This window comes from Psychrobacter sp. Ps3 (genome assembly GCF_022129275.1).
Taxonomy (GTDB): domain Bacteria; phylum Pseudomonadota; class Gammaproteobacteria; order Pseudomonadales; family Moraxellaceae; genus Psychrobacter; species Psychrobacter submarinus.
Window position 1 is genome coordinate 57,672 of sequence record NZ_JADQAL010000006.1, and the last position, 47,117, is coordinate 104,788.

General features: G+C 44.5%; 39 protein-coding genes, 1 other RNA gene and 1 pseudogene (1 of these 41 only partly in view). 29 read left to right on the forward strand and 12 right to left on the reverse strand.

The window, feature by feature from the left end; all coding sequences use genetic code 11:
* The 5 genes from I3248_RS03330 to I3248_RS03350 form a co-directional block, all read left to right on the forward strand.
* Positions 1–274, forward strand: the end of a protein-coding gene (locus I3248_RS03330; protein ID WP_238062552.1) for an RDD family protein. It extends 737 nt beyond the left edge of the window; 274 of the gene's 1,011 nt are visible here — the last part of the coding sequence; its start codon lies off the left edge, out of view; its stop codon occupies positions 272–274.
* A gap of 279 nt (positions 275–553) precedes the next feature.
* On the forward strand, positions 554–940 hold the full coding sequence (rpsF, locus tag I3248_RS03335; protein WP_025645577.1) for a 30S ribosomal protein S6: 387 nt from the start codon (positions 554–556) through the stop codon (positions 938–940).
* Positions 941–956: 16 nt separating this feature from the next.
* A complete protein-coding gene (gene rpsR, locus I3248_RS03340; RefSeq protein ID WP_010198808.1) occupies positions 957–1,187 on the forward strand; it encodes a 30S ribosomal protein S18 in 231 nt (76 codons plus the stop codon).
* A 20-nt stretch (positions 1,188–1,207) separates the two neighbouring features.
* On the forward strand, positions 1,208–1,723 hold the full coding sequence (gene rplI, locus I3248_RS03345) for a 50S ribosomal protein L9 (RefSeq protein ID WP_238062553.1): 516 nt from the start codon (positions 1,208–1,210) through the stop codon (positions 1,721–1,723).
* 233 nt (positions 1,724–1,956) lie between these two features.
* Positions 1,957–2,196, forward strand: coding sequence for a hypothetical protein (locus I3248_RS03350; RefSeq protein ID WP_201556888.1), 240 nt, complete (start codon positions 1,957–1,959; stop codon positions 2,194–2,196).
* A gap of 260 nt (positions 2,197–2,456) precedes the next feature.
* Here I3248_RS03350 and ssrA read toward each other — a convergent pair.
* Together ssrA and I3248_RS03360 are read right to left on the reverse strand one after the other, a co-directional pair.
* Positions 2,457–2,815, reverse strand: a transfer-messenger RNA (tmRNA) gene (gene ssrA, locus I3248_RS03355).
* 196 nt (positions 2,816–3,011) lie between these two features.
* On the reverse strand, positions 3,012–3,683 hold the full coding sequence (locus tag I3248_RS03360) for a dienelactone hydrolase family protein (RefSeq protein WP_238062554.1): 672 nt from the start codon (positions 3,681–3,683) through the stop codon (positions 3,012–3,014).
* Between the two features lie 279 nt (positions 3,684–3,962).
* Here I3248_RS03360 and I3248_RS03365 point away from each other — a divergent pair, with 279 nt between their 5' ends.
* Both I3248_RS03365 and creC read left to right on the forward strand, forming a co-directional pair.
* Positions 3,963–4,733, forward strand: coding sequence for a response regulator (locus tag I3248_RS03365; protein WP_238062555.1), 771 nt, complete (start codon positions 3,963–3,965; stop codon positions 4,731–4,733).
* Complete coding sequence (gene creC / locus I3248_RS03370) at positions 4,733–6,499, forward strand: two-component system sensor histidine kinase CreC (protein ID WP_238062556.1); 1,767 nt, start codon at positions 4,733–4,735, stop codon at positions 6,497–6,499. Before I3248_RS03365 ends, creC begins: the two co-directional genes overlap by 1 nt.
* A gap of 111 nt (positions 6,500–6,610) precedes the next feature.
* On the opposite strand, the gene I3248_RS03375 is transcribed toward creC, so the two are convergent.
* On the reverse strand, positions 6,611–7,705 hold the full coding sequence (locus I3248_RS03375) for an RNA-guided endonuclease TnpB family protein (protein WP_025643888.1): 1,095 nt from the start codon (positions 7,703–7,705) through the stop codon (positions 6,611–6,613).
* A gap of 122 nt (positions 7,706–7,827) precedes the next feature.
* Between I3248_RS03375 and I3248_RS03380 the strand changes: the two genes are divergently transcribed.
* On the forward strand, positions 7,828–8,094 hold the full coding sequence (locus I3248_RS03380; protein ID WP_238062557.1) for a hypothetical protein: 267 nt from the start codon (positions 7,828–7,830) through the stop codon (positions 8,092–8,094).
* A 143-nt stretch (positions 8,095–8,237) separates the two neighbouring features.
* On the opposite strand, the gene aroC is transcribed toward I3248_RS03380, so the two are convergent.
* A complete protein-coding gene (gene aroC, locus I3248_RS03385; protein WP_238062558.1) occupies positions 8,238–9,344 on the reverse strand; it encodes a chorismate synthase in 1,107 nt (368 codons plus the stop codon).
* Positions 9,345–9,438: 94 nt separating this feature from the next.
* Positions 9,439–10,632, reverse strand: coding sequence for a 50S ribosomal protein L3 N(5)-glutamine methyltransferase (prmB, locus tag I3248_RS03390; protein ID WP_238062559.1), 1,194 nt, complete (start codon positions 10,630–10,632; stop codon positions 9,439–9,441).
* A 435-nt stretch (positions 10,633–11,067) separates the two neighbouring features.
* Between prmB and I3248_RS03395 the strand changes: the two genes are divergently transcribed.
* Positions 11,068–12,573 carry a L,D-transpeptidase family protein gene (locus I3248_RS03395; RefSeq protein WP_238062560.1) on the forward strand — a complete coding sequence of 502 codons (1,506 nt, stop codon included), beginning with the start codon at positions 11,068–11,070 and terminating at the stop codon, positions 12,571–12,573.
* 168 nt (positions 12,574–12,741) lie between these two features.
* Here the strand turns inward: I3248_RS03395 and I3248_RS03400 are convergent, their stop codons facing one another.
* The gene (locus I3248_RS03400; protein ID WP_025647008.1) at positions 12,742–12,954 is read right to left on the reverse strand and encodes a hypothetical protein; all 213 of its coding nucleotides are present in this window, start codon (positions 12,952–12,954) and stop codon (positions 12,742–12,744) included.
* A gap of 273 nt (positions 12,955–13,227) precedes the next feature.
* On the opposite strand from I3248_RS03400, the gene I3248_RS03405 reads away from it, so the two are divergent.
* The 5 genes and pseudogenes from I3248_RS03405 (at position 13,228) to I3248_RS03425 (ending at position 20,527) form a co-directional block, all read left to right on the forward strand.
* Positions 13,228–14,988: a TIGR00341 family protein gene (locus tag I3248_RS03405; protein WP_238062561.1), complete on the forward strand. Its 1,761-nt coding sequence runs from the start codon at positions 13,228–13,230 to the stop codon at positions 14,986–14,988.
* Positions 14,989–15,126: 138 nt separating this feature from the next.
* Complete coding sequence (gene alaS / locus I3248_RS03410) at positions 15,127–17,799, forward strand: alanine--tRNA ligase (protein WP_238062562.1); 2,673 nt, start codon at positions 15,127–15,129, stop codon at positions 17,797–17,799.
* A 284-nt stretch (positions 17,800–18,083) separates the two neighbouring features.
* Positions 18,084–19,370 carry an aspartate kinase gene (locus I3248_RS03415; protein WP_025647011.1) on the forward strand — a complete coding sequence of 429 codons (1,287 nt, stop codon included), beginning with the start codon at positions 18,084–18,086 and terminating at the stop codon, positions 19,368–19,370.
* Between the two features lie 442 nt (positions 19,371–19,812).
* Positions 19,813–19,980: pseudogene (gene csrA, locus I3248_RS03420) on the forward strand (carbon storage regulator CsrA); the annotation flags it as partial.
* A 172-nt stretch (positions 19,981–20,152) separates the two neighbouring features.
* Positions 20,153–20,527 (forward strand): HopJ type III effector protein, encoded by a 375-nt coding sequence (locus I3248_RS03425; protein ID WP_037059813.1) that lies wholly within the window; start codon positions 20,153–20,155, stop codon positions 20,525–20,527.
* Positions 20,528–20,795: 268 nt separating this feature from the next.
* Here the strand turns inward: I3248_RS03425 and I3248_RS03430 are convergent, their stop codons facing one another.
* A complete protein-coding gene (locus I3248_RS03430) occupies positions 20,796–21,107 on the reverse strand; it encodes a DUF1315 family protein (RefSeq protein ID WP_201556922.1) in 312 nt (103 codons plus the stop codon).
* A 34-nt stretch (positions 21,108–21,141) separates the two neighbouring features.
* Positions 21,142–22,266, reverse strand: coding sequence for an NAD(+) kinase (locus I3248_RS03435; RefSeq protein WP_238062563.1), 1,125 nt, complete (start codon positions 22,264–22,266; stop codon positions 21,142–21,144).
* 523 nt (positions 22,267–22,789) lie between these two features.
* Between I3248_RS03435 and I3248_RS03440 the strand changes: the two genes are divergently transcribed.
* Positions 22,790–23,512, forward strand: a complete 723-nt coding sequence (locus I3248_RS03440; RefSeq protein ID WP_238062564.1) for a Bax inhibitor-1/YccA family protein — start codon at positions 22,790–22,792, stop codon at positions 23,510–23,512.
* Positions 23,513–23,623: 111 nt separating this feature from the next.
* Here I3248_RS03440 and I3248_RS03445 read toward each other — a convergent pair whose 3' ends face one another.
* Entirely contained in the window at positions 23,624–26,425 is a 2,802-nt protein-coding gene (locus tag I3248_RS03445; RefSeq protein ID WP_238062565.1) for a heavy metal translocating P-type ATPase, read from the reverse strand.
* 419 nt (positions 26,426–26,844) lie between these two features.
* On the opposite strand from I3248_RS03445, the gene mrcB reads away from it, so the two are divergent.
* From mrcB to purH, 6 genes are all read left to right on the forward strand, one after another.
* On the forward strand, positions 26,845–29,289 hold the full coding sequence (mrcB, locus tag I3248_RS03450; RefSeq protein WP_238062566.1) for a penicillin-binding protein 1B: 2,445 nt from the start codon (positions 26,845–26,847) through the stop codon (positions 29,287–29,289).
* 372 nt (positions 29,290–29,661) lie between these two features.
* Positions 29,662–30,366, forward strand: coding sequence for a tetratricopeptide repeat protein (locus tag I3248_RS03455; protein WP_238062567.1), 705 nt, complete (start codon positions 29,662–29,664; stop codon positions 30,364–30,366).
* A gap of 93 nt (positions 30,367–30,459) precedes the next feature.
* Positions 30,460–31,386, forward strand: coding sequence for a 50S ribosomal protein L11 methyltransferase (gene prmA / locus I3248_RS03460; RefSeq protein ID WP_238062568.1), 927 nt, complete (start codon positions 30,460–30,462; stop codon positions 31,384–31,386).
* Between the two features lie 70 nt (positions 31,387–31,456).
* Positions 31,457–32,443, forward strand: coding sequence for a zinc-ribbon and DUF3426 domain-containing protein (locus I3248_RS03465; RefSeq protein WP_238062569.1), 987 nt, complete (start codon positions 31,457–31,459; stop codon positions 32,441–32,443).
* Positions 32,444–32,473: 30 nt separating this feature from the next.
* Positions 32,474–32,773, forward strand: a complete 300-nt coding sequence (gene fis / locus I3248_RS03470) for a DNA-binding transcriptional regulator Fis (RefSeq protein ID WP_025647022.1) — start codon at positions 32,474–32,476, stop codon at positions 32,771–32,773.
* A gap of 360 nt (positions 32,774–33,133) precedes the next feature.
* A complete protein-coding gene (gene purH, locus I3248_RS03475; protein ID WP_201610706.1) occupies positions 33,134–34,711 on the forward strand; it encodes a bifunctional phosphoribosylaminoimidazolecarboxamide formyltransferase/IMP cyclohydrolase in 1,578 nt (525 codons plus the stop codon).
* A gap of 95 nt (positions 34,712–34,806) precedes the next feature.
* Here purH and I3248_RS03480 read toward each other — a convergent pair whose 3' ends face one another.
* Together I3248_RS03480 and I3248_RS03485 are read right to left on the reverse strand one after the other, a co-directional pair.
* Positions 34,807–36,681, reverse strand: a complete 1,875-nt coding sequence (locus I3248_RS03480; RefSeq protein WP_238062570.1) for a SurA N-terminal domain-containing protein — start codon at positions 36,679–36,681, stop codon at positions 34,807–34,809.
* 400 nt (positions 36,682–37,081) lie between these two features.
* Positions 37,082–37,354, reverse strand: coding sequence for an HU family DNA-binding protein (locus tag I3248_RS03485; protein ID WP_025647025.1), 273 nt, complete (start codon positions 37,352–37,354; stop codon positions 37,082–37,084).
* Positions 37,355–38,045: 691 nt separating this feature from the next.
* Between I3248_RS03485 and I3248_RS03490 the strand changes: the two genes are divergently transcribed.
* From I3248_RS03490 to fdx, 8 genes are all read left to right on the forward strand, one after another.
* Positions 38,046–38,627 carry a hypothetical protein gene (locus I3248_RS03490; RefSeq protein WP_346268418.1) on the forward strand — a complete coding sequence of 194 codons (582 nt, stop codon included), beginning with the start codon at positions 38,046–38,048 and terminating at the stop codon, positions 38,625–38,627.
* 607 nt (positions 38,628–39,234) lie between these two features.
* Positions 39,235–39,744: an Rrf2 family transcriptional regulator gene (locus I3248_RS03495; RefSeq protein ID WP_238062572.1), complete on the forward strand. Its 510-nt coding sequence runs from the start codon at positions 39,235–39,237 to the stop codon at positions 39,742–39,744.
* Positions 39,741–40,967 carry an IscS subfamily cysteine desulfurase gene (locus tag I3248_RS03500; RefSeq protein ID WP_201603564.1) on the forward strand — a complete coding sequence of 409 codons (1,227 nt, stop codon included), beginning with the start codon at positions 39,741–39,743 and terminating at the stop codon, positions 40,965–40,967. The genes I3248_RS03495 and I3248_RS03500 overlap by 4 nt, the downstream gene beginning before the upstream one ends.
* 152 nt (positions 40,968–41,119) lie before the next feature.
* Positions 41,120–41,530: a Fe-S cluster assembly scaffold IscU gene (gene iscU, locus I3248_RS03505; RefSeq protein WP_238062573.1), complete on the forward strand. Its 411-nt coding sequence runs from the start codon at positions 41,120–41,122 to the stop codon at positions 41,528–41,530.
* Between the two features lie 182 nt (positions 41,531–41,712).
* A complete protein-coding gene (iscA, locus tag I3248_RS03510; protein WP_025647030.1) occupies positions 41,713–42,033 on the forward strand; it encodes an iron-sulfur cluster assembly protein IscA in 321 nt (106 codons plus the stop codon).
* A gap of 87 nt (positions 42,034–42,120) precedes the next feature.
* Positions 42,121–42,705, forward strand: coding sequence for a Fe-S protein assembly co-chaperone HscB (gene hscB / locus I3248_RS03515; protein WP_238062574.1), 585 nt, complete (start codon positions 42,121–42,123; stop codon positions 42,703–42,705).
* Between the two features lie 238 nt (positions 42,706–42,943).
* Entirely contained in the window at positions 42,944–44,821 is a 1,878-nt protein-coding gene (gene hscA / locus I3248_RS03520) for a Fe-S protein assembly chaperone HscA (RefSeq protein WP_238062575.1), read from the forward strand.
* An 84-nt stretch (positions 44,822–44,905) separates the two neighbouring features.
* Positions 44,906–45,244: an ISC system 2Fe-2S type ferredoxin gene (gene fdx, locus I3248_RS03525; RefSeq protein ID WP_025647033.1), complete on the forward strand. Its 339-nt coding sequence runs from the start codon at positions 44,906–44,908 to the stop codon at positions 45,242–45,244.
* A 114-nt stretch (positions 45,245–45,358) separates the two neighbouring features.
* Here the strand turns inward: fdx and I3248_RS03530 are convergent, their stop codons facing one another.
* On the reverse strand, positions 45,359–46,744 hold the full coding sequence (locus tag I3248_RS03530; protein ID WP_238062576.1) for an adenylate/guanylate cyclase domain-containing protein: 1,386 nt from the start codon (positions 46,742–46,744) through the stop codon (positions 45,359–45,361).
* Positions 46,745–47,117: the final 373 nt, after the last annotated feature.

Below are 47,117 nucleotides of genomic sequence, written 5' to 3' on the forward strand. Positions count from 1 at the left end.
GGGCAAGTTACTTACTGGTATTCGGGTCGTAGATCAAACCACGCATACTCTTCCCTCCTTTACTAAACTTATAGCTGTTCGTACTTTATTGCTACTTATCATTTACTATCTACTGTTCATGATCCTAGGTTTCTTTGCATTTGCAATTATCGGGGTACATTATTATATGGCATTAAAGAGCCCTGAAAATATCGGTTGGCACGACAAACTCGCCAAAACTTTAGTGGTTAAAGCAGATAGCAAACAGCTGGTTAAACAGCCTAAAGTGAAATAACTATAGTAAACTAACGTCTCCTAATTACAATATTTCAAAAAGTAGCGCTTAGTCGCTACTTTTTTTATGGCTAGCCTTATCGTTTGTAAATAATAAGCGCTACAATTAACTCCTTTTATCCGCATTAACCTTTGTGTTAACGCTTGAGTACTGTTATAATACTGCGCTTTATATCCTAAGCTTATCGCTCTGTGTAATAATAGCTGAGACTAAGTTTACCTTATAAATCTCCTTGCTACCTGCATAGGGCCGGTAGCTACTAATCCGTAAGGAGTCCAAATGCGACATTACGAAGTGGTGTTAATTGTACACCCAGACCAAAGCGACCAAGTTGTCGGCATGGTTGAACGCTATATCAAGTTGGTTCAAGACAACAATGGTATCATCCATCGTCTAGAAGATTGGGGCCGTCGTCAACTGGCTTATCCAATCAACAAGATTCATAAAGCTCATTATGTGTTATTCAACATCGAAACTGACGGTGAGACTCTAGAAGAGTTAGAAGAGTTATTCCGTTATAACGATGCCATCATCCGTAGCTTAGTCATGCGCCGTGATGAAGCAATCACTGAAGAGTCACAGCTAGCTAAAAACGCCGATGAAAAACGCGCACGTAAAGCTACGCCACGTCGTTCAGACAACAATGACAACAACAGTGAAGACTAATTAAAGGAGAATACTTATGGCACGTTTCTATCGCCGTCGCAAATTCTGCCGTTTCACTGCTGAAGGCATCACTCACATCGATTATAAAGATGTTGAACTGCTAAAACAGTACATCAGTGACAATGGTAAAATTGTACCAAGTCGTATTACTGGTACGTCTACTAAATATCAGCGCCAACTAGCCACTGCTATCAAGCAAGCTCGTTACTTGTCGCTACTTCCGTACACTGACAACCATCAGGGTTAACCGTTAACTAGGAGTGACTCATGCAAATTATTTTGTTACAGCGTATCGTCAACCTTGGTAAACTCGGTGAAACTGTCGATGTAAAACCAGGTTACGGACGTAACTATCTTATCCCTCAGGGCAAAGCGCTTCCTGCTACTAAAGCGAATATCGAAAAGTTCGAAGCTCGCCGCGCTGAGCTTGAAGCTGAAGAAGCCCGCGAGGTCGCTACTGCACAGACTCGTGCTGATGCGTTAACTGACGTTAATGTTATTATGCGTGCGAAATCTGGTGACGAAGGCAAGCTATTCGGTTCTATCGGTACTCGTGATATCGCTGAAGCTCTAACTAACTCGGGTCTAGAGGTAGACCGTGCTGAGATTAAGCTGCCAGAAGGTACACTACGTCAGATTGGCGAATACAATGTTGATATTCAGCTACATCACGACGTTACTGCTAGTATCTTAGTAACTATCTTGTCTGAAGACAATGATGACGAAGACCAAGACGTTGAAGAAGAAGCCGTTGATGAGAACGAAGAGACTTCTGAAGAGTAAGATTTATATTCTCTAATCGAAGTCAAAAAGAAGCCAGTGACTTTATGTCGCTGGTTTTTTATATGGCTATAGAATTTGACTAGACTTCAACAAAACACTATAAATATCATACCCTTAGTTTCATACACTACCGTTCAGCATACTCATTCAACCGCTCAGCACCTTCTCCATGTTCTTTTATCATGAATTTTACTATCATAGCGTGCTTCGTTTTAATTGGTAGGAGAACAAACATGATTAAGACTGGTGATAAATTAGTATGTACGAGTGGCAATGCTTTTTATGCAGAAGGACACGTCTATACTGTAGGCGACTTTATCAACGACAAGTTTTTTGAGTTGCCAACTGGCTGTAACGATGAATACTGGTACGCTAAAAGAGACAGCTCTGGTATCTCTATTCATTTTGATACTATGACAACCAAAGTCAGAGATGCTCATTTTGATAAATTAAATAACCAAATTTACGCTTAGAAGAGACTTCTATAGTAGGTAGATAATTCTTAGTTTTGCCTAAACCCGCTTTGATATTTAATCGTTTTAAAACTACTTAGTCGCTTTAAGATATAGTAGCTATAGTACTTGATACTAGCGTTCTAGTATTGACATCTTGTATTTGTAGTAAATAACATGTACATCACACCTAAATACTATAAAGAATAAAGCTTGAAAGAATAAAGCTTGTACCATAAAAAAATCCGGTCACTTGATGAAGTGACCGGATTTTTAGTATTTGGTGGAGATGGCGGGAGTTGAACCCGCGTCCGCCAGCATTACGCTCATGACTCTACATGTTTAGTTTCTGTCTTTAGTTTTAGTCCGCACCGATCCGACAGTCAGGATGGATTGGACGAGTCTCTACTTTTGAACCCAAGCGATTGAGACAATCCCTTGTGGCGAACCTATATACGGACGCTTCAACTGGGCTAACCAACTATAGGTAATCGGCAGCGCAGTAAGCAGGGTTTAAGCTGCTAGAGCGTAAGTTTCGTCGTTTGCGACTATAACAATATATGTTTGATTTACGAGAGGACATACACTCTCGACATGCATCATTGAGTTTCATCACCAGCGTCGAAGCCAGAACATCCCCAATAAGACTGAGTATTTTAGACTAACTTCCGCTTTGACTCAACCTATAACCGTTAGTTATTACATTAATTTACAGGTCGGCTATTACGTTTAAAGCTTATTCATCTGTCTTAATTACTCTACTTACTATATAGGGTCAACTTACCTGATTTCAATAGCTAAGAGACTATTTATAAGGCAATATGTATAAGAAAAGGTTAAGCTAAAACCTTATTTAACCATTTACCGATATTCTGGATTTGCGGCATACAGACTTGATGCGCCATGGGATAAGTGTTGAATTCAACGTCATAGCCTTTATCTGTCAATAGCTGCTGGGCTTGCTGGCCTAATACTACTGGCACTACCGGATCTTGCACGCCGTGTTCAATGAGAATCGGTAAGTCTTTATTAATATTACTATAGCTTAGGCTATCATTGGTTGCCAAATAAGTAGACAAGGTCATAAGACCAGCTAAGCGCTGTGGATAGCTTAGCGCCACATGGTAGGCCACTGCCCCGCCCTGCGAGAACCCAGCGATGACAATATGCTCAGGTTTGACCCCGCGTTCAATCTCGCGCTGAATTAAATCGCGAATTTGCTGCGAGGATTTCTCGATTTGTGCTACGTCGATTTTGCGATCAAGACTCATCTCTAAAATATCGTACCAAGCCGGCATCACCATACCGCCATTAATAGTTACGGGTATCTGCGGCGCATGCGGAAAGACAAATCTTACCGCCATATCATTATCGAGACCCAACTGCGGCACGACTGGCTCAAAATCATGTCCGCTCGCGCCAAGACCGTGCAGCCAAATCACCGCGCGCTCAATGGGCTTATTCGCAGGATTATGCTCTACGGTGACCACATCCAAATAATTACTCATACGATTTCCTTATTTCAGTTCAGACAAATTATTATTACCTACAAAGCATCTTCAAGTCTTGTGATTCTTAGCGGAGTGATTATCCATAAGTTTTTCATACGCTTTGCTTGCCTATCACATAGTCTTCTCAGCTATCTATGCTAGGATAGCTTTATTACAAAAATTATGCTGCTAACAATTCTCTGTATTTATGATGCTAGCCTGCGACTTTTCAATGGCAAAGCTCACAAATACGGTAGCTGTCTTTTAGACACCCAAAAACAATTAAGATAAAACGCTATGACTCATATCCTCTTAGTAGAAGACGATCCGGCTATCGCTATGTCACTCAAAGTGACTTGTAAGCGTGAAGGCTGGCAAATCACTTGGCTTGACAATGCTAGTAGTGTATTGCCAGAGCTGCGTCGTTTGCATAACCCAGAGGCACAAGCGTTATCAGCGATTATTTTGGATGTGGGGCTACCAGACGGTGATGGCCTAAGCTTATGCCAACAGATTCGTCATGACTCTGAATTGGGTAGTTTAAAGGATGTACCGATTATATTTTTGACCGCGCGTAGCGATGAGGTTGACCGTATCTTAGGGCTTGAGATGGGCGGTGATGACTATTGTGCTAAGCCTTTTAGCCCGCGAGAATTAGTGGCAAGATTAAAAGCGGTTTGGCGACGTGAGCAGTTATCTAGTCAGTATAAGGAGTCTGATAAGACTATAGATGATGCCGGTTTAGTCTCACAATCTCCGGTTAGCTATACTTATAGCTCAGGAGACTGGCACTATCAGCCGTTGAACTATTCGCTGACTTGGGATGGACAAAAGCTTGAGCTGAGCAATACTGAGCGCAAAATCTTATTGGCTTTATTGCAAGCGCCCAATCAAGTCTTTAGTCGTGAACAGCTGTTAAATGCCATCAGCGATTATCCTGATCATCGTTTGGCAAGAACGATAGACAGCCATGTCAAATCTATCCGTAAGCAGCTGGCCAGCATTCATCCTGATATCGACGTCATCCATACCCATCGTGGTCTGGGCTATGGACTGTGTCCTGCTTAATGTCTACTTTCAAACACAAAAATAGTGCTGATACGCAGATCAATAGCGATGCCGATGCCAATAGCGATGTAAGTCAAAACAATTGGTATACTAAGCTGCATCCAATAGGTACGTCTCAGCAGCAAGCTCAGCCTAAACAGCCGCTAAATTTAAGTATATTTTTTCGGATTTGGTTAGCGGTGGCTTTGATCCTGATAGTCTCAGGCATTGTGGTATTTACGCAGCTATTTGAGCACGTCAAGCCTACCGCGCAGCAAGTCATTGAAGATACTTTGCTCGATACCAGTAAGATGATGGCTGCCAATCTCCAAGAGCCTGTACAATCAGGGCAAATATCAAACACCGCCTATCAACAACAGTTAGATAGCGCTTTTATCGCTCAGCCCGCTGGCTTTAAAGATCACAGTATTAAAAGTAAAACGGCTAAAACCGCTTATAACCTAGATAATGAGCCTGAATATAAGCAAAAAACGGCAAGCAGCTTTCGGCTTTACGTTACCAATAGTCAAGGCATCGTTCTGTACGACTCCCTACCCGCATCTGATAATGCTGAAGGCGCAGACTATAGCCGCTGGAACGATGTGTATCTGACCCTTAGAGGTCAGTACGGCGCGCGCAGTACGCCTGACACTAACAGCACCCGCGGCAGCTCAATTATGTATGTCGCTCAGCCTATCAAGGATGATTTAGGTCACCTGATTGGCGTGGTCAGTGTCGGTAAACCGGTCGATAGCGTCTTACCCTATCTCGATAATACGCGCCAGCGTATGCTGATCACGACTCTACTTATTAGTATTGTTTCACTGATTTTGGCAGGGCTTGTCGCTTGGTGGCTGCAGCAAAGTATCAGTCTTGTGACTCGCTATACTAGCGCGCTTGCCGAGGACACTAAAAAGCCATACTTTTATTTAGGTCACGAGCTCAACAGCTTGACCGACACTATCGAGTCGATGAAACATCGGTTAGAGAATAGAGCGTACGTTAGCGACTATGTACACACGCTGACTCATGAGCTAAAGAGTCCTCTGACCGCTATTCGCGCAAGTGGTGAGCTATTAGAAGATGACAATCTAGATCTAGACGATAGGCAGATGCTTAGCCAAGCGATTGGCGAGCAGAGTATCAAAATGCAGCAGCTCATTGATCGGCTGTTACTGCTGGCGAAAGTTGAGCAGCCCACTTTTAGATTAAACCGTCAAGCTATCTCGCTAACTCCTATCCTCACTAGCTTAATAAAAGACAGTAGCGTCAAGGTTCAGCAGCGTCATCTAACCCCTATCAAGCTTCTTATTGATCATAAGCAGATAAACCATATCGCCGCTGAGCAAGTTTACTCACCTGCTCTCTTAGCCAAGACTACCGTTGCAGCCGATCGCTTTTGGTTGGTGCAAGCGCTGCAAAATGTCTTAGACAATGCAATATATTTCGCTGATGCTGAGGTGCGTATCGAGCTGACAACTACGAGTAGCAGCGTTACGGTTGATATTTTTAATGACGGCCAACCTCTTGCTGATTATGCTATCGCCAAAGCTTTTGATCGTTATTTTAGCCTCTCGCATCAAAAACAATCGCCTCAAGCAAACGGTAATCATTTGAAAAAAGGCACGGGACTTGGCTTAACTTTAGTCAAGCAAGTGATTGAACATCATGGTGGTAGCGTTAGTATCGATAACGTAGATGACTATATAAACCATACAGCAACTAAAACCCTTAGCAGTCCCTCTCAAGGTGTGTTGGTACGTATTATCTTACCTTTGGCTAACTAAGATTAATTCATTAAACATCCATCATCTCTGCACAGGGTTCATACCTCAATATTCTACGATAGCTCTATCGAAACTTGCTATCTAGATTTAAGGTTTGACTTCCTCCCCTCCCTAAACGGAGGGGATTCCTTCTACAAGACGGTCAAGCCCGACCGCAAGAATGTTTTTGGCCGCGTTAATATCGCGGTCATGAGTGACACCGCACTCGCATATCCATTCTCTTATTCCAAGATCTGCTCTACCTTTCGGACTGTTTTGGCGTGAGCCGCAACACGAACAAGTCTGGGTGGTGTAACTTTCATTAACTTCGATATAGTGACAACCTGCATACTTGCATTTATAGTCCAGTTGTCGCTTCATCTCAAACCATCCTGCGTCATAGACAGACTTAGCTAGTTTGCTTGAAGTAAATGAGCTTGATTGAAGTTTACCGACCACTATCAAGGCGTTGTCCTTAATCAGACTGGTGGTAAACTTGTGAATTAAGTCTTGACGAGTGTTTTTTATCTTGGCGTGAATGGCTTTTACGCGCTTTTTATGGTTTGCTCTTTGAGCAATGGTAAGTTTTTTAGCCCATTTCTGGGTTTGCTTAATGGTTAGCTTGTCGCCTTGGCTGCTGGTAGCAGCATCCTTACACCCTAAATCAACACCAACCTTACCATCACCACCTTTAACCTTAGGAAAGTCTTTAACGGTGATACAGGCATACCAGTGGCCGCGATTGTCTTGCACTAGCTCCAGAGTATTGATGCTGTACAGGGCTAGATTATAGCTGTCCCATAGATCTATTGTGAGTTTTTTACCCTTAGCGAGGCTTAGTTGGATAGTGGACTTAAGGCTTTTCTTGCCTGATTGACGGGTTGCTAGGTGCTTAATGGCAGTCTTTTTAAACGGAATCCAGCCCAAGCTTCTTCTCTTGGCTTTTGGATTATTAGTACGCCAGTTGAGTTTGGCTTTTTTAAACTGTTTACGGGATTTAGCGTGAACCTCACTGATCGCTTGCAAGGTTTGACTGTGCAGATTTAGGTATTCACTAGCCCCTTTGGTGTAAGTGGCCAAGTCATAGGCTGAAAAGAATTTGCCTGTGCGCTTAAGATGTTTAAAACTAAGCTCATTGACGTAATTCCAGACAAAGTTGACCGCACCAGCTAAGATATTGAGCTGCTTGGCATGTTTGTCTTTGGTGCGTAGTTTGAGCGTTTTCATAGAATGATTATGATCTCAATAAGCAGAGTTGACAAGGTAGATGTCATCTTAGGTGACAACGGTTGACGCCTTACATCCATGCCCTAGAAGGATGTGGTTTTACGGCGCTGGTGATAAATGCTATGAAAAAACTCATTCCAACTCATACTACAGCCGCTCATACAACAAACCCTTACTTAGGGTATAGCCGTCAGGAGTGTCGTCAATTATTGGCTAACAGTAATATTGAAAGTATTGCTTTTGGACACTGGCTTGCGATTCCTAGCCAGCAGCTATTAGATCTCTTGCATAAGTCATTGCTAGCCCTTGATACTCCGTTAACGAAGGTTAATAAAACGGTACTTTTGCAAGAGGTCTATTATTGGTCTTTAAACACCAACGCTGCGTAGCCACTGATGACTACTCAAAAGTCGCTTAATAGGGAATCAACATCAGAGCACCTCGTACCACTGTTACAAGCACAAAAAAACCTTTTACCTTTAATGAGAGTCAATAAAAGATAAAAGGCTCGCTACTGACCCAAGGCTTAGAGCTATTCAGTAATCGATGCAACCGGCGTGACCACATCCGCGTTTTGACCGCGGTGACGCAGATAGTGATCCAGCAGGACGATCGCGAGCATCGCCTCAGCGATAGGCGTCGCTCGTACGCCAACACAAGGGTCATGACGGCCTTTGGTTAGCATATCGATCGCTTCGCCATCGGTGTTTATACTTTTGCCAGGGGTGGTAATACTAGAAGTAGGCTTGAGCGCAATACTGACGCTAATATCTTGCCCAGAGGAGATACCGCCCAAGATACCGCCAGCATGATTGGCAGTAAAGCCATCCGGAGTCATCTCATCGCGAGATTTATGACCGAATTGACCGGCGACCGCCATACCATCGCCGATCTCCACACCTTTCACCGCATTGATGCTCATCATCGCATGGGCAATCTCAGCATCTAGGCGATCAAATACCGGCTCACCAAGCCCGACCGGTACGCCGCTTGCGATAACCTCAAGCTTAGCACCGCAGCTGGTGCCCGTGCGTCGCAGACTATCGATTAAGGTCTCAAAACGCGCGACTGCTTCGCTATCCGCGCAAAAGAATGGATTGCTATTGACGAATTCCCAATCGATTTGGCTTGGATCAGTGACTTGGCTGTACTCATTACCAATCTGCGTCACATGTCCATGAATCTGTATACCTAAGCGCTCAGACAGATACTTCTTAGCGATAGCGCCTGCGGCCACACGCATGGCAGTCTCGCGAGCTGAAGAGCGCCCGCCGCCGCGATAATCACGAAAGCCGTACTTCATACTATAAGTATAATCGGCATGACCGGGGCGGAAGGTATCTTTAATGTCGCTATAGTCTTTAGATTTTTGATTGGTATTACGGATCAGTAAGCCAATAGAAGTACCCGTCGTTTTACCTTCAAAGACGCCAGAGATGATCTCGACCTCATCGGGCTCGCGGCGCTGGGTTGCGTACTTAGAAGTCCCAGGTTTACGGCGATCTAGATCAACTTGCAAGTCCTCGCTAGATAACGCCATACCTGGCGGCACGCCATCGACGATAGCCATCAGGCCAGACCCATGCGACTCTCCGCAAGTTGTGACACTAAAGAGTTTTCCTATACTATTACCTGCCATGTCTATCCTTCAATACTCAATGCTATTAATATTGGGCTACTGTCCATCTTACGCTTTTGGCTTCACTTACCTCTTTACTGGTAAAAGGTACTGATTATTGCACCTGATGACTCTCTAAAAGCTGTACATAATGGGCAAATGACTCACGGTGTTCTAACAGGTCATCATAAGTGATCGCAAAGATACCGTGACCGCCATGAGCGAACTTTAACCAATTAAACTGAATATCAGGATAAGCTTGCATCAGTGCCCATTCACTATCGCCAACCTCACAGACGAGTAGACCTTCTGGCGTCAAGTAATCAGCGGCGTCAAATAATATTTTATGCACTAGATCTAAGCCGTCTTGACCGGCGGCTAACGCATGATCAGGCTCATATAGAAACTCAGGCGGCAAGTCAGCCATGATTGCCGCATCAACATAAGGCGGGTTAGTGACAATAAGCTCGTACTGATTGTCGCTTGGGAGCTTAGCAAACAAATCAGATTCAATCACATTGATTTGATGCCCCAGATCATGATGATCAACATTGACCATCGCCACCTCAAGCGCGCCTTTATCGATATCAGCGGCGTCCACCAAAGCATCGACAAAACGTGTCGCAAGCGCAATAGCAATACAGCCAGAACCGGTGCACAAGTCTAAGATACGCTCAGGCTGTGTCAACTGCTTCATGTCAAGGCCGTGCTCGAAGAACTTAGTGGCTGACTCGCCTGCATCCACAGCGTTTATGCTGCTGATACCAATCGGCTTGGCAAGCTCATTGACATCGAAATATGGATAGAACTGCTGACGGATCAACTCAGCTATCGGCGAGCGCGGAATAAGCACACGCTCATCCACATAAAAAGGTAAATCACAAAAATACGCTAAATTGATCAAATAACTAAGCGGCTTACGTTGAATGATACGCGCTTCTAATAGCTCTAGCACCGCTTGCTTCTCTGAGGCAGTCAGACGGCAGTCTAATATTTGCTCATTTGCTGACCAGTCAAGCGACAAAGAGTGCAAAACAATAGCAGAAGCCTCAGCGAATTCGTCGGTCGTACCTTGCGCTACTACCACATCATAGTTCCGCAATTGCGTCACACAAAAACGAATGAAATCGCGAATCGTCACTAATTGCTGACGCGCCTCTTCAAGCTCACTATGAAAATTAGCAAATTCGCTATGATCGGTGTCTTCAGCATTTAGCTCATGTCCATCTAGATCGTGACCATCATAATCGTACTGATTTGGATTTTGCTGCTGAAAGTCTTCTGCGCTCATTATCTGCTCGTCTGACATACGGCCTCTTTTATGGTTTGTTTGATAGCGTTAAGGTTTGTTGATAGCATAAAATTATTGGTTTCGATTTAAAGCATTATAAACTTAAAGCGAATATGACGCCAATCAATCCTACAACTGATAATAGCAAATCCCCGGTTGCACTCTACTCAGACGAACTGCGCTTCTAGAGCAACTATGTTATGATAGAAGCATGCTTAGTATAAGTTGCATTAATAGTACCTGACTCGAAAGCACCTTACTCGCTTCTTGCTAAGCGTCCGTTTTGCGCAATATACCCTTTATATTATGACTCAATCCTCTCTCCCTAGTCATTAAAGCGTCAACGCCTGACGTCTGTCTGCTCATTACTACAAAAAGAGAGGTTAAAAGTTTGCGAAGCGTCCAGATAATGCGCATAATACTTCCATAATAACCACCACATTGTGACCCTTTATGATGAAAATAAAACCTATTGTAACTGCAATCTCTATTGCCACGCTGAGTCTTAGTGCCACTGTCTTTGCTGCACCGACAGACAATACTCGTACTTTGCCTGTAGACAGTGTAGACAATCTGCCAAATATCGAAAGCTTATCTGGTATCAATCTAGAAGAGAGTCGTAGCAGCTCAGTTGATAATGATGCGCGTATCACTTTGCCGAATAACGACTCAGCAACCAATGCTCAGCCGCAAGTGAGTACGCCGGCAGCCTCTGATAGAATGGGACAACTGATTGATAGTAAGCGCGCCGCTCAGCCTAATATCGGGACTGGCATAGCTTCTAACGACATAGCTTCTAACGATATAGCTTCTACAGACATCGCTGCTAACAACACGGCATCTAACGCTGTTGCCGCTGATAATATGAGCGTAGAAGAGCTCACCCGTAAAGACCAGCAGTCTGATACGACTGATGATATTAGTGACGGTCAGGCTCTAGCAGGCCCTAGTAGTGCGGCAGCGGACACCTCAAATTTTGAAGTCACTAATAGCGCACAGCTCCAAAACATCGGCGATGAGTCTGCTATCAAGAGCATCGAGGATAAGAATGGTAAGAGATATACCACGCTAGATTTATCCAATTATGCCAAGCAAGTCAATGGCTCGACTTGGTCGCCCAACATGAACGTCAACTCAGCGATGACGATTAAATTGCAAGCGCTTCTCGACTGGAACCATGCTTCACCAGGCCCTATCGATGGTGGTTGGGGTATGAATAGTAAAAAGGCGCTCGTCAACTTTCAAAACATGAAAGGTCTGCCTGCTACTGGTAAAATGGATCAAAAAACTTGGGATGCTCTTAACAAAAACATTCCTGCCAATAAGCCAGTACTAGTCACTTATACCATTACTGAAGATGATGTAAATACTAATTTTGCTAGATTGCCATCTGGCTCTGAGGCAAAGTCAAAAGTCAAAGGCCTTTACTATCAAGACATCAAAGAGATGTTAGGCGAGCGCTTCCATATGGATGTACGCTATCTCGATAAGTTAAACAAAAACAAAACGTACAAGGCGGGCGAGACCATCACCGTATTAAACAATCGTGAGCCTCTCAATCAACGTATCAACCGTATGGTCGCTAATAAAGCGGATAAAACGTTATACGCTTATAACGGTGATAAATTAGTTGCCACTTATCCGACGACCATCGGTAGTGCGAGCACCCCTTCCCCGCAAGGCAGCTTTAAGATTATCAATAAAGTCAAGATGCCATGGTATAAAGCGACCGTTGGCAAAGGTGACGATAAGAAAGTACATATGCTGCCGCCAGGACCTAATAGTCCTGTAGGCGTGGTATGGATGGGACTATCAAAACCTTCTTATGGTATTCATGGCTCACCGAAGCCTGAGGGCATCAGTCGCCAAGCCTCGGCAGGCTGCGTGCGTTTGACCAACTGGGATGTGCTAGAAGTCTACGCCAATATCGAAAATGGCGCGACAGTTGAGCTACAATAACGGCTGAGCTACGAGCGTATATCTGACGTCAAAAACAGTCTTAACAAAAATAAAAAAGCAGCCTCCACATAGGCTGTTTTTTTATTTAAATCATAACGTTTAGACCCAAAGCCCTTGCTAAGTCTACAAGCTAGACTGCCCTCCAAACACATCTAAGCTTTATAGCCTTTAAGCCTTATAGCCTTCCTCATTACCAGTGATGCTGCCTATTTTTTTGGTAAAAAATAAACCGACTGGAATAGCGACTAGTAGTCCTATGACTATGGCTATTTGAATATGCCGTATCTCGTTAAAGCCGGTTACTAAAGCGGCGATCATCAGTAAGCCGACGATGACAGTAGCTGCCATAGAGTAAACAACAGAAAGTAGTGGCCAGTTCATAGTCTAATCCTTATCTTTTGTGTGGGTATAATTACTTTATACCTTAAACCCACATAAAAAGTAAGTCTTTATTATAACTAGCAAAGCTACCAAAACTAGGCGACTAATCGCTAAAACCATGCTAATATTAGGGAGTTATCTAGCGTATTAAAAACACTTACTTTACCGCTTACTCTGCTACTCAGAGCTCGCTTGTCGCAAAAATCTATACTTTCTCCCCTATTTGTCTTTACAATAGTGATTTTCTTCTTGCCTTTGAGAAAGTCCAATACTATGACCGCCAACCCTGCTAGCCGCTCTAATGACTCTAATAAATCTGACAACAAGAACGCTCAAGAGCCTGCATCTACCCCTAATAGTAATGATAGTAATTTTGATAATAGTGTCGACGTCGACGACGCTGGCGAGCATGCTGATAACAACGAGTCCTTAGAGTCTGAAAGTGAAGAGATAAATACCGCAGAAGCAGGACATCATCATTCTGACGCGAAAGTGACGATGACGGCTATTAGCGAAGAAGTGGTTGTCGCGACGGTTGAAGATATCACACCTGAGATGGCGCAAGCTCAAGCTGTCAACTTAGAAGCTGCGGACTTTAGCATTTCTAACGTCAGTTTTTCTAACATCGACTTTGCTCACTTGGCAATGGCTGACTTAGTATTTACTAAAGCCAACAGTGCCACTGTCACTGCTAATACCCAAGCAGCTGATGAAAACGCCCTTACCGATGACTCAGGAACTAGCGCCCATGGCGACACTGCTGATGTCGATAGTAATCAATCAGATGAGCAAGCGATGTGTGTTGATGAAGCGTATATAGAAAACAGTGAGACAGCAAAGGTATCCGGCAACACAGACGCTAGCAATATAGATTCTAAGCAAAGCGAGAACGACTCTAAGAGTACTGCAGAGGAAGAAAACGCAAAAGAGGAAGTACAAGAGAAAAAAGAAGCCAAGCTTGAGTCTTATAAGCAGTTTGTCGCTGAACAGTTTAGTAACCAAAAAGTCGATTATCCAGAAGTACGCGTCAAAATCGAGGCCAATGCCCTACCGAGTAAGATGTATTTTATTATGAACATCCTCTCGGCCATTATCGCAAGCTATGGCTTAGTGACTAATTCTGCAGCGGTTGTCATCGGCGCGATGCTAGTGGCGATGATGTTAGGACCTATCACTGGCGTGGCGCTCGCGATTATTGACTACCGTATGCCGCTACTGTGGAAGTCGCTATTTACGGTCATCGCGGGCGTCTCTTTAGTGGTGCTCGTAGGCTTTTTGATCGGGCTGCTGCATAACGATCAACCGCTGACCGCTGAGATTTTATCGCGTACTCAGCCCACTTCTATGGACTTAATGATTGCGCTAGCTGGCGGCACAGCTGGCGCGTATGCGATGGTATCACCACATCTATCGGTCGCGGTCGTAGGCGTCGCGGTAGCCACTGCTTTGGTGCCTCCTCTAGCGGCAAGCGGTATTTTATTCGCTCATAGCGAGATGCAATTAGGTCTTGGGGCGCTATTGTTAGCTATTACTAATATTATCGCTATTCAATTTACCAACGCTTTAGTGCTCTGGCTACTTGGCTTTCGCCGCCTAGTCGATGATGATTATCAATCAAACACTTATCTGACTTTTTTACGCCGCAATGCAGTGACCTTATTACTACTTGCCGGACTCGGTACTTATTTGACTATCAATCTACAAACCAATGCTAAGCAGCAAGTCTTTGAGAGCAGCACTAAAGAGGCGATAAACAGCTATTTTATCGACAAAGGCAATGTACTGACCAACACTCAATTTGAGACCTCGAATGAGAACCAAATCGTGCGCGCTATTATTCGCGGCGAGACGACTCCTAGCTCTTACGATGTCCAGCAAATTGAGGCGCTCATCACCGCTGATATGGTAGAGAACTTTCCGGAGTATCTACCCATTAAGCTACAACTGCGCTACCTACCTGTACAAGTCATTGAAGCCAATCCATTAGTTACCGATAAACTAGATAAGACAGACGCGGCCATCTTGACCAATTAACGACTGTTTATGACTGCTAGTGTATTAGCCCTCACAGTGACTATTTGCGAATGTTCAACGAGGGCGGTATGTGCTAAAATCGCGGGCAAATTTAATATTCTACAACTATCTTAAAACCATTTTTTGTAAGGAGCCGCTGTGAGCCAGCCATCTCAAACAGCCGAGATTCGTCAAGCTTTTATCGATTTTTTTATAAGCAAGCAGCACACCCCTGTCTCCTCATCGAGCCTTATTCCGCATAATGATCCTACTTTACTGTTTACCAACGCCGGTATGAATCAGTTTAAAGAGACTTTTTTGGGGATGGAATCGCGTGATTATACGCGCGCGGTCACTTCACAAAAATGTGTGCGGGCAGGCGGTAAGCACAACGATTTAGATAACGTCGGCTACACCGCACGTCATCATACTTTCTTTGAGATGCTCGGTAACTTCTCTTTTGGTGATTATTTTAAAGAAGCCGGCATTGCTTATATTTGGGAGTTTTTGACATCGACTGAATGGCTAGCTATCGACAAAGACCGTCTCTACGTCACTATTTATGAGACTGACGACGAAGCCTTTGATATCTGGCACACTAAGATTGGCCTGCCAGCGGAGCGTATTATCCGTATCGGCGATAATAAGGGCGCCCCTTACGCCTCTGATAACTTTTGGACAATGGGTGATACCGGTCCTTGTGGCCCTTGTACCGAAGTCTTTTATGACCATGGCCCTGAGATTGAGGGCGGCTTGCCTGGTACGCCTGAGGAAGATGGCGACCGCTATATCGAGATTTGGAACTGCGTGTTTATGCAGTTTAATCGCCAAAAAGACGGCATCATGCTGCCACTACCCGCCCCTAGTGTCGATACTGGTATGGGACTTGAGCGCATTAGCGCTATTATGCAAGGCGTGCATGGCAATTATGAAATCGATTTATTCAGCCACTTGATGGACGCTGCGGCAACTATTTTAGAGATTGACAACGAGCAGCAATCCTCACTAAAGGTGATTGCTGATCATATCCGTGCCGTATCCTTTTTGATCGCTGATGGCGTGATGCCAAGTAATGAAGGCCGCGGCTACGTGCTGCGCCGAGTTATTCGCCGAGCGGTACGTCATGGCAATAAGCTTGGCGCTGAGAGCGAGTTCTTTTATAAGATGGTAGCGCCTTTAGTCCGTGAAATGGGCTATGCTTATCCTGAGCTAAAAGACAAACAAAGCCTCATTGAAGCCGCTATTCAAAAAGAAGAAGCACAGTTTGCCAAGACCTTAGCCCAAGGCTTACGTCTGCTCGCCAGCGAGCTTGAGAGCTTAGAAGATGGCGATATCCTCTCCGGTGCTGCCGCTTTCAAGCTCTATGATACTTACGGCTTCCCGCTTGACCTCACTGCAGATATTACCCGTGAGCGCGGTATCAGCATCGATGAAGAAGAGTTTGACGAACAGATGCAAGCGCAGCGCGATCGCGCTCGTGATGCTGGCAAATTCGATGTCGACTACAGTAGCGTCATCCAAGTTGAGACGCCAACTGAGTTCATTGGCTACGAGCAGCTCAGCGATGATAATGTCAATATTACTGCGCTCTATCAAGACGGTAATGCGATCGAGTCTCTAGCAGAAGGCAGCGAGGGCGTTATCGTCTTGGATCGTACGCCTTTTTACGCCGAAGGCGGCGGACAAGTCGGTGAGCTTGGCGAGATACGTAGCGAGTCTGGCGTCTTTAGCGTACAAGACACCAAAAAATCAGGGCAAGCCATTATCCATTATGGCGTCGTCAGCATGGGTACTGTTAGCGCAGGTCAAAGCGCAGAGGCGCAAGTGCTCTCAAGCATCCGTGCTGCGAGCGCTAAAAACCATTCTGCTACCCATCTGTTACACGCGGCTCTACGTCATATACTCGGCGATAAAATCAGCCAAAAAGGCTCGCTCGTCTCAAGTGAAGTGCTAAGGTTTGACTTTGCTTATGATAAGCCGGTAAGCCAAGCTGAGATTGCGCAAATTGAGCGTTTGGTTAATGAGCAAATCCAAGCCAATACGCCAGCTTGTATAGAGAACATGGCTATTGATGAAGCCATGGAAAAAGGCGCGGTGGCGTTATTTGGTGAAAAATACGGTAGCGAGGTGCGCGTACTCACCATGGGCACCGAGATGACTATCGATGGGAATAACCAACCCTTCTCTATTGAGTTATGCGGCGGGCTACACGTGCAGCGTACCGGTGATATCGGCCTATTTAAGATCACTGGTGAATCTGGTATCGCCGCTGGTATTCGCCGTATTGAGGCGCTCACTGGTATGGGCGCTGTCAAGTATGTTCAACAAAATGATCAGCAGCTAGCGACTCTTGCCGGACAACTCAAAGTTAAGCGTCCACAGGTTGCCGCGCGCGTACAGACCATGGCAGATAAGCAGCGCGATTTAGAAAAGCAGCTCGAGCGCTTGCAACAAAAGCTCGCCAGCAGTCAAGCGGCAGATTTATTGAACGAGGTGCAAACCATCAAAGATACGCCTGTACTGGTCAGCACTTTGAGCGGTATTGACGGTAAATCTATCCGCCCCTTAATGGACGATATCAAGTCCAAGCTTCCTGATGCCATCATCGTATTAGTCGGTGATAAAGACGAGCAATTAGCACTCGCTGCAAGCGTAGCGAAGTCGATGACTGCGCAGATTAAAGCCGGTGATATCATTCGTCACTTGGCAGGTGAGCTTGGTGGCAAAGGCGGCGGTAAGCCTGACTACGCGCAAGGCGGCGCGCCAAAATCTGGCAATATTCGCACTGTGTTAGAGGCACTACCCGCTTGGATCGAAGCTAAATTAAGTTAAGCTCAATTAAGCTAAGTTAGCTCGTTTCTATAGTAAAACGCTTAACTTACATCTGATTTGTATTTGACAGATGGCAGTTGGTTATAGCATTGATAATTAATTACCATATATCAAAGCGGCATGGCGACTTAAATTTGTGCTTTGATTATGGTATAAAGGTCAGCGTTCAAATATTAATTGACTCTATCACTATGCAAGTTCATTAAAGATGCTCGCTTATTAAAATACGATTGGATTTAATGGACACTTATAGCTGATAGAGGATGCAGAATAGGTAAAATCTTATGGCGTTAATAGTACAAAAATACGGCGGCACCTCAATGGGCAGTATTGACCGCATTAAGAACGTCGCCAAACGCGTCAAACGCTGGCATGATAACGGTCACCAAGTCGTCGTCGTGGTCTCAGCGATGAGCGGAGAAACCAACCGCCTCATCGATTTGGCACGTCAAATCAGCGCTCAACCTGATCCTCGTGAATATGATCAAATGGTCTCCACTGGCGAGCAAGTGTCGATCTCATTACTTGCTATGGCCATTCAGGATCTAGGTATTGGCGCGCGCTCAATGACCGGTCGTCAAGTCGCTATCAAGACCGACACCTCACATAATAAAGCCCGTATCGAGAGCATCGATGATGAAAACATCCGCCAGCAGCTAGATGCCGGTAATGTCGTCATTGTGGCAGGTTTCCAGGGTATCGATGAGCACGATAATATTACCACTCTCGGACGCGGCGGCTCAGACACCACAGGCGTCGCTATCGCAGCTGCCCTAGGTGCTGATGAATGTCAGATATATACTGATGTTGACGGCGTCTACACTACCGATCCACGCGTCACTTCAAAAGCTAAAAAACTTGAAAAAATAACTTTTGAAGAGATGCTCGAGATGGCAAGCCTTGGCTCCAAGATTTTACAGATTCGCTCAGTAGAGTTCGCCGGTAAATACGGTGTGCCCTTACGAGTGCTATCGAGCTTCGATGACAATAACGATGGCAGCTTTGACGATGATTTTAGAGATAACGTGGGCACCCTAATTACGATAGACGAAGGAGACAGTATGGAACAGGCAATTATCTCAGGTATCGCCTTTAACCGTGATGAAGCAAAGATTGTGGTACGCGGCGTCCCTGACCACCCCGGTATTGCCTCAGCTATTTTAAGTCCGATTGGAAATGCCAATATCGAAATCGATATGATTGTGCAAAACCTATCGGACCAAGGTACCACTGACTTCACCTTTACTGTCAACCGTACTGACTTAGACAAAGCCATGGCAGTGCTAAACGATGAAATCAAAGACGACATCGGTGCCAAAGAGATATTAGGTAACAGCGAAGTGGTCAAAGTATCTTTGGTCGGTGTGGGTATGCGCTCACACGCAGGGGTTGCAAGCTTGATGTTCCAGACCTTAGCGGAGAACAACATCAATATACAAATGATCTCTACTAGCGAAATCAAGGTCTCCGTCCTTATCCAAGAGCAGCACTTAGAAAAAGCAGTCAAATCCTTGCACACAGCATTTGGCTTAGATCGTGAAGACGGTGAGAGCAAAGTTGCTGGACAATAGGTTCTAGCATAAATTCTAGCTGTTTTTTTATTTATCTGCGCTTAACCGCTGATATTTTGCTAAACGGCTAAAATAAGTTTTAATATACAAAATGACAGAACCTATCAAGGTTCTGTTTTTTATGACTATTATGCTCATAATTTCCATAATAGCGCTGCTTGCTTACTCTTTTATTGGCGCTAAATAGTCACAAGACTTCGGCTTTATCCAGTAGTATTGTTAAAATCCGTGACAGTACGGTCTATGGGACTTATAATGGGGCGTTCATTTGGGCAAAATGATACCTATAGTTATGGAAGCTGTTTATCTTGTTTTAGACGGTATAATTACTTGTGAATTAAAACCTTAAACAGCTCGATACTGGTTCATTCAGTGATATTGAGTAATTGAGAAGTCATATGATAAGTAATCGTTCTTTACTGCGACATAAGGAGTGTGACGCATGTTAATTTTAACTCGCCGCGTTGGCGAAACTTTAATGATTGGTGATGAGGTCAGTGTTACTGTGCTAGGCGTCAAGGGTAACCAAGTACGCATAGGGGTTAACGCGCCAAAAGATATCGCGGTACATCGCGAAGAGATTTACCAGCGTATCCAGCAAGAGCGCACGGTACAATCACAGATGCAACATCTCGAGCAAGGCAACTTTGCGCCCTCTTTTGATGACGAAGACTATTTTAATCGTTAAAATAGAGCTTTATCGTTTATAGCAGACCCGTTACGGCTGCTCTGCCTATAAGCGCTTACTCTTTGTAATTTTAATCTTTTTGAGGTCATTTACTATGAGCATCCGCCAATCCGATGTCTCGGCTTTATTGAATGGTTTGAATAAAAAAGCCATAGGTTTTAACGATGTTATCAGCTTTATTGACGATTTTTATCGTTATTCCCCAGCGCCGTTTGTCAATGGTATGCAGCACAATGCCGCTGGCGAAAACGAAGGTAGTGCCAAAGTCTTTGGCTTTGCTAAGCATCATGGCCTAAACCAGCTAGATACCCTTAAACTATTTGGTGAGCATTATGAAAAAGTGCTAGCCACACCTAAGGGTACGGATCACGCCAATATCCGCAATTTCTTGCATTGGGGTTGGCAAGGATTTTTGATGCAAAAAAATCCTTTAACGCTACGTCCGACTGTCGATACCACTGCTTTGTAAGCTTAGTTCTAAAAGTTTGGTTTTATAAAATAACAGCATAGACCAAAAAATCCACGCTATGATCATAGTGTGGATTTTTGCTTTTAGGGCGTGTCCCTATTTTAAAAATGGTGATAAAAATGAGATAAATCGCAGGCAAACAAGGAAAATAGCGCAGGTAATATCAAGATATTGACCAGCTATTTGACACCGTTTGCCAAAGATTTAGCCATTTTTAGCCCATTTAGTCATAAACGCTTGAATTAGGGACACGCCCTAATATGACGCATTATTTATCGCGGAATTTTACCGGTTGGATCGCGCCTTTAGGATTGGGCATATTAGGATAATGATGTTCGTGCTCGACATCGCATTCCGCGCCCACGATACTGCCGTCGTCTTTGATAGGCTTATGAATAAAGCCGACACGCTCGGAGGGCTCTAGATGCTCGTGCTCCCACATCATCACCGCTTGCATACACGTTTCGCGCTGCTCAGCGCTTAGCTTACGGCCATCTGGCCATTTACCAATCTCAATGGCTACTCGGAATTTATCTACTATCTCCGGGGTCAAACTGGCTAGTACTGTCTCTTTATTCATCTTCACTCCTCTTCTCTAGCTATCTGTAACCTGTCTAAAATTTAGTGACTCGATCGGTGTTTGTATCTATCTGCTCAGGGGTAGTACTTTGAGCATCAGCCTCAATAATATGGTGGTCATTACTTTGTCTCTCTACGCTTTCTATCTCTATGCCTTCTATCTCAATGTCATCATCGTCATCGCTATCGAGACTGAACTCTTCGGCATGTACGTTCCAATGCAGCTTAGTACGGCAAGCTTCATAAAACTCAAACCCTGGTGGATGCAGCAAAGTTAGCTTATCAGGATGTTTACGGATATATAAGCGTTGATCCTGCTCAATAGGTACGCTAGGTTTACCGTCAGCGCTGACCATTGGCTGAGTGCGATTGTCCTCATGAATGCGAATACAGACCTCACTACTACCACTGACCACGATAGGCCTGCTTGAGAGCGTATGTGGATGCATCGGTACCAGACAAATCGCATCCATGCTAGGATGGATAATAGGCCCGCCACCCGAGAGTGCATAGGCTGTCGAGCCCGTCGGAGTCGCGGCAATGAGTCCATCACTGTGCTGACGATAGACGTCTTGACCGTCAATTTTCATTTGAAAGTCAATCATGTGTACTGACTTGCCCGCATGTAATACAATGTCGTTGAGCGCCATATCTTCATGCAAGATATTGTCGCCTTCGCGTATCTCCATCGTCAGCAAAAACCTATGATCGAGCTGATAGTTCCCCATTAATACTTGCTTTAATTTAAAGGCAACCTCATTGGGCTTCACATCTGCCAAAAACCCAAGGCGACCGCGATTGACCCCAAGCACAGGAACCCGGTACCGCGCCAATGCCTCAGCGGCATGTAAAATAGAGCCATCGCCGCCGACGACAATCACTAAGTCACAAATCTCACCGATCAAACTGCGCTTGACGATTTTTACCTTTTCGATATCTACTAAATTTAAAGTCGGTAGATTGGCGGTTTGCACATCCATAATCAGCGTTAGATTCATCTCGTTAACTGTGCTTGCCACTTGAATGAGACTCTCAATAACGCTGCGCTTGCCGGCACGGCCCATCAGACCAATGCGGCGAAAGGCTGGGTTTTTGATGGCGTGAAACAGTTCTGATTCGTGCAAGTGTGGCAATCGGGCTGACTGCGCTGAGTTTTCCATAAAGCGACTCGACAAACTTAAAGAAGTGCAAAGGTAAGTGATGCAATGACATCGACTTTTTATAATTAACAGCATCAAAAGAGGGTTTTTAGATGACAACCTACAAACTTAAAAAGTCTAATGCTGATTTAGTCATAAACTATCAAGCTAATGATAGCGATAAATAAAGCGTTAAACTAGCATGTTTTACCAATCATCGTTGTTAACTGTCGTAATCGACCCCATCTATAAAAGGTTAGACGCTCACTTTAGCTGAATGATTTGTCTTAAATGACCTTTTTAAAAGGGCTTTTATTGACCGACTTAACCATTAGCTGATTTGCTGTGATTCATTTTTACTTATAGTTAGTAGCGCTGTTTTAGCGCTTAGTAGTGCCTTCTTGTGACTGCTCGCTAACCCTTAGCAATAAGCAGAGGATATCAAGGCTAAGCCTTGATATGAGTCACGCAAAGACAGTTGACAATAATCCCGGTTTTGCTAAAGTAACGTTGATTTATACTATTTTATATTAAGGATATATGTATGGCTAATCCTATTGTCAGCCGCGCAGAATTTGCGGTCGGCGGCGAGCCTATGACCGTCAAAGGTGTCATCCAAAAGACCAATATGTTACTTGGGCTGGCGGCTATCACGGGCGTAGGCTTTTTCTTTTATGCTCTTATGGCAGGACTGTCACAAGGTTTTATCACTATGGCCGCTTTTGGTAGCATGTTTGCCGCCTTTGGCTTAGCTGTTTTTATGACTTTTAAGCCCAAAAAAGCCAAAACCTTAGCTGTCCCTTATGCCCTACTCGAAGGTATATTTTTGGGCGGTATCTCGCTATTCTTCATGCGTATGTACCCAAGCCTACCTGTCACTGCTATGTGCGCAACCTTCGTCACCGCGGCAGTGATGCTAGGACTTTATCGCTCTGGTCTGGTGAAAGTCACACAAAAGTTCCGTTCGATTGTCACCTCAGCACTTATTGCTATTATGCTCGTTTACGTGGCGCAGTGGATACTATCTCTAGCCTTTGGCTCAAGCCTACCTTTCTTGTTTGAAGGTGGCGCTATTGCAATCGGCTTTAGCTTGTTTGTCATTGTTATTGCTTCTTTTACCCTCCTCCTTGACTTTGATAATATCGATCGCGGCGTAGCAGCGGGTATCTCTGAAGACTACGAGTGGTTATTTAGCATCGGTATCCTCGCAACGCTTGTGTGGATGTATATCGAATTTATGCGTCTGCTAAGCTACTTACAAGACTAGTGTTAAGGCTATTTGCTACTCATCTTTTAAAAATAAAAAACCGCCTGTTATTTTTAGCAGGCGGTTTTTTTGCTCAATGTTCATGCTATTGTTTTGCTTGTAGCCTAGCCTTTAAGCCCGTTTCAGACGTAGAGCGTTAAGTACCACTATCAAGGAGCTTAGCGACATACCGATTGCAGCAAGCCAAGGCGGCACATAACCAAAGATAGCTGGCAGCAGGACAATGCCGTTATAGCCTAATGCCCAGCGAAAGTTTTGTTTGATAATGCGCTCGGTCTTATCAGCGATGCGCTTAGCAGCATTAATACCTTCGACTTGACCATTTAAAATAATGCTATCACTAGACACTTGCGCCAGATCAGCGGCGCCAGCGATAGACGTAGACACATCAGCGGCAGCTAGCACGGGCGCATCATTGATACCATCACCGACCATCAGTACCACTGCGCCTTTACTTTGTAGTTGCTGGATGTGATTGACTTTATCCGTAGGCGATAGGCCATTATAAGCGGCGCTCATCCCTAAGGTGTCCGCTATAACTAAAGCTTGCGGACTAGGGTCGCCTGTTAGCATCACTGACTCTATTCCTAGCTGCTTTAGAGAGTCCAAAGTCGCTTTGGCGCTATCACGAACCTTATCATTGAAATAAAAGCAGGCCAGTGCTTGCCAGCTAGGCACAGTATCTTCGGAGCTTTTAGTTAGAGACTGACAAGATAGAACCACCGCTGAGCTGGCTCGATGGGCTATCAAATCGATATTTAGCGACTGAGCACTGCTGCTCGTATCGTCATGGGCAGCGTCCATAGCGAAATCAGCATGACCGATCCGGTATAAAACCCCATCGACTATCGCTTCAACGCCGCCTGCCGGGTAATGTTGAAGGTTTTGGGTAGCTGGCAGGTGTAACTGATAGGCCGCCGTTAGCAGCGCGTGGGCAATCGGATGGCGACTGCCCACCTCTAGCGCAGCCGCTATCGCTAATAGCTGTTCCTGCGAGTCGGCATGAGCTGATGCTTGAGCGTTTAACAGCTCAATACTTAATAAATTGGGCTTACCGTAAGTCAGCGTACCTGTCTTATCAAAGGCCACGTGGGTAATCTCAGCCAAAGTTTGCAGCGTATGACCACGGGTGGTCAAAAATCCATAGCTTGCTAGCCTATTGGTCGCTACCGTCAGCGCAATAGGCGTTGCTAAGGATAATGCACAAGGACAAGTGGCGACTAACACTGCGACAGTGGCCCAAATGGCTAGACTAGGATCTACGATATACCAACCAATGAACACTAAGACCGAGAGCACCAAAATACGCGCGACAAACCAACGTGCCAACTTATCGGCTTGCTGCGCAAGCTTAGGCTTCTCGCTCATAGCACGGTTCATCAGCCGGTCGATCAGTCCCATCTGACTGTCTTCTGGTAAGGCCGTCACTAGCATCTCAAACGGCTGACTGTCATTTTGCGCGCCGCCAACGATGTAGTCGCCTTGACGCTTGATAATCAGGTCGCCCTCGCCGGTCAGCAGGCTTTGTGAGACGGTCGCAGTTGGACTCAGCAAGATACCATCACTGATGATCTCCGCCCCTGCCTCGATCATGATAATATCGCCCACTTGCAGACTTTGAGCGGTGACCATGGACTTATCAGCGGCATGTAGTTCGGTTACCGAAGCCGCGGATTGTTGCCATGCGGCAGCAACCTTTTGCGTCAGTGTGTGGACATTAGCGTCCATATCTTGCATAAAGTTAGGTAACGGACTGGCTTTTAGATTGGTACTGATATCATCATTAGTATCAACCGCATTATTAATATCGCTGGCTACTAACGGTGCGACGTCAGCTTGGCTTTGCTGGTTTAAACGCCCTAAAATTAGCGCAGCCGACGCTTTATCTTCAGCGATTTTTTGGACTAAAATCGGCTCAACCACGACCAGATCATTGGCCATAGTCGCCGCTTTTAGCCGTGCATTATGCTCAATGTAGCGCCCAGCTAATAAAAAGAAAATGAACATACTTACTGAATCATAGTAAGTCTCACCTTGTCCGGTCACGGTGGCATACATACTAGCGAAAAACGTCACGATTAAAGCGACACTGACCGGCACATCCATATTGACTTGACGCGCACGAATCGCCGACCATGCTGAGGTAAAAAACGGCACGCCAGCATAAAAGAAAACAGGCGTGCTGACAAATAACGACACCCAGCGCAAAAAGTCGCGCTGAAAGACCAGCATATCGCTATATTCACCAAAGTATAGCGCTACTGCATACATCATCGCTTGCATAGCACCGAGAGCCGCGATACCGAGCCTGAGCAGCATCTTATTATTGTGCCGGGCTAGCATCGCCTCATGGGTATCTTGGCGATAAGGTTTGGCGTCGTAACCGATTTCATTGATCACCGCTAAAATACGGCTAATGGGCAGCTTGTTTTCATCCCAGATAATACGCATGCGCTGATTGGTCAAGTTGACTTGGCATTTATCCACGCCATCAATCTCATAAAGCCTTGACTCAATCAGCCAAGTACAAGCCGCGCAGCGCAGATTATTGACTGACAGCTCAGCGACTGATAGACCTTCTTGCGCGTAGACAAACTGCGACTTGATCTCATCATGATCATAAGCTTCAAGCTGCGTTAACTGAGTGGGCAGGCTTGCGGTACGGTTAATCTCTGAGCGATCAAGATAATACTGCTCAAGCCCTGCTTCTACGATACTCTCAGCTGCCAACTGACAACCCATACAACACATCTCACGCGCCTCGCCTAATATCTGTGCGTGAAATGGCGGCTTAGGTACTGGATCACCGCAATGAAAACAGTGCCCAACCTTCGGCAGCACTAGCCCTTGGATGATGGAACTATCGTCATACTGAGAATGGGACACAGTCGAGGATGAAAAAGAAGGGGACATGATTGCTCTTATTAATGACCGGCTTATTGTTAGAGGACATTACTTTATAAAATCAGCTTTTGGTAAAACTATCTTATCGTCAATCTAATCATAGCCGTACGCTGTTATTTGGGAATTACTATCTAACTAATGTTGCTTATACCTTGCTCAAAACGGTGCTTAATTCATATAAAAAACATAGTGAGACTCACTATAAGTCGTTATCTTATATGGCAGTGATATTCTAGATTAAAAGTAGGTATCGGTATTTATTCATTAAGCTGCGATTACAGCGCGATAAGCTCTACTTATTATAACGGTTTAATGCCATTGTATGATGAATGGCGTAATGAATGCCGTGACTGAGATGATAGATTGAAAATTTAGTCAATTTGCGTCATTATGAGGCAGTTTTTTTATGTTAAAACGGTGTGTTATCAGTGCAAAAACCTAATCTTACCCCGCCGCAGTCGCCTAGAGCTGCAATGAGCTCCCTACCCTCCAAACAAGGCGGGATTGTGTTTAGCAGTATCTTACTCATCATTGTCATCGTAGCTATGGTGTTATTGGCTCTATACCTAATCAAGCTTGATCGTACTATCACTAGTAAGTTTGAGGGTAAGCGCTGGGATATTCCAGCTAAAGTTTATTCGCAGCCACTTGAGTTGTATCAAGGCGCTAATGTCGATAAAGACACGATAAAGACTTGGCTTGATCTACTGAACTATCAAAGCAACACCGCTTATGATCGTACTGGTAGCTTCCACCGCTCCGGCAATACCTACTTTATTCATACTCGGGGCTTTAGCTATAGCGCTAACGATGTCGATAAAGAACAAGTCATCAAAATGACGCTTGCTAATAATAAGATCCAAAGCATCCAGAGCACTGAGCAAAACGATACAGGTATCATACGCCTAGAGCCTGTCAGTATCGGCGGCATCTATCCAGATAGTAACGAAGATCGCTTAGTCGTCTCTTTAGATGAGGTGCCTCAGCCGCTCATAGATGCACTAATTGCTACTGAAGATCGCGCGTTTTATGAGCATAAAGGCGTATCGATACGCGGCATAGCGCGCGCGGTCATCAATAACTTCTCAGGCGGCTCTATGCAAGGCGGCTCGACTATCACCCAGCAGCTGATTAAGAACTTTTATCTCAACTCAGATCGTACTCTTAAGCGTAAAGCCAACGAGGCGTTGATGGCGATACTGCTAGAGCTGCATTATAGCAAGGATGAGATACTACAAACTTATCTAAATGAGATTTACTTAGGTCAAAACGGCAATCGCTCTATTAATGGTTTTGGCCTCGCATCACAGTTTTATTTTAATAAACCTTTAAATGAGCTGCGTCTAGATCAGCAAGCGATGTTAGTGGGTATGGCAAAAGGGCCTAGCATCTATAACCCGCGCCGTCATCCAGAAGCGGCCAAAACGCGCCGCGATGTGGTGCTGAGTAATATGCAAGCGATAGGCAAGCTGACAGCAGAAGACTATGCAGCTGCCTCTGACAACTCTTTAGGCGTCGTCGATAAGCCCGTTGAAGGTAAGAGCCAGTTTCCTGACTTTTTGGACATCGTTAAACGCGAGCTCAATGATGTCTACTATGCTGACGATCTCAAAAACGAAGGTCTGACTATTATCAGTACCCTCGACCCTATTGCACAGCTAGCAGCAGACAAAGCGATTGATCGTAAGCTCGGTGAGCTGCGCCGTAATAGTAGTAAGACCAAAGATTTACAAAGCGCTTTGGTCAGTGCCAATCCTGAGACCGGTGAGCTTGTCTCTGTCGTCGGTAGCGGTAGCGAGTTCACCGGCTTTAACCGAGCGGTAGATGCTAAACGTCCCGTCGGCTCGCTGCTAAAACCTATCATCTATATGACCGCGCTTGAGAGTGGACGCTATAATTTAGCCAGCTCAGTGGATGACTCACCTATCACAGTCACCTCAAACGGTAACGACTGGAACCCCAAAAACTACGATGGCCGCGATCATGGGTTTGTTCCTTTCACCACTGCCCTAGCTAAGTCCTATAACCAAAGCACTGTACGTTTAGGGATGGAGTTTGGTTTAGATACTTTTGCCAGACAACTACGCCGTATGGGTATCGAAGAAAAAATCTCTCCTTACCCTTCTGCGCTATTAGGCGCCGTTAATCTCAGTCCGATGGATATGCTGGGCGTGTATCAGGTCTTTGCTACCGGCGGCTTTCGTACGCCTATCCATAGTATTCGTACTGTTATCGATGATCGTGGTCGTATTTTGCAGCGTACTGGGCTCAACACACAGCGCAGTGTGCCGCCTGAAGCTAACTTTTTGACCAACTACGCTTTGCAGCAAGTGGTCAAAGAAGGCACAGCTCGCCGAGCGCAGTCTTTGGGTAGTGAGCTGAATTTAGCGGGTAAGACTGGAACCACTAATGACTACCGTGATGCTTGGTTTGCAGGCTATAGTGGTAACTATGTCAGTGTGGTTTGGGTAGGCCGCGATGATAATAAGCCTATCGGTCTTGGCGGTGGTACTGGAGCGCTACCGATTTGGGTTGATTATATGCGCCGTTTAAAGCTAACTCCTGTAGCCATGGCAGAGCCGGAAGGGATCGAATGGTTATGGCTTGAGAACAACTCAGGCAAGCTCTCTAATGAGCGCTGCGCCAATGCACGCTACTTACCTGTGATGTCCGCCTATCTACCTGAAGAGGCTAGTGAGTGCGCTTTGCAGCTTTATCAGCAAGAACAAGCGCGTGAACGCGGATTTACTTTCGGGCAGCCACAATCAGAAGGTCTGGACAATACGCAACAGCCTACTGATGAAGATATGGAGAATAATGAACCACAACGAGGCGCTGATACTTGGTACGACCGCGCGCTTGAGTGGTTCTAAAGGTTGATTCAATAGCTGCTAAAAGCAGGACAATCGAGTTATAATAAGGGCTTTAGAGTTATCTAAAGCCCATTATTTATAGTGAGGGGCTGTATACTGATACGTGCATAGTGGCATTGTGACATTATGACATGATAACGACACATAACTTATTATCAAAAACAGATCACCCTATTATTCAGTAAATCTTTTGCTGTTTATAGATGATGTAATATTAAGTAGAGGTAGCAGGATATGGCGATACTAAAGCAGCAAAACTCATGTTTATTGGCAAGCGGAGCAGCACGCCCGTTACAGTCGAAGCGCGTACTTCTTCCTACTATAATAATGAGCGCCTTAACCCTGAGCGCTTGTCAAACCGCGCCGTCTACAATGGCTAATCAAGGACCCGTAACTTCTACTACTCAAACGACTGCGGTTGCTGACTCTAGCCAGCCAGCACCTAGCTACACCAATGATGGCTATCCTATTGAGCCTTATCATCCGCCTGCCCAAGCTCCTACGACTTATGAAAATAGCAACAATCGTCAAAACCCCTTAACTCAGTCTGGCTCAGCCCCGAATCAGCCCATACCCACACGTCCTGATGATAGTGTTTTAGTCATACCGCTACCGGATGCGATGATTGAAGAGCCACCTGTTTATGACGCTAATACGCCTTCTCAATCGCCGAGCTTACCCTCACATAGCGATTTATTAGAGCGTGCCCGTAAAAACTCGCAGCAGTCCTCACAGTCCAGCCGGCAAGCTTCTAATAATAAAAGCGATTTACCTGCTTTTCAGAACCTGATGCGAGTCGGTACCTCGCAGCTGCAATCTGGTAATCTGACCGCAGCAGAGAACAGCTTTACCCGTGCGCAGCGTTTGGCGCCTAGATCGTCCGCGGTATACTTTTATTTATCGCAAGTCGCACTAAAAAAGAATCAGCCCCGTAAAGCCGAAGCGATGGCTCGCCGCGGCCTGACTGTCTCGCAAGATGCTAATCGTCGCCGCGCTTTATGGCAGCTTATTCTTAGATCTGGACAAGCACAGAATAATACTCGCGTGATTCGTGAGGCGCAGCAGGCGCTTCGTTAGTAGCAAGGCGAGATCGTCAGTATGTGTTAGGCAGCATTAGATCTCATTATTTTTAAACTCACTCTTATTTCTCTTATTTTTAAAGGCATTTTTATGGCATGGCAACAACTGCATCTACAGTGTAAAAAAACCAACGTTGATTTGGCAGAAGCGTTGTTATTAGAATCGGGCGCGCTGTCTATTATGTTAGACGATGCAGGCGACCAGCCTTTGTTTGAGCCACTACCTGGCGAGTCGCCACTATGGGATGAGGTAGTACTAACAGGTATCTTTGACGCCTCTACCGAACAGGGTAATCGACAGGCTCTCGAGCAGCTTATTCATGATATCGCTGCACAAGTAGACGCCAGTCGTACTTGGCTCAGCGCTGTCGAGGACAAGGACTGGGAGCGTGAATGGATGACGCATTATCAGCCGATCGAATGCGCCAATAACCTCTGGATTGTACCTGAATGGTTGACACCTCCAAACCCTGAAGCAACCAATATCATTATGGATCCAGGCTTAGCTTTTGGCACAGGCTATCATGCAACGACTCGCTTATGCTTAGATTGGCTCACCAACGAGGACTTGCAGGATAAAGTCGTCATCGATTATGGCTGCGGCTCTGGTATTTTGGGAATAGCTGCCCTGCTATTGGGCGCGCGTCAAGTTTATGCGGTAGATATTGATCCACAAGCAGTATTGGCCACTAAGCAAAACGCTGAGCGCAATCAAGTTGATGAGCGGCTATTGGCTTTTTTACCAGAAGAGTTCAACGATTACTGCGCTGAGAATGACGTGATACCGGTAGACATAATAGCCGCTAACATCTTAGCAAAACCGCTTATTGGGTTAGCGCCTTATTTTGCAACGCTTATCGCTGTACAAGGCAGGCTAGTGTTGGCAGGTCTTATTGAGTCGCAGACTGAGCAAGTTATTGACGCTTATCAGCCCTATTTTACTCTCGACCCTAAGCATGCTTTTACCACGCAAGAAGATCATCATTGGCAACGACTTTCAGGAACATTTACAGGCTAGCAACATTTAATTACATCTGTTACGATATTGGCAGTACCTACTTACCGCCAATAGTAGCTGAGTAGAATTAATGAACACTGCTTCTGGACTTGATGACATGACTACGCGTATCAAAACTCAGTGTCCTAGTTGTCAGGTGTATTTTGAACTAAATGCTGAATTGCCAGAGCTCTTACAGCGACCGAGCACACAGATGCGCTGTGCCCATTGTCAGCACAACTTTTTGGTGAATGAGCATTTAGTTGTTTCTGCCAATGATGATTCATTGAATAATACAGTAACACCAGATGATAGCGCGCATTCAGATAATAACTGGCTCGAAGAGCTGCTCAGTAAGCATAATAGTCACCACGACAAGCCGCTCGGTCACGCTCAAGCACAATCTGCTGACCAGAGTGCTTCGCAGTCGACTACTCAATCAACGCCTTATTTAACTCAGCCCGTTTTGCCCGCTAACAAGGTCGATAAAGCGCTGAGTAATCAGTATTTGTATCAAGACTTAGCGCAGCGTAATTTAGCTAAAGATAGAGTGCCGCGCTATGTTGCTCAAGATGATGAGACGCGATCGGGGCACTACGATGATGGACCGCAATCAGTAGCAATATTACTGTGGAGCGCTGGTTGCTTGGTCTTAACCTTATCTTTATTTGCCCAATATATTATCTTTAATTTAAATACTTTAATCAAAGATCCAGACTATGCTGCCCGTTTGGAGGCTGTGTGTGTGATAGCGGCGTGCCGACTACCCTCTGCTGATCTAGATGCTTTTGTCATCTCTGACCCTGTATTTAGAGTAAGCAAGATTAAAGCGGCTACTGCTTATAGTGATGTGCAAGCGACCCTATCGAATCAAAGTACCGAGACCCAGCTGGTACCTAGTCTTAGAGTTAGTATTTATGGTAGCGATGCATTAGTTGGAGAGTTTATTGCGCTACCAGAAGACTACTTAATGACTCGTCAAAGCCAGCTGTCTGCCAATTACAGCCAACCTTTTATGTTTACTATCCCTCTAACTCGCCAGCAAATTGATAGGATTACTATTGAACCTATTTATTGATCATCTGCCCAATATTGAGGAAAATACCTTATGACACCATCTGTACAGGGCTCCGCCAATCATTTTGCCCAAAGCGTACATTATGCAAGCTCAGCTGAGAGCTCTGAGCCTTTACGCTATCATGTTGAACGTGTGGTTCGTGAGTATTTTCTAGCCTTGGGCGACGAGCTACCAACTGATTTGTATGAGCTTATCTTAAAAGAAGTCGAGCTACCATTACTGACCGTAGTCCTCGAAAAGACTCGCGGCAATCAAACCAAGTGCGCGCAAATATTAGGGTTGAATCGTGGGACTTTACGTAAAAAGCTAAAGTGCTACGACTTGATGTAATGCTTCAAGCTGCTAGTTCATCTTCTAGGCGCTAAAGCGGCGAGTATTTTGACTAATAATTTGGGCAAACAAGACAAATTTTTGTACATACTAGCCAATATGTTTTATCATATCGGCCTTTATACTATTGCCTTAACCGATGAATCACTAGGCCAATAGTAATCACATAAACAACCATATCAGTCACCACATATTTTATAATAGTTATCACGACCTACTCATGGCAATAATTAAGCCTGTTTTTTATGGCTTGTCTTGCCTATATCCCCTCGCCTGAGCCTATACGGTATCCATCGCTAGCAGCCTATGCTGTCGGTTTAATGCCTTTTATTTTCAGGATTTTTATGGAATGATTTTATTATGACAAAACCACTAGCACTCCTCTCAGTATCTAATAAAGCAGGTATTGTAGAATTCGCTCAAGGCTTAATTAAATCAGGTTTTGGCCTATTGTCTACGGGCGGCACTTATCGTTTGCTACAAGACAATAATGTCGAAGTCACAGAGGTCTCTGACTATACAGGCTTTGCTGAGATGATGGACGGCCGCGTCAAAACCCTACATCCCAAAATCCATGGCGGTATCTTAGGCCGCCGAGGTACTGACGATGCGATCATGAATGAGCATGCTATTGAGCGCATTGATATGGTGGTCGTCAACCTATATCCGTTTGCTGAAACGATTGCACAAGCTGACGTGACTATGACTGATGCTATTGAAAATATTGATATTGGTGGCCCTACTATGGTCCGCGCTGCGGCAAAAAATCATGCTGATGTTGGCATTGTAACCGACCCTAATGATTACGAGCGCGTTCTATCTGCTCTAAACAAAGGTACAACGCTGACCTCAGCGTTACGCTACGATTTGGCAGTGAAGGCTTTTGAACATACGGCTCAGTACGATGGCATGATTGCAAACTTCTTAGGCAGCCGCGTTAACGACACACAGCAGCCAGAAGTTTTTTCTCGTACGCTCAATCTACAATTCGATAAAATGCAGGATTTGCGCTACGGCGAAAACCCGCATCAAAAGGCCGCCTTCTACGTTGAAAATTCTGCTTTAGATAAAAAAGAAGCGTCGATTGCCACTGCTAAGCAGCTACAAGGCAAAGCCCTATCCTATAATAATATCGCTGACACAGACGCGGCGCTTGAATGCGTAAAAGCCTTTACCGCGCCTGCTTGCGTCATCGTCAAACATGCCAACCCTTGCGGTGTTGCCGTTGATCCTGATCAAGTCGCTGCCTATCGCACCGCCTTTAGCACAGACCCTGAATCCTCTTTTGGCGGTATCATCGCTTTTAATACTGCGCTTAGCGTCGCTGCGGCAAAGGACATCATCGATAACCAGTTTGTCGAAGTGATCATTGCTCCCAGTATCGAAGATGGCGTGCTAGAGGTAACGGCCGCGAAGAAAAACGTTCGAGTATTGGTTTGCGGCGAGCTACCAGTAACGACTAACCGCCAAAGCAAACTCGACTACAAGCGCGTTAACGGTGGATTACTGGTGCAAGAGCAAGACTTGGACATTATTGGTGCTAATGACTTACAGATCGTCACTGACGTACAACCGACAGAGGCTCAAATTGCCGACTTGCTGTTCACTTGGACTGTCGCTAAATATGTCAAATCAAACGCTATTGTTTATGGTAAAAACAAGCGTACTATCGGCGTTGGTGCAGGTCAGATGAGCCGTGTCAATTCTGCTCGTATCGCTGCTATAAAAGCTGAGCATGCAGGCCTTGCCACTGAAGGCGCTGTCATGGCTTCAGACGCCTTCTTCCCTTTCCGTGATGGCATTGACAATGCTGCTGAAGTCGGTATTGCTGCTATCATTCAGCCCGGTGGTTCTATGCGTGATGACGAGACTATTGCTGCAGCTAATGAGCATGGCATAGCCATGGTATTCACTGGAATGCGTCATTTCCGCCATTAATCCGGTATCGATAAGCTTGCTTAACTATTAAGTACAACTTGTACACACAAAAAGCCACCGTAATGACGGTGGCTTTTTTGTGGCTAACCTTGTATTTAGCGAACCTGAGCGTTCGCCATATTCGCTTCATTGATCTCAACGTTATACACTAAACGTAGGTAGTCTAAGTAATCCTGCAACTGATCTTGGCCTAAATTATCACGGATAATAGCAGCGGTTTGTACTTTTTCTGCTGCAGATAGCTGCGACTCACCTTGTGTTTCTATATGGTCACCTACTAGCACTGACGCCCCCACTTCCGTAGGACTGGCTATCGCCACTACTCCATTCATAGGTGCTTGCTTACTAAACGCAAGGCCACGCTCTTTATCAGATAACAAAGGCGTTTGACGATTGATCTCACCCAATGCTTGAAAGGATACAGCTTGCTTTGCGATATCATCGACAGTATCAATAGCGGCTGCTACTTTTTTGGCATCGGCTAGAGCTAAAGCACTGGCTTTTTGTTTGCGTAAGGTTTGCGTGATAATCGGGGTCGCTGCGGCTAAGCTTAGAGTCTCAGTAGGACGATAGTTGCTCGGCTGCGCCCAGACCATACCATTACCGACTTCAATACCAGTCGTTACCGCTTGATCCTGAATAGTAAAATCATCAAACGCTTGTTTGATCACTGCAGGCTGCGCTAGTACGGACGTATTGTTTTCTTTGCGGTAGTCATTGATCCGCTTAAGCGTCACATTTTCTTGTTGAGCGATATCTTCGATACTAAAACCGTCTGCCGCCAAATCATTAATGGCAGTGACTTTATCAGCATAAATCGTCTGACGCTTATACTCTTTAGCTTTTGTCGTTAGCTCTTCGCGCATACTCTCCATAGTAGGCACACCATCACTATTGTCTTCAGTGACTTTGAAAATCTGATAACCAAAGCTCGTATTGACGACTGGGCTCACCTCACCGACGGTTAATCCCTCAAGAGCGTCCTCAACCTTAGCAGCATCGTTACCAAATACCGAAGGATTAAAACGGCCAATAGCGCCGCCGCTTGCACCAGTAGGGTCATCAGAGTACTGTTCAGCCAGCGCAGCAAAATCTGCACCGTTATTTAGCTCGGCCAATACCTTATCAGCGCGTGCTTTGGCATCATCGCCGCTCAAAAGTATTTGGCTAATCATGCGCTCGTCACTCACCCCAAGCTGTTGCTTATAGCTCTCATACTGCTGTTCTAACTCATCTTCAGTCACTTGCTTAACTTCAATGTTAGCCGGTATCAGCTGAATATAAGCAAGATCGACCATAGCGGCGCTTTTTAGCTCATCTTTATTGGCATTGTAATACGCCTCTACATCCGCCTGACTGATTTGTACTTGTTGCTGGTAGTCCTGCCAGTTGAAACGATGCAACCAAACCTTACGGGTCTCAAGCTGCAAGTCGATCAGCTGGTTGACAGCGCGCATTGGATAGATAGCTGTTCCTACAATACTGGCATTGAGCTGATCTAGACTCAACTGATTGCGAAACTCTGCAAATAGCTGGTTTTTAGTCATTCCGCGCTGACGCAAGAAGTTTGAGAATTGATCATTAGAAAAATTACCTTCTGCGTCTTTAAATATCTCTTCTTGCAACAATAAGCGATTGATCGTGTCATCAGATACAGTCATACCCAGCTTGCCTGCTTGCTGCTCGAGTAAAGTGCGATCAATAAGGCCTTTTAACACTTGCTCATGCAGGACATCTTCATTGATCAAACTGGCATCATCGACCTGATCTAATAGCTCAGTACGGCGGCTGTTCACCGCAGACTGGTACTCGCTAAGTCCAACACTTGCCTCTCCTACCTGAGCGATTTGGTTGGGATCGACATTCCCGCCAAAATAGCTCTCAACACCCAACAACGCTAATGGCGCTAGGCATAAAATCAATAAAATGCGACCAGGCCAAGTTTTTAAAAAATCGCGCAATTTATCCATAATTATTTCTGCTTTATTAAACCGTGTTGGGAGGACCATTTTAATACTATCAGTCGTTATAGGACTGACAATGGTCAGAATCAATAATATACAATACTCGTTAACAGGTCAGTATCTTGTCAATATATAAGTCTTCAAAACTTATCAACGCTATAGCTTATCAACGTTAGAAACAGGAGAATGACTGCTATCTCAGCGCTTGGGCAAGCGAAACCTGCGCGCCTATGATACGTGATTTTTGCCATAGACTCAAAATATTCGTCTCGCCTTTACCAGCTTTTTTACCCATAAAAAAAGCACCTAAATTAAAGATGCTTTTTTTGTGCTATTTATCATGTTGTTTTAATACAGCTAAAACCATAACTAACAGCACTGAATACTTCACAGCTTAGAGTCTGGCTTAGTTTAAGCGCTCTTTTAGGTTTTTACCGGCTTTAAAGCTAGGTACTTTACTAGCTGGGATAGCCAATTCTTCACCAGTCTTAGGGTTACGACCAGTACGTGCTTTGCGATCTTTAACACTAAAAGTGCCAAAACCTACTAGTGAGATGCTCTCGCCAGCTTCTAGTGCTTCACCAACGCTTTCCATAACAGCGTTCAATGCATCACCAGCTTGAGTCTTATTTAAACCGCTTTTGTCTGCGATGCTATCAATGAGTTCTGACTTATTCATAAAATTTCCTTCAAGTTTAAGGGCTATAATAAACGCTAGCTTCCGTTATTGTATCGCTCTAATAATGCTTAAGCAATAACGATAACTAGAAGCTTACGTGGTTGTGGTTACGCTTTATTAAGGTCTTTATATCAAGGCAGCATAGGGAGCGCAAGCGATTTTACATTTTTTTGTGTACTCTACAACGCATTCGACACTCAAAATTACGTAAAATACCAGTAACTTTCTTACCTAGATTTTTATTGCTTTTATTTCTTAGCTGCTATTTCATTCTCTAACTTGTTATTTTAATTACCTATTCTATGAATGACTGGTGCTCTGACATAAACAATATTGCCAATATTGCAACAATTCGGTTACTGACACTAGATAGCATTATTTTTATGATAAGTTTGTCAGTATGGTAGCAACCCTATAGCAGCAACGCTCCTGAACTTGAACGGACTAAGCAGCTTAACTAAAGAATGCCAAGACACGTTGATACATTGACACATTGACACATATTAATTTTGACATACTGCGTTTTTACGCTACTCTTAGCAAGAATTTGCATTACTACTGATTCACTATATTGTGACTCTACTCATTTACCTCATCACCCTCCACCTTATAACACTGGATAATTGACATGAAGCGTTCTACATTGTCTCATTCTCTGCTAAATATCATTTTGGTTTTTATTGAATCAGCAATGACGTTATTATTACGCTTAGATTCTGAGCTACGTAAAGCAGCATACCCTTTGGCTAAACAAAACACGCTAGTGTGTTTGCGCTTATATTTGCCTCATGTCGAAGTGTTTGCCACTTTTAGCTATAAAGGGGTACTGTTAGATACAAGTATGCCACCCGATCGTAGTGAGCCTGACGTCGTTATCAATGCTTATAGTATGCAGGTCATCAATGCGCTCACAACTCACGATATTGAGAGCACTGAAAAGCTGCAAATGCGCGGAGAAGTAGTGCAAGTACAACTGGTCAAACAGTTTATTATGCAAATGGGTTTAGGCGGCATCATTCAAGGGCTAATCAAAAAAATCAAAGGCAGCGGAAAAACTAAACCCAGCGATGCCGAAAAGCAGGAAAAAACTGATAACTACAAAGCACGTATCGCAGAACAACAAACGCAAATCAATACCCTTACCATAAAGAACCGCGAACTTGAAACGACGCTCAAAGAATTGCAAAGTAAGCAAAAGCTCCTGATGATAAGTGCGGTTGTAGCTGCAGTTATCGCTCTGATCGCTATTATTGCTTTTTTTATCAGTCAATAATAGGAGGCTATATTGTTTGCTCATTATTACTCATCGCTGTTAGCAATACGCTGTTAGCAATAAATAGTAACCCCACATTGTAAGAATAAAGATAAATAGTAGTGGTGCTTGCTGTACTACTACTTTTACTTTTACTTTTCTCCTTTCAATCATTACTGGATCAAAGCATTATTAAATCTAAACCTTTGTGAATCAAAGCGCTTTATTCAAAAGCGACTCTCTCTTCTTAGTCTTAACTTATTCCTCGCTGTTCTAAGTATAGAAATAACGATAATCTATCGATTTTACACCTATTACTGTCAATTAATATTATCAATCACTCGCTTAAATTTAATTAACGCGTCAACCACACTTTAATCTTGACTAAATTACTCAGGATTAAGTATAATACTCATATCGCGACATTTATAGGATTAACCATCTGTTGTGAGATAGCCATAGCGTATGACTTACTGACTATTAGTTTGTTATTTATTAGCGACTAACTCGTTAGTTTCAAGCTATTCGTTGGGGCAATATGTTGAATACATCACCAGTCTAATACTGGAATGTTAAAAGCAGCACTTTACCTACTTAAGCTTACTACTAATCAGTTTGGAGATCTTTCATGCGTTTAACCACTCGAGGCAGATATGCCGTTACTGCATTGCTAGATTTGGCACTGCAGACCAGTCAACAAGATAGTGCGGTGTCTTTATCTGATATCGCTAAGCGGCAATCAATATCGATCTCCTATCTTGAGCAGCTGTTCTCTAAGTTACGTAAACGAGGGTTAGTCACGAGCATTCGCGGTGCTGCTGGAGGTTATTACTTGTCAAAGCCTCTAGACGAGATTGATGTCATGAGCATCATCTCAGCAGTGGATGAGTCCGTCAATGCAATGCAATGCGAGGGACGAGGCGACTGCCAAGGCGGCACCATGTGTCTGACTCATGATTTATGGTGTGCTTTATCAAAGCATATCGAGCAGTACTTGAAAAATATAACTTTAGCACAACTATTAGATATGGAAAATGTGCAATCCGTTTCAGAACGCCAGCACAGCTCTTCTAAAGAGATTTCATCAAAAGACATCAACACCATTACTTTATCGACTAGCGAGGCAAACCCAGCATGAGCCAACATAATAATTTAATATACTTAGACTACGCCGCTACTACCCCTGTTGCTCAGCCTGTTGCTGCAAAAATGAGCGAATATCTAACGGTAGACGGTATCTTTGGTAATCCAGCTTCACGCTCTCATGGTTACGGTTGGCAAGCAGAGGAAGCCGTAGAGACAGCGCGCGGACAAGTTGCAGAAGTGATTAACGCTGATCCACGCGAGATTGTCTTTACCTCAGGGGCAACTGAGTCTGATAACTTAGCCATTAAAGGCGCGGCACACTTCTATCATTCTCGCGGTAAGCACATTATCACGAGTAAAATCGAGCACAAAGCCGTATTAGATACTTGTCGTGAGCTTGAGCAAGAAGGTTTTGAGATCACATATCTTGAGCCGCAAAAAGGCACAGGTCTGATACTGCCAGAGCAAGTCAAAGACGCACTACGTGAGGACACCATTTTAGTCTCACTAATGGCAGTCAATAATGAGCTTGGCACGATTACTGACATCACTGCTATCGGTGAGATTACTCGCGAAGCAGGCGTTATCTTCCATGTTGACGCCGCTCAAGCCGTAGGCAAAATAAAAATTGATGTCGAAACGACTAAAGTCGATTTAATGAGCTTTTCAGGTCATAAAGCTTATGGCCCTAAAGGTATCGGTGCTTTATTTGTTCGCCGTAAGCCACGTGTACGTCTAAAAGCTGAGCTACATGGCGGTGGTCATGAGCGCGGTATGCGTTCAGGTACGCTGCCAACGCATCAGATTGTTGGTCTAGGCGCAGCCTTTAGCTTAGCTGAAGAAAAGCGCGAAGAAGATCATGCTCATGTTGCTAATCTTCGTCAGAAGTTGTGGGATGGCTTGCAAGATATTGAAGAGATCTATCTAAATGGTGATCTTGAGCACAGCGTACCTAACATCGTTAACATTAGCTTCAACTTCGTTGAAGGGGAATCTTTGATGATGTCGCTAAAAGACTTAGCGGTCTCTTCAGGTTCGGCTTGTACTTCAGCAACGCTTGAGCCCTCTTACGTACTGCGCGCTATCGGCCGCTCTGATGAGTTAGCGCATAGCTCTATCCGTTTTAGCTTTGGCCGCTATACTACTGAAGAAGATATCGATACGGTACTCTCGCAAATGCATAGCGCTGTTGATAAGTTACGTGCTCTATCGCCGCTTTGGGATATGTATCAAGACGGCGTAGATCTTGACTCAGTTGAATGGGCTGAGCACTAAGATAGTCGCTAGTTTAAGTACGGCGAATACTAAGTACAACGAGTAAATAAAAACTACAGACTATTAATACGTTTGACCCCAATTACAGATAAGCCCTCGAAGCAGTAACCTTAAAATACTTCAGGACTCATCGTCTAACCAGGAGAAAACCCATGGCTTATAGTGACCAAGTTATTGATCATTACGAAAATCCACGCAATGTCGGCAATTTTGATAAAAATGCCAAAAATGTAGGTACCGGTATGGTTGGTGCTCCAGCCTGTGGTGACGTTATGCGCTTACAGATTCAGGTTGGCGATAACGGTATCATTGAAGATGCCCGTTTTAAAACTTATGGCTGCGGCTCTGCTATTGCTTCAAGCTCACTAGTCACTGAGTGGCTAAAAGGTAAAAGCTTAGATCAAGCGAGTGAGATCAAAAACAATGATATCGCTCAAGAGCTTGCTTTGCCACCCGTTAAAGTGCATTGCTCAGTCTTAGCAGAAGATGCAATTAAAGCCGCTATCAGCGACTACAAAGGAAAGCATGGTACTAGCGATACGCAAGAAGAAGTCGCGCACTAAGCGGTTTAGTTGAAGGCGTCTTATCTTTATAATAAGTCTATAGAGCGCTGAGCTTTATACGCTACGGAGGTGACAATACAGCTTATGCCATTGTCACCTTTATTTTATACCCTACTGATAAGTTTACTCATTATAATCTTAGTGATTACAGTCTTAGTTATTGATAAATAATAGGAGTTGGCATGATTGAAATGACAGAACGCGCCGCTCAGCATGTTCGAGAGTTTTTAGATAATCGCGGTAAAGGCGAAGGTATCCGCGTTGGTATTCGTACTGCAGGGTGCTCAGGTTTGGCCTATGTTTTGGAGTTTGTAGATACTCCCGACGATAACGATACGCGCTATGACAGTCGCGGTGTCAGTATTTTTATTGATCCAAAAAGCTTAGTATATCTCGATGGTCTGCTGATGGACTACGAAAAAGAAGGATTAAATGAAGGCTTTAAATTCACTAATCCTAATCAAAAAGGCGAATGCGGCTGCGGTGAATCATTTACCGTATGATGTTTTGCTTGTTTAAAATAGCCAAACCTTTGATAGATTAACCCTTAAATATAACAATAAATGAGTATCATTTTTAAAGGTCAAAATATGACTTCAGATAACCATGCGCAGCCAGACGCTCAGTTCGATAATTTTTTCGCTTTATTTGAGCAGCCTGTTCAGTTTGACTTATCTCAGCAGGCTCTAGATCAGCGACTGCGTTTGCTACAAAAACGCTATCATCCTGACAATATAGCAAAAAGTAATACTAGTGATCATCTGCAGCAGTCTGGGCAAGCGTCAGCCGTTATCAATCAAGCCTATCAAACTTTGAGTCATCCAGATAGCCGAGCCGCCTATCTATTAGATATGGCTGGGCAAGCACAGACTTTGGAGCATTCCATTGCCGATTTAGAGTTCCTCGATGATGCCATGCAGTTGCGCATTGATTTAGAAACCGCTATTGAAGATAAAGAGCGCTCGAGCCTACAGCAGTTACATCCACAGATTACGAGCCGCTTAGAAGAGCAGTCAACGCGATTCAAAGAGGCGTATCAGCAGGAGCAATGGCAAACGGCCATCGATGCGACCCAAAAGCTAAAATTCTTAGTCAAGCTCAATGCTGATATCACTATAGCGCTCGATGAGCTTGCTAATGCAGAACAAGCAGACGACGATGATCTGTATGTCTAAGCTTACAAACTGAATCTTTATGTGATTATTATTGGCTTCATGACGATGAGCGGCCTTTGCCCTTTTTATCATCAGTAGATTTTATACTGTCGGAGCTATTGCTAGAGTTACGATATCAGCGGTAATCACGTATAATATGCCTGACTTAGCTTTGTCTTAGAAAATATATAACAACAGATTCTAATAGCCGCTTTTTTATTACCCTCTCATTTTTCACTTTTATTTTTTGAGCTGTCTTATGTCTTTATTGCAAATTGCTGAACCCAATCAAAGTGCCCAGCCTCACCAGCATCGTTTTGGCCTTGGTATTGATCTAGGAACCACGCGCTCATTAGCAGCAGTCGTCCGTTCAGGCAAGGCGCAAGTACTGCCAGCGAAACATCATGCCGATACGCTACTCCCTTCTGTTGTTTACTATCCTGCTACTGGGGCACCTGTAGTCGGCTCTGAAGCACTAGCCCACCTTGCAGATGATCCTAAAAATACCATCATCTCCGCCAAGCGCTTTATGGGCCGTAGTCAAGCAGACATTAAATTCTCACATCCTTATGAGCTCAGTGGTAGCGAAAACGCTATGCCAGCATTTATGACCGCGCAGGGGGATGTCTCACCAGTAGAAGTATCCGCGCGCATACTAGCCGCCCTAAATGAGCGCGCAAGCGATGCCTTGCCTGCAGATAGCGTTGAAGGCGCTGTCATTACCGTACCGGCCTATTTCGATGAGGCGCAGCGTCAAGCGACTAAAGACGCTGCTCAAGCCGCCGGTATTAATGTATTAAGACTGCTTAACGAGCCTACTGCCGCTGCAGTTGCGTATGGTCTCGACAAGCCTAATCAAGACGATACCGAAAGCTACTACCTCATTTATGATTTAGGTGGAGGTACTTTTGATGTGTCTATCTTAAAGCTGACCGATGGCGTGTTTGAAGTGCTCGCTACAGGCGGTAACAGCGCGTTAGGCGGCGATGATATTGACCGCTTATTGGTCAATTGGCTTATCAAGCAGTTGGGTATCGATCCTGCTGAGGTTAGTCGGCATGACAAATCTATCTTAGCTCAGCAGGCTAAAACCTATAAGCAGGCGCTAACCGACAGCCAACAAGTAGATGTCGATATCGCTATCAATGAGCAAACTTTCCAAGGGGTATTAACTCATGAGGACTTGCTTGCTATTGCACAGCCCGTTAGCCGCCGTACCTTAGCGGTCTGCGAGCAAGTACTACGCGATGCCCAACTATCAGTGATAGACTTAGATGAGGTCGTTTTGGTTGGCGGCTCTACGCGTATGCCAACTATCCAAAATACCGTAGCTGAGTTTTTTGGTAAGCAGCCGTTATCTCGTCTTAATCCTGATGAAGTAGTCGCTTTAGGAGCGGCGCAAACAGCGCATCAGCTTATCAACGGTAATAGCGATAATAACCTACTCTTACTTGACGTTACCCCGTTGTCACTTGGGCTTGAGACCATGGGCGGCTTAGTTGAAGTGCTCATCCCGCGTAATACACCTATTCCCGTCAAAAAACGTCAAACCTTTACCACGTACCAAGATGGGCAAACCGGTCTAGTAGTCCATGTGGTCCAAGGTGAGCGCGAAACGGTTGAAAACTGCCGCTCATTGGGACGCTTTGAGCTGTACGGCATCCCGCCGATGAAGGCCGGGTTTGCGCGTATTGAGGTGACTTTTAGTATCGATGCGAACGGACAGCTGACTGTGAGCGCGCAAGAAACCAGTACAGGTACGGAAAGCCAGATCGAAATCACACCTTCTTATGGCTTATCTGATGAGCAAAAAGAGCAGCTGTTAGTAGCAGGTTTTAAACATGCCGAAGAAGATAAGAATGCTCGCTCTTTGATTGAAACAAAAGTCGAAGCGGAGCGTGAGCTGTTAGCGCTACAATCAGCGCTTGGCGAATTCGACAGTTTACTCACAACAGAAGCCAAACAAGCATTAACCACGCAAATGCAAGCCTTACAAGAAGCACTCGCTCATGATGATCTAGCCAATATCGAAGCCCAGCAAGCTAAGCTTAAACCTTTGAGCGATGCTTTTGCAGCTAGCATCATGAACCAAAGCGTCAAAACTAGCATGGCCGGCACTAGTGCAAAAGACTGGTAGCTCATAAAGAGCGCGCTTCCCACATAGACTTTAAACGCTATTAACCCCTACATTTTTAATTAATAAATCGCGGATAGATTATTTATGCCAAAGATTACTGTACTCCCCCATCACGAGATTTGTCCTGAAGGTACTGAAGTTGAGCTTGAGACTGGTAGTAACTTATGTAAAGCGCTACTCGAAAAAGGCATCAAAATTGAGCATGCCTGTGAGATGTCAAAAGCCTGCACTACCTGTCACGTCGTCGTGCGTAAAGGCTTTAACGGTCTAGATGAGATGGACGATATCGAAGCCGATTTATTAGATCGTGCTTGGGGGCTTGAGCCTGACTCTCGTCTCTCTTGCCAAGTTGTTGTCGAAGAGGATGACTTAACTATCGAGATACCAAAATATACTCTGAACCATGCCAAAGAAAACCATTAAGCCTTCTATGAGCTTGTTGGCTTAATAAAAGCTTTTCGAATAAAAAACCCAGCGATTCTAAATAGAATCGCTGGGCTTTTATATTATAAAGCTATAAGAAATTAACTCATGTTTTTATCGACCTGACATTTGATTATTCTCTTCTTTTTCGATACGCTCTAGCGCAAAGTTGAGACGATTTCTAATTTCTTGATAATCGTAATTTTTCATATCTTTGAAGTTAAGATGGAGATTGAAACCCGGCAAAGTATGATCGACCCATTTAGACGACTCATCCTTATCGGCATCGGGATCAAGAACCTGCCAAGCCCGAATAACATCATCAAAGCCTTTTAACTTATAGCTAATTGCATATTTACACTGATAATCATGGCAAATGTAGTCATAAGTCGCTTGGCTGATCAAAATCTCATCGTTGCCCGCGGCTTGCTCGAGACGCGCTGCACGATTGGCTTCTCTACCGATAATAGTATAGTTCAATCGGCTACTACTGCCAAAGTTACCAACATGGCAGTAGCCGGTAGTAATGCCAATGCGCACGTATAGACCATCAAACCCCATCAATCGCCACTTTTGTCTGAGCGTACGCATCTCGCGGCGCATATCTATTGCCATCGCCACACAATCTAGCGCGTCTTGACGCACTCCGCGACTATTGGGCTCACCAAAGAAGCAAACCATACCATCGCCGATAAACTTATCTAACACTGCGCCATGTTTATTAGCGATATCGGTCATTACCTCCATATAAGTATTTAAAATATCGGCTAAATTGTCAGCGCTCAAACTATCGGACAGCTCTGTAAAGCCAACAATATCTGAGAACATAATAGACAGCTTCGCACGCTTATTAGCGACTCGAACCTCGCTATTTGATTTAACAATAGGTTGCCATATCTGCTGCGGTACAAAGCGGGTCAGCTTACTAATCACTGACACCATAGTGCTGAGTCTGTCTTTAGACTGCGCGGCTATGCGGCTATGCTCGATGTACTTATTATAAAAAAACCAAAAGTGACCGAGCACAACTAACAAGCTTGCAAACAAAATAGTAAGCGGTACGACGCCTTTATCACAATCTATTTTAGAGCCACTTAAAGTGATACTAACATAATAAAATATCACCATAGTTATGATCGCTACCATCAAAAGCTTAGCGCGGTTCTCTGCTTCGCTAATAATGATGCGCACGGCAATCAGCACGGCTAAACTCAAAGCGATTACTACGCAAAATTGCATCGTACCAATGACTGTCCCTAATAAAACAACAACCGCATTTGAAGTCCAAAAATTTGAGGGACGCCGATAGTTGTATACAAGAATCATCAAACTAGGCAAAGAGATGATGACAAAAAGGGCCATCGCTATTGGACTGAACTCATAATATAAAGCGAGAAGAGCCACGCTTAGCAGCAAGACATAAACCTCAGGATAGTTAAAATTAAAACCTTCACCGGTTTTTAGTGAAAATTTCGGTTTTAACATCTCTGATATTGACATGCTGTTCTTCGCTTTATTAAGTCACCGTAAAATAATCTTACAGCAGAAGGGTTAATCATAATGTTTGGATAACCGAAACAGTATGATTATTGAAATGTGATAAATAAATAAATCTATTATAGTGCTTCAAGCCTGCTAAGCCTGGCAATGATACCCAAAAAAATACCGCTTGTCAGTTAAATACCGCCAAGGCCTTGAAAATATTAGATAATATTCGCTAATCCGTGTTTAATATATACAAATAATTAGATATTTATACTGGACTTTTATAGAGTCCAAAGCGGCTTAAACCTCACTCTATTTACTGGACCGTAAAGCTAGGGCGTGTTGAACATTCGACCATGGCACTGACAGAGACTATTTTTTAGGCGAT

What these genes read in the sequence shown, in the direction of transcription:
- rpsF (WP_025645577.1), top strand. Translation starts at nt 554, where the DNA reads ATGCGACATTACGAAGTGGTGTTAATTGTACACCCAGACCAAAGCGAC.
- rpsR (WP_010198808.1), top strand. Translation starts at nt 957, where the DNA reads ATGGCACGTTTCTATCGCCGTCGCAAATTCTGCCGTTTCACTGCTGAA.
- rplI (WP_238062553.1), top strand. Translation starts at nt 1,208, where the DNA reads ATGCAAATTATTTTGTTACAGCGTATCGTCAACCTTGGTAAACTCGGT.
- I3248_RS03350 (WP_201556888.1), top strand. Translation starts at nt 1,957, where the DNA reads ATGATTAAGACTGGTGATAAATTAGTATGTACGAGTGGCAATGCTTTT.
- I3248_RS03360 (WP_238062554.1), bottom strand. Translation starts at nt 3,683, where the DNA reads ATGAGTAATTATTTGGATGTGGTCACCGTAGAGCATAATCCTGCGAAT.
- I3248_RS03365 (WP_238062555.1), top strand. Translation starts at nt 3,963, where the DNA reads ATGACTCATATCCTCTTAGTAGAAGACGATCCGGCTATCGCTATGTCA.
- creC (WP_238062556.1), top strand. Translation starts at nt 4,733, where the DNA reads ATGTCTACTTTCAAACACAAAAATAGTGCTGATACGCAGATCAATAGC.
- I3248_RS03375 (WP_025643888.1), bottom strand. Translation starts at nt 7,705, where the DNA reads ATGAAAACGCTCAAACTACGCACCAAAGACAAACATGCCAAGCAGCTC.
- I3248_RS03380 (WP_238062557.1), top strand. Translation starts at nt 7,828, where the DNA reads ATGAAAAAACTCATTCCAACTCATACTACAGCCGCTCATACAACAAAC.
- aroC (WP_238062558.1), bottom strand. Translation starts at nt 9,344, where the DNA reads ATGGCAGGTAATAGTATAGGAAAACTCTTTAGTGTCACAACTTGCGGA.
- prmB (WP_238062559.1), bottom strand. Translation starts at nt 10,632, where the DNA reads ATGTCAGACGAGCAGATAATGAGCGCAGAAGACTTTCAGCAGCAAAAT.
- I3248_RS03395 (WP_238062560.1), top strand. Translation starts at nt 11,068, where the DNA reads ATGATGAAAATAAAACCTATTGTAACTGCAATCTCTATTGCCACGCTG.
- I3248_RS03400 (WP_025647008.1), bottom strand. Translation starts at nt 12,954, where the DNA reads ATGAACTGGCCACTACTTTCTGTTGTTTACTCTATGGCAGCTACTGTC.
- I3248_RS03405 (WP_238062561.1), top strand. Translation starts at nt 13,228, where the DNA reads ATGACCGCCAACCCTGCTAGCCGCTCTAATGACTCTAATAAATCTGAC.
- I3248_RS03415 (WP_025647011.1), top strand. Translation starts at nt 18,084, where the DNA reads ATGGCGTTAATAGTACAAAAATACGGCGGCACCTCAATGGGCAGTATT.
- I3248_RS03425 (WP_037059813.1), top strand. Translation starts at nt 20,153, where the DNA reads ATGAGCATCCGCCAATCCGATGTCTCGGCTTTATTGAATGGTTTGAAT.
- I3248_RS03430 (WP_201556922.1), bottom strand. Translation starts at nt 21,107, where the DNA reads ATGAATAAAGAGACAGTACTAGCCAGTTTGACCCCGGAGATAGTAGAT.
- I3248_RS03435 (WP_238062563.1), bottom strand. Translation starts at nt 22,266, where the DNA reads ATGGAAAACTCAGCGCAGTCAGCCCGATTGCCACACTTGCACGAATCA.
- I3248_RS03440 (WP_238062564.1), top strand. Translation starts at nt 22,790, where the DNA reads ATGGCTAATCCTATTGTCAGCCGCGCAGAATTTGCGGTCGGCGGCGAG.
- I3248_RS03445 (WP_238062565.1), bottom strand. Translation starts at nt 26,425, where the DNA reads ATGTCCCCTTCTTTTTCATCCTCGACTGTGTCCCATTCTCAGTATGAC.
- I3248_RS03455 (WP_238062567.1), top strand. Translation starts at nt 29,662, where the DNA reads ATGGCTAATCAAGGACCCGTAACTTCTACTACTCAAACGACTGCGGTT.
- prmA (WP_238062568.1), top strand. Translation starts at nt 30,460, where the DNA reads ATGGCATGGCAACAACTGCATCTACAGTGTAAAAAAACCAACGTTGAT.
- I3248_RS03465 (WP_238062569.1), top strand. Translation starts at nt 31,457, where the DNA reads ATGAACACTGCTTCTGGACTTGATGACATGACTACGCGTATCAAAACT.
- fis (WP_025647022.1), top strand. Translation starts at nt 32,474, where the DNA reads ATGACACCATCTGTACAGGGCTCCGCCAATCATTTTGCCCAAAGCGTA.
- purH (WP_201610706.1), top strand. Translation starts at nt 33,134, where the DNA reads ATGACAAAACCACTAGCACTCCTCTCAGTATCTAATAAAGCAGGTATT.
- I3248_RS03480 (WP_238062570.1), bottom strand. Translation starts at nt 36,681, where the DNA reads ATGGATAAATTGCGCGATTTTTTAAAAACTTGGCCTGGTCGCATTTTA.
- I3248_RS03485 (WP_025647025.1), bottom strand. Translation starts at nt 37,354, where the DNA reads ATGAATAAGTCAGAACTCATTGATAGCATCGCAGACAAAAGCGGTTTA.
- I3248_RS03490 (WP_346268418.1), top strand. Translation starts at nt 38,046, where the DNA reads ATGACGTTATTATTACGCTTAGATTCTGAGCTACGTAAAGCAGCATAC.
- I3248_RS03495 (WP_238062572.1), top strand. Translation starts at nt 39,235, where the DNA reads ATGCGTTTAACCACTCGAGGCAGATATGCCGTTACTGCATTGCTAGAT.
- I3248_RS03500 (WP_201603564.1), top strand. Translation starts at nt 39,741, where the DNA reads ATGAGCCAACATAATAATTTAATATACTTAGACTACGCCGCTACTACC.
- iscU (WP_238062573.1), top strand. Translation starts at nt 41,120, where the DNA reads ATGGCTTATAGTGACCAAGTTATTGATCATTACGAAAATCCACGCAAT.
- iscA (WP_025647030.1), top strand. Translation starts at nt 41,713, where the DNA reads ATGATTGAAATGACAGAACGCGCCGCTCAGCATGTTCGAGAGTTTTTA.
- hscB (WP_238062574.1), top strand. Translation starts at nt 42,121, where the DNA reads ATGACTTCAGATAACCATGCGCAGCCAGACGCTCAGTTCGATAATTTT.
- hscA (WP_238062575.1), top strand. Translation starts at nt 42,944, where the DNA reads ATGTCTTTATTGCAAATTGCTGAACCCAATCAAAGTGCCCAGCCTCAC.
- fdx (WP_025647033.1), top strand. Translation starts at nt 44,906, where the DNA reads ATGCCAAAGATTACTGTACTCCCCCATCACGAGATTTGTCCTGAAGGT.
- I3248_RS03530 (WP_238062576.1), bottom strand. Translation starts at nt 46,744, where the DNA reads ATGTCAATATCAGAGATGTTAAAACCGAAATTTTCACTAAAAACCGGT.